Origin of the sequence: Undibacterium sp. Ren11W (assembly GCF_049340485.1) — a bacterium.
Classification (GTDB): Bacteria; Pseudomonadota; Gammaproteobacteria; order Burkholderiales; family Burkholderiaceae_D; genus Undibacterium.
In genome coordinates, this window is record NZ_JBMPPB010000010.1 from 1 (window position 1) to 57,671 (window position 57,671).

Annotated in this window: 48 protein-coding genes and 1 riboswitch; of the genes, 28 read left to right on the forward strand and 20 right to left on the reverse strand. The window is 50.8% G+C overall.

Features of this window, described 5'->3' with window-relative positions:
- Nucleotides 1–214 precede the first annotated feature (214 nt).
- From ACO0K8_RS18715 to ACO0K8_RS18735, 5 genes are all read right to left on the reverse strand, one after another.
- Complete coding sequence (locus tag ACO0K8_RS18715; protein ID WP_422948164.1) at nucleotides 215–757, reverse strand: hypothetical protein; 543 nt, start codon at nucleotides 755–757, stop codon at nucleotides 215–217.
- 101 nt (nucleotides 758–858) lie between these two features.
- Entirely contained in the window at nucleotides 859–1,626 is a 768-nt protein-coding gene (locus tag ACO0K8_RS18720) for an SDR family NAD(P)-dependent oxidoreductase (RefSeq protein WP_422948166.1), read from the reverse strand.
- Between the two features lie 204 nt (nucleotides 1,627–1,830).
- Nucleotides 1,831–2,418, reverse strand: coding sequence for a TetR/AcrR family transcriptional regulator (locus tag ACO0K8_RS18725; protein WP_422948167.1), 588 nt, complete (start codon nucleotides 2,416–2,418; stop codon nucleotides 1,831–1,833).
- A 2-nt stretch (nucleotides 2,419–2,420) separates the two neighbouring features.
- Nucleotides 2,421–3,095: a cupin domain-containing protein gene (locus tag ACO0K8_RS18730; protein ID WP_422948168.1), complete on the reverse strand. Its 675-nt coding sequence runs from the start codon at nucleotides 3,093–3,095 to the stop codon at nucleotides 2,421–2,423.
- 209 nt (nucleotides 3,096–3,304) lie between these two features.
- Nucleotides 3,305–4,183 carry a LysR family transcriptional regulator gene (locus tag ACO0K8_RS18735; protein WP_422948169.1) on the reverse strand — a complete coding sequence of 293 codons (879 nt, stop codon included), beginning with the start codon at nucleotides 4,181–4,183 and terminating at the stop codon, nucleotides 3,305–3,307.
- A 97-nt stretch (nucleotides 4,184–4,280) separates the two neighbouring features.
- Between ACO0K8_RS18735 and ACO0K8_RS18740 the strand changes: the two genes are divergently transcribed.
- Nucleotides 4,281–5,285, forward strand: a complete 1,005-nt coding sequence (locus tag ACO0K8_RS18740; protein ID WP_422948170.1) for a zinc-dependent alcohol dehydrogenase family protein — start codon at nucleotides 4,281–4,283, stop codon at nucleotides 5,283–5,285.
- Between the two features lie 63 nt (nucleotides 5,286–5,348).
- Here the strand turns inward: ACO0K8_RS18740 and ACO0K8_RS18745 are convergent, their stop codons facing one another.
- Nucleotides 5,349–6,227, reverse strand: coding sequence for a LysR family transcriptional regulator (locus tag ACO0K8_RS18745; protein ID WP_422948171.1), 879 nt, complete (start codon nucleotides 6,225–6,227; stop codon nucleotides 5,349–5,351).
- 128 nt (nucleotides 6,228–6,355) lie between these two features.
- Here ACO0K8_RS18745 and ACO0K8_RS18750 point away from each other — a divergent pair, with 128 nt between their 5' ends.
- The 4 genes from ACO0K8_RS18750 (at nucleotide 6,356) to ACO0K8_RS18765 (ending at nucleotide 10,262) form a co-directional block, all read left to right on the forward strand.
- Nucleotides 6,356–7,111, forward strand: a complete 756-nt coding sequence (locus ACO0K8_RS18750; RefSeq protein WP_422948172.1) for an SDR family oxidoreductase — start codon at nucleotides 6,356–6,358, stop codon at nucleotides 7,109–7,111.
- A gap of 92 nt (nucleotides 7,112–7,203) precedes the next feature.
- Entirely contained in the window at nucleotides 7,204–8,652 is a 1,449-nt protein-coding gene (locus tag ACO0K8_RS18755; protein WP_422948173.1) for a M20/M25/M40 family metallo-hydrolase, read from the forward strand.
- A 305-nt stretch (nucleotides 8,653–8,957) separates the two neighbouring features.
- Nucleotides 8,958–9,413 carry a DUF3465 domain-containing protein gene (locus tag ACO0K8_RS18760; protein ID WP_422948174.1) on the forward strand — a complete coding sequence of 152 codons (456 nt, stop codon included), beginning with the start codon at nucleotides 8,958–8,960 and terminating at the stop codon, nucleotides 9,411–9,413.
- A 312-nt stretch (nucleotides 9,414–9,725) separates the two neighbouring features.
- Complete coding sequence (locus ACO0K8_RS18765) at nucleotides 9,726–10,262, forward strand: peptidylprolyl isomerase (protein ID WP_422948175.1); 537 nt, start codon at nucleotides 9,726–9,728, stop codon at nucleotides 10,260–10,262.
- A 92-nt stretch (nucleotides 10,263–10,354) separates the two neighbouring features.
- Here ACO0K8_RS18765 and ACO0K8_RS18770 read toward each other — a convergent pair whose 3' ends face one another.
- The 3 genes from ACO0K8_RS18770 to ACO0K8_RS18780 form a co-directional block, all read right to left on the reverse strand.
- Complete coding sequence (locus tag ACO0K8_RS18770; protein WP_422948176.1) at nucleotides 10,355–10,573, reverse strand: VF530 family DNA-binding protein; 219 nt, start codon at nucleotides 10,571–10,573, stop codon at nucleotides 10,355–10,357.
- A gap of 93 nt (nucleotides 10,574–10,666) precedes the next feature.
- The gene (locus tag ACO0K8_RS18775) at nucleotides 10,667–12,832 is read right to left on the reverse strand and encodes an EAL domain-containing protein (protein ID WP_422948177.1); all 2,166 of its coding nucleotides are present in this window, start codon (nucleotides 12,830–12,832) and stop codon (nucleotides 10,667–10,669) included.
- Between the two features lie 14 nt (nucleotides 12,833–12,846).
- Nucleotides 12,847–14,619 (reverse strand): PAS domain S-box protein, encoded by a 1,773-nt coding sequence (locus tag ACO0K8_RS18780; protein WP_422948178.1) that lies wholly within the window; start codon nucleotides 14,617–14,619, stop codon nucleotides 12,847–12,849.
- A gap of 247 nt (nucleotides 14,620–14,866) precedes the next feature.
- Between ACO0K8_RS18780 and rlmF the strand changes: the two genes are divergently transcribed.
- A complete protein-coding gene (gene rlmF, locus ACO0K8_RS18785) occupies nucleotides 14,867–15,847 on the forward strand; it encodes a 23S rRNA (adenine(1618)-N(6))-methyltransferase RlmF (RefSeq protein ID WP_422948179.1) in 981 nt (326 codons plus the stop codon).
- A gap of 17 nt (nucleotides 15,848–15,864) precedes the next feature.
- Here rlmF and ACO0K8_RS18790 read toward each other — a convergent pair whose 3' ends face one another.
- Both ACO0K8_RS18790 and ACO0K8_RS18795 read right to left on the reverse strand, forming a co-directional pair.
- Nucleotides 15,865–16,242, reverse strand: a complete 378-nt coding sequence (locus ACO0K8_RS18790; protein WP_422948180.1) for a YajD family HNH nuclease — start codon at nucleotides 16,240–16,242, stop codon at nucleotides 15,865–15,867.
- Nucleotides 16,243–16,262: 20 nt separating this feature from the next.
- Nucleotides 16,263–16,976 (reverse strand): rRNA pseudouridine synthase, encoded by a 714-nt coding sequence (locus tag ACO0K8_RS18795; protein ID WP_422948181.1) that lies wholly within the window; start codon nucleotides 16,974–16,976, stop codon nucleotides 16,263–16,265.
- A gap of 480 nt (nucleotides 16,977–17,456) precedes the next feature.
- Between ACO0K8_RS18795 and ACO0K8_RS18800 the strand changes: the two genes are divergently transcribed.
- Together ACO0K8_RS18800 and ACO0K8_RS18805 are read left to right on the forward strand one after the other, a co-directional pair.
- Nucleotides 17,457–20,558 (forward strand): transglycosylase domain-containing protein, encoded by a 3,102-nt coding sequence (locus tag ACO0K8_RS18800; protein WP_422948347.1) that lies wholly within the window; start codon nucleotides 17,457–17,459, stop codon nucleotides 20,556–20,558.
- 293 nt (nucleotides 20,559–20,851) lie between these two features.
- Nucleotides 20,852–21,271 (forward strand): hypothetical protein, encoded by a 420-nt coding sequence (locus ACO0K8_RS18805; RefSeq protein ID WP_422948182.1) that lies wholly within the window; start codon nucleotides 20,852–20,854, stop codon nucleotides 21,269–21,271.
- A 10-nt stretch (nucleotides 21,272–21,281) separates the two neighbouring features.
- Here ACO0K8_RS18805 and ACO0K8_RS18810 read toward each other — a convergent pair whose 3' ends face one another.
- A complete protein-coding gene (locus ACO0K8_RS18810; protein WP_422948183.1) occupies nucleotides 21,282–22,634 on the reverse strand; it encodes a TAXI family TRAP transporter solute-binding subunit in 1,353 nt (450 codons plus the stop codon).
- 255 nt (nucleotides 22,635–22,889) lie between these two features.
- On the opposite strand from ACO0K8_RS18810, the gene ACO0K8_RS18815 reads away from it, so the two are divergent.
- Both ACO0K8_RS18815 and ACO0K8_RS18820 read left to right on the forward strand, forming a co-directional pair.
- A complete protein-coding gene (locus ACO0K8_RS18815; RefSeq protein ID WP_422948348.1) occupies nucleotides 22,890–24,026 on the forward strand; it encodes a type IV pilus twitching motility protein PilT in 1,137 nt (378 codons plus the stop codon).
- A 245-nt stretch (nucleotides 24,027–24,271) separates the two neighbouring features.
- Nucleotides 24,272–25,063 (forward strand): TIGR00266 family protein, encoded by a 792-nt coding sequence (locus tag ACO0K8_RS18820; protein ID WP_422948184.1) that lies wholly within the window; start codon nucleotides 24,272–24,274, stop codon nucleotides 25,061–25,063.
- Nucleotides 25,064–25,186: 123 nt separating this feature from the next.
- On the opposite strand, the gene ACO0K8_RS18825 is transcribed toward ACO0K8_RS18820, so the two are convergent.
- The gene (locus ACO0K8_RS18825; protein ID WP_422948185.1) at nucleotides 25,187–27,937 is read right to left on the reverse strand and encodes a TonB-dependent receptor; all 2,751 of its coding nucleotides are present in this window, start codon (nucleotides 27,935–27,937) and stop codon (nucleotides 25,187–25,189) included.
- A gap of 596 nt (nucleotides 27,938–28,533) precedes the next feature.
- On the opposite strand from ACO0K8_RS18825, the gene ACO0K8_RS18830 reads away from it, so the two are divergent.
- Nucleotides 28,534–29,115, forward strand: a complete 582-nt coding sequence (locus ACO0K8_RS18830; RefSeq protein WP_422948186.1) for a DJ-1/PfpI family protein — start codon at nucleotides 28,534–28,536, stop codon at nucleotides 29,113–29,115.
- 79 nt (nucleotides 29,116–29,194) lie between these two features.
- A complete protein-coding gene (locus ACO0K8_RS18835; protein WP_422948187.1) occupies nucleotides 29,195–29,545 on the forward strand; it encodes a ribbon-helix-helix domain-containing protein in 351 nt (116 codons plus the stop codon).
- Between the two features lie 239 nt (nucleotides 29,546–29,784).
- Here ACO0K8_RS18835 and ACO0K8_RS18840 read toward each other — a convergent pair whose 3' ends face one another.
- Nucleotides 29,785–30,969 (reverse strand): MFS transporter, encoded by a 1,185-nt coding sequence (locus ACO0K8_RS18840; protein WP_422948188.1) that lies wholly within the window; start codon nucleotides 30,967–30,969, stop codon nucleotides 29,785–29,787.
- A 30-nt stretch (nucleotides 30,970–30,999) separates the two neighbouring features.
- Complete coding sequence (locus tag ACO0K8_RS18845) at nucleotides 31,000–32,292, reverse strand: voltage-gated chloride channel family protein (RefSeq protein ID WP_422948189.1); 1,293 nt, start codon at nucleotides 32,290–32,292, stop codon at nucleotides 31,000–31,002.
- A gap of 83 nt (nucleotides 32,293–32,375) precedes the next feature.
- A riboswitch (Fluoride riboswitch) is annotated at nucleotides 32,376–32,438 on the reverse strand.
- Between the two features lie 237 nt (nucleotides 32,439–32,675).
- On the opposite strand from ACO0K8_RS18845, the gene ACO0K8_RS18850 reads away from it, so the two are divergent.
- Complete coding sequence (locus tag ACO0K8_RS18850) at nucleotides 32,676–34,742, forward strand: PAS-domain containing protein (RefSeq protein WP_422948190.1); 2,067 nt, start codon at nucleotides 32,676–32,678, stop codon at nucleotides 34,740–34,742.
- 96 nt (nucleotides 34,743–34,838) lie between these two features.
- Here ACO0K8_RS18850 and ACO0K8_RS18855 read toward each other — a convergent pair whose 3' ends face one another.
- Together ACO0K8_RS18855 and ACO0K8_RS18860 are read right to left on the reverse strand one after the other, a co-directional pair.
- A complete protein-coding gene (locus tag ACO0K8_RS18855) occupies nucleotides 34,839–35,303 on the reverse strand; it encodes an acyl-CoA thioesterase (RefSeq protein WP_422948191.1) in 465 nt (154 codons plus the stop codon).
- 20 nt (nucleotides 35,304–35,323) lie between these two features.
- Nucleotides 35,324–36,028, reverse strand: a complete 705-nt coding sequence (locus ACO0K8_RS18860; RefSeq protein WP_422948192.1) for a molybdopterin-dependent oxidoreductase — start codon at nucleotides 36,026–36,028, stop codon at nucleotides 35,324–35,326.
- Nucleotides 36,029–36,182: 154 nt separating this feature from the next.
- Between ACO0K8_RS18860 and ACO0K8_RS18865 the strand changes: the two genes are divergently transcribed.
- From ACO0K8_RS18865 to ACO0K8_RS18875, 3 genes are all read left to right on the forward strand, one after another.
- The gene (locus ACO0K8_RS18865) at nucleotides 36,183–36,689 is read left to right on the forward strand and encodes a MarR family winged helix-turn-helix transcriptional regulator (protein ID WP_422948193.1); all 507 of its coding nucleotides are present in this window, start codon (nucleotides 36,183–36,185) and stop codon (nucleotides 36,687–36,689) included.
- An 84-nt stretch (nucleotides 36,690–36,773) separates the two neighbouring features.
- Entirely contained in the window at nucleotides 36,774–37,493 is a 720-nt protein-coding gene (locus tag ACO0K8_RS18870) for an AzlC family ABC transporter permease (RefSeq protein WP_422948194.1), read from the forward strand.
- The gene (locus ACO0K8_RS18875; protein WP_422948195.1) at nucleotides 37,490–37,819 is read left to right on the forward strand and encodes a branched-chain amino acid transporter permease; all 330 of its coding nucleotides are present in this window, start codon (nucleotides 37,490–37,492) and stop codon (nucleotides 37,817–37,819) included. Before ACO0K8_RS18870 ends, ACO0K8_RS18875 begins: the two co-directional genes overlap by 4 nt.
- Before the next feature lie 118 nt (nucleotides 37,820–37,937).
- Here the strand turns inward: ACO0K8_RS18875 and ACO0K8_RS18880 are convergent, their stop codons facing one another.
- Nucleotides 37,938–39,119, reverse strand: coding sequence for an acetyl-CoA C-acyltransferase family protein (locus tag ACO0K8_RS18880; protein WP_422948196.1), 1,182 nt, complete (start codon nucleotides 39,117–39,119; stop codon nucleotides 37,938–37,940).
- A 371-nt stretch (nucleotides 39,120–39,490) separates the two neighbouring features.
- On the opposite strand from ACO0K8_RS18880, the gene ACO0K8_RS18885 reads away from it, so the two are divergent.
- Together ACO0K8_RS18885 and ACO0K8_RS18890 are read left to right on the forward strand one after the other, a co-directional pair.
- Nucleotides 39,491–40,777: an HD-GYP domain-containing protein gene (locus ACO0K8_RS18885; protein WP_422948197.1), complete on the forward strand. Its 1,287-nt coding sequence runs from the start codon at nucleotides 39,491–39,493 to the stop codon at nucleotides 40,775–40,777.
- Between the two features lie 407 nt (nucleotides 40,778–41,184).
- Nucleotides 41,185–42,339, forward strand: a complete 1,155-nt coding sequence (locus tag ACO0K8_RS18890) for an MFS transporter (protein WP_422948198.1) — start codon at nucleotides 41,185–41,187, stop codon at nucleotides 42,337–42,339.
- Between the two features lie 9 nt (nucleotides 42,340–42,348).
- On the opposite strand, the gene ACO0K8_RS18895 is transcribed toward ACO0K8_RS18890, so the two are convergent.
- Nucleotides 42,349–43,587, reverse strand: coding sequence for a DUF5009 domain-containing protein (locus ACO0K8_RS18895; protein ID WP_422948199.1), 1,239 nt, complete (start codon nucleotides 43,585–43,587; stop codon nucleotides 42,349–42,351).
- 124 nt (nucleotides 43,588–43,711) lie between these two features.
- On the reverse strand, nucleotides 43,712–46,357 hold the full coding sequence (locus tag ACO0K8_RS18900) for a TonB-dependent receptor (RefSeq protein ID WP_422948200.1): 2,646 nt from the start codon (nucleotides 46,355–46,357) through the stop codon (nucleotides 43,712–43,714).
- A 516-nt stretch (nucleotides 46,358–46,873) separates the two neighbouring features.
- On the opposite strand from ACO0K8_RS18900, the gene ACO0K8_RS18905 reads away from it, so the two are divergent.
- The 10 genes from ACO0K8_RS18905 (at nucleotide 46,874) to ACO0K8_RS18950 (ending at nucleotide 57,657) form a co-directional block, all read left to right on the forward strand.
- Entirely contained in the window at nucleotides 46,874–48,229 is a 1,356-nt protein-coding gene (locus ACO0K8_RS18905; protein WP_422948201.1) for a sugar ABC transporter substrate-binding protein, read from the forward strand.
- Between the two features lie 143 nt (nucleotides 48,230–48,372).
- Nucleotides 48,373–49,290 (forward strand): carbohydrate ABC transporter permease, encoded by a 918-nt coding sequence (locus ACO0K8_RS18910; protein ID WP_422948202.1) that lies wholly within the window; start codon nucleotides 48,373–48,375, stop codon nucleotides 49,288–49,290.
- On the forward strand, nucleotides 49,283–50,128 hold the full coding sequence (locus ACO0K8_RS18915) for a carbohydrate ABC transporter permease (protein WP_422948203.1): 846 nt from the start codon (nucleotides 49,283–49,285) through the stop codon (nucleotides 50,126–50,128). The genes ACO0K8_RS18910 and ACO0K8_RS18915 overlap by 8 nt, the downstream gene beginning before the upstream one ends.
- A 46-nt stretch (nucleotides 50,129–50,174) precedes the next feature.
- Complete coding sequence (locus ACO0K8_RS18920; protein ID WP_422948204.1) at nucleotides 50,175–51,287, forward strand: ABC transporter ATP-binding protein; 1,113 nt, start codon at nucleotides 50,175–50,177, stop codon at nucleotides 51,285–51,287.
- Nucleotides 51,284–52,990 (forward strand): glycoside hydrolase family 9 protein, encoded by a 1,707-nt coding sequence (locus ACO0K8_RS18925; RefSeq protein ID WP_422948205.1) that lies wholly within the window; start codon nucleotides 51,284–51,286, stop codon nucleotides 52,988–52,990. Before ACO0K8_RS18920 ends, ACO0K8_RS18925 begins: the two co-directional genes overlap by 4 nt.
- Entirely contained in the window at nucleotides 52,990–53,832 is an 843-nt protein-coding gene (locus tag ACO0K8_RS18930; RefSeq protein WP_422948206.1) for an ROK family protein, read from the forward strand. Before ACO0K8_RS18925 ends, ACO0K8_RS18930 begins: the two co-directional genes overlap by 1 nt.
- A gap of 43 nt (nucleotides 53,833–53,875) precedes the next feature.
- Nucleotides 53,876–54,295 carry a hypothetical protein gene (locus ACO0K8_RS18935; RefSeq protein WP_422948207.1) on the forward strand — a complete coding sequence of 140 codons (420 nt, stop codon included), beginning with the start codon at nucleotides 53,876–53,878 and terminating at the stop codon, nucleotides 54,293–54,295.
- 4 nt (nucleotides 54,296–54,299) lie between these two features.
- Nucleotides 54,300–55,925 (forward strand): two-component system sensor histidine kinase NtrB, encoded by a 1,626-nt coding sequence (locus tag ACO0K8_RS18940; protein WP_422948208.1) that lies wholly within the window; start codon nucleotides 54,300–54,302, stop codon nucleotides 55,923–55,925.
- A gap of 71 nt (nucleotides 55,926–55,996) precedes the next feature.
- Nucleotides 55,997–56,647 carry a response regulator transcription factor gene (locus tag ACO0K8_RS18945; protein ID WP_422948209.1) on the forward strand — a complete coding sequence of 217 codons (651 nt, stop codon included), beginning with the start codon at nucleotides 55,997–55,999 and terminating at the stop codon, nucleotides 56,645–56,647.
- 386 nt (nucleotides 56,648–57,033) lie between these two features.
- The gene (locus tag ACO0K8_RS18950; protein ID WP_422948210.1) at nucleotides 57,034–57,657 is read left to right on the forward strand and encodes a glutathione S-transferase family protein; all 624 of its coding nucleotides are present in this window, start codon (nucleotides 57,034–57,036) and stop codon (nucleotides 57,655–57,657) included.
- Nucleotides 57,658–57,671: the final 14 nt, after the last annotated feature.

Below are 57,671 nucleotides of genomic sequence, written 5' to 3' on the forward strand. Positions count from 1 at the left end.
GGCGGTTGAGATGGGTGAATTTCATGGCGTGTCCTTTCGGCTTTGAACACCACAAAGGTACTCCATCTCCTATCTCAACCCTTTGTTTTTTTGCCCTTGAATGTCGCAATTCGAAGTTTACGTCGCACATATGCTCGCTAAGGCGCATGGAATATGCGTGCTGGGCTATGCCTACTTGAGCTTATCGCTTGTACTGCAATTTAGTAAGACTTAGCTAAACTCCGCGCAGTATGCAGATACTGGAAAAACCTAAGTGATGCATGAATTCGCGCAGTATCAGTAAAGCGGCAGCGAAGTTATTGTCGAGTGGTATGCCCTCTTGCGCCGCGGGCTGACCTTGTATCACGGCCGCCAGGCGGCTAAAGCAGCGCTCCATCGTCTCCAGATCAAACAGCATGAGCGCGCCGTCGGGGACGCCTGCGAGTAAGGCGATCTGGCGCACAAGCTGGTCGTTGGAATAAAGTTTAGCCTGCAGCGGCAACAGCTTACTGGCACGAATAATTTCATCCTCAACGCGCTCTATCGCTAACTCAAACTCCCGCCTACCCGGTGGTGTTAACGTAAAATATTCGCGGGCGCTGCGTTGCGCGCCTAGCGCCAAAATCTGCGTCTCAGGCGGGCCCATACCCGACCCGCTGGCAACCCCAAGCTGTTCGGCAGCCAAGTGCAAGACCGTGATATGGCCGGGATCAGGCAACTGGTGACGGATCTGATTAAAGTGCGTGACTAGTTCAACTTGAAAATACGCATTGTGCATGGAGCGCTTTCTATACTGATGCGAATAGATTCAGAGTGAGGCTAGGCCAGAATTGGATTTAAGTTCACTCTGTTGGTCCCGTTCGTCCTGTTCGACCAGGATTAATTGCGCCCGGCCATGACTCCACCATCCACATCAAGCACGGTGCCGGTGATCCAACTTGCTTTGTCAGAGAGCAGGAACGCTATCGCATCGGCGATATCTTCCGGCGTGCCAATGCGCCCGATAGGATGGAAACTATTAAATCCTTGTAAGGATTCCTTGATCTGATCTTCGGCGATAAAAGATTTATAGATGCTGGACAATACCACCGCCGGAGCGACCGCATTGGCGCGGATACCGTATTCGCCCAATTCCATCGCGAGATTTTTTGTCAGTGCATGCAACGCAGCTTTTTGCATGGAATAGGCTGACGAAGGTGTCGCCTTGACGGCCTGATGCGCCCACATCGAACCGATATTCACAATCGCGCCGCCCTGATGCTGTTTCATATTTTGCGCCACCGCCTGAGTGATGAAAAAAAACGCTTTGTTCAGATCCATCTGCAAATCATAATCTTGTGCGCTGTGCTCTAGAAAGCTGACTGGCTTGAAAAATCCAGCGGCGTTAACCAGGTAGCGAATATGTCTTTGCTCTTGACCGATCTGCGCAATGAAGGCCTGCACCTGCTGGGTATCGTATAAATCGACCTTGATCGTTTCAACCTGAGCGCCCGTCGCGCTTTCCAGATCTAGTTTTGCCGCAGCCAGATTTTGTTCGTCATGCGACAAAATTTTAACTGCGACGCCCGATTGCAACAGGCGTTTCGCGGTTTCTTTGCCCATGCCAGATGAGCCGCCGAGAATATAGGCAATAGTTTGTTGAGACATAGTATTTCTCCTAAAATATTATTTAACTACCGATCAGTTGGTAGGCTTCGGATTTAAAAAAAGTGCCAGCTTCATGCCGACACCGTGGGAAAATTTTGTTCAGGCTAAGCGCGGTGTCGCAACCAGTCACCATCTAAAAAAATGACGCTGATTAGGACCAGCGCCTGACGGCAAGATCCGGCGACGACACGGCCGGCATCTTCATCATGCCATCGTCAGCATTGCAATAAAAGTTGGCCCTATGATCGCCGGCCCACCTGTCGATTGCATACCTCGCCCGACCATCATGGCGCCTTCCAGCGCACAAAAAAACTGTTCCGCCAGCGCTGCCGCGCTCACTTTTGAGTTCAGCATTCCGGCGCGCTGCCCTTGCTCTATCACTTGCGTCAACCAAACTAAATTGACTTTAAAAAACTGTGTGACTTCTCTGGCGACTAGCTCGGGCAAGGAATCCGATTCGGCCGCCAACATGCCGCATACGCAGAGCCGCCGATTTACCGAGAACGTTTGTTCGAACAATGCCGCATACGCAGTAAGCCTGTCAGTGGCTTTTGCATAGCGCCCCTCGATACTCAACAACTCGCTACGAAAGCGGTGCGCGTAACGCTGCGCCACCACCGCCACCAACTCTTCTTTTTTGGGAAAGTGATGATGAATGCTAGGTTTTTTAATGCCCACCAGTTGCGCCACATCGTCATACGAAAAACCGTTGTAGCCGTGCTGCTGTATCAAGCCTTCGGCGGCGTCCACGACGCGTTCGGCAGTTGGTGAAATTTCGGAAAAATGCTTCATGCTCATGCCTGGTTGAGAGTCAAAACTGGCAAATGACCAGTTTTGACCAGAATAGTACAGCCTTCAGTGCTAAACGGACAATGTGTGCTCAAATGCGGACTGCGCATCCAGGTACCCGCCGGGTAGCGTCCGAACTCGTCTTCAAACACGCCGACTAACACATAGATTTCCTCGCCGCCATAGTGTCGATGCGGATTAAATTGCGTACCCGGTGCCCAGCGCACCAGGGCAGTATGCTGGCCGCTAAATTCAGACAAGGGCATCACCGATAGTCCTGGCACCATACCGGGAAACCAGGCTGTGTTCCGGGTATCAATCGCGATTGTTTGCCTGTCATCCGGATCAAGATGGCGCAACTTTACCAACAGGGTGCAGCCGCTCGCAGAGCCAGGCGCGTGCGACGAACCGGGCGGATTTTTGAGATAAGTTCCGGCGCCAAAACTGCCAGACTCATCGCTGAAGACACCATCCAGAACAAAAATCTCTTCGCCCAGCTCATGTTCGTGATTCGGAAACTGCGACCCCGGCGCATAGCGCACTACCGAAGTGGCGCGTGCCACTTCTGCGCCATCCCGTTCCAGCAACTGACGTTGTATGCCCGCGACCGGCGTAACCACCCAAGGCAAATCGCCTGTCTGTAACACCACACGCTGTGAAAAATCTGTATTGAGTTTCATGATACGCCTTATCCGCAGTTTATTTACCGACTAGTTGGTAGATATTCTAGGAGGCCAATTTCGCTTTGTCAAGCATCATGTGCAAAATAGAAAGGCAAGCTTTGCGTCTGCCCAGGTCCGACGAGCGCATCAGGTTTAGCCAGCGCTCGTACCCAACAATAGGGCGACCAGTGAGTCTGTTCATCTGAGAGTGTGTCGCCTCAAGAAAATCAGTGAAACCGTTCCACCAGAAAATCGACAAAACTGCGCAGTTTGGGCGAGCGATAGCGGTCTTGCAGGTAGACCACGCTCATAGTCCGACTGGGCAGTTCAAATCCGGGGAACAGCTGGATCAGGCGACCAGCCTCTACATCTGCCTGCAGCAGTATTGCCGGTTGCAGCACGATACCGAGGCCATGTAATGCAGCGACGCGCAACGCCTGCCCATGATTGACATGCAAGCGACCGGAAACAGGAACATGGTAGCTACTGTCTTGATCAGTCAAGCGCCAGTGCGTCACTGCCGCTGGTGAAAAAGACAGACACTCATGATCCTTGAGGTCCTCGGGTTGAGCTGGTGTGCCTCTGCGTGCCAGATAGTCGGGCGACGCGCAGATCATCATCCGATAAGGTGCCAAAGACTTTGCAATCAGCGCGGAATCTGGCAATTGGCCGATACGGATCGCAGCTTCGAATCCATCCTCCAGCAGATCCACCACGCGGTCGCACAGCGCGACTTCGATACTGACCTGTGGATAAAGAGCTAGGTATTCCGGCAAAGCTGGCATTAATGCTTCGGTGCCGAAAGTGACGGGGGCGCTGATACGCAACTTGCCCGCAGGTGCCAATTGCTGATTTTGTGCCTGAACATCGGTTTCGGCCACCAATCTGAGGATCTCCTTGCAACGGATGTAATAGTCTTCGCCAAAGGCCGTAAGATGCTGACGCCGTGTCGTCCGGTTAAGCAATTGCATGCCCAGACGCCGCTCTAGCGTGTGCAGGTGCTTGCCAGCCATCGTCGCCGAGATATCACAAGCGCTAGCGGCGGCACTGAGGCTACCTTTTTCTACGGTCAGGGTATATACCTTCATGCTGTCCAGCAAATCCATTCACAACTCCAGGTTTTAAATGCAAAAACAAATACAGAGTTTATCTCTTAATGATTTCGAATGAAACTGATGCTTTCCTTCACTTCCCAAAAAAATCATGAAAGTTACTCAACTCACCGCCCCCTCTCTCTCAGCATTTCGCCAAACCGAATTACCCGATCCGAAAGCCGGTCGCGGTGAGGTGCTAGTACATCTGCGCGCCGCCACGCTGAACTTCGTGGACGTGGCCATCGCAACGGGAAGCTTCCCCGGCGTGCCTTTTCCGATGATACCGGTTGCCGATGGTGCGGGTGAGGTCGCCGCTATCGGCGAGGGCGTCATCGATCTAGCTATTGGCGACCGGGTGATCCCACACTTTATGTCCAACTGGCAAGGTGGTGCAGTCACGGCGCACAATGTAGCCGCAATGCGCGGCATCACGTTGCCGGGCTCGCTGGCCGAGTATGTGGTGGTGCCCGCCAGCAGTCTGGTCGCGTTACCGTCTCATCTCGATTTTATTCAGGGGGCGGCGCTACCCATCGCAGCAACAACGGCCTGGAATGCTGTGCGTTCGGCACAGTTGCGCCCCGGCTCGGTAGTTGTGTTGTTGGGAACAGGCGGTGTCAGCATTTTTGCCTTGCAGTTTGCCAAGGCCTCAGGTGCCACGGTGATCCTGGCATCGTCATCCGATGAAAAGCTGGAGCGGGCACGCCAGATCGGCGCGGATCATCTGATCAACTATCGTGCCACACCTGCCTGGGACGAGGAAGTACTGAAAATCACTGGCGGGCGCGGTGCTGATCTGGTGGTGGAGACGGTAGGCGCTGCAACCATCACGCGCTCGCTGAATGCAGCAGCAGTAGGCGGCACGGTTTTTACGATAGGTTTTGTCGGCGGCACCAGCTCCACGATCGACTTATTGCCGATTATCCTCAAGTCCTTGCGCATCGTCGGCAATAGCACTGGCTCCGTGGCCGACCTGGCGGAGGCGGCCCGCGCCATTAGTGCCCACCACATAACTCCTATCATCGACCGTGTGTTTGACATGGCCGACACCAGCGCGGCATATGCGGAACTGAGCGCAGGCGGACGTCACTTCGGAAAAATCGCCATCGTGCATTGAACCGGCAGCTGCGGCGGCGAACACACTGCCGCAGCATGCATGCGCAGATCGGATCTTTCCAGATTATTTATAAAAATCGATAAAAGCACGCAGGCTTAGCGATAGGTTATTGCGGCTGGGGTAGTACAGATACATACGTTCGGCCGGCGGTATCGCGTCTTGCAAAATAGCCTGCAGCTTGCCCTGTTTTATCAGCGGTGCGATGTGAGCATGATAGGTGTAACAAATCCCCGCGCCATCTACTGCAGCCTGAATAATGGTCGTAAAATCATCCGAGGCAAAAGCGCCATTGGTGGCGACATCTAGCGGTTTTCCATTCGCCAAAAACTGCCAGACATAGTGCAAATCACTAGGGAAGCGATACTGCAGACATGCATGCTTGAGTAGGTCTTTGGGCTTTTTCGGGATACCGTGTAGCCGCAGATATTCAGGCGAAGCACACACAGAAAATTGCAAGGGCGGGCCTATAGCTACGGCGATCATATCTTGCTGCAGACTCTCGCCAAAACGTATGCCGGCATCGCAGCCTTGCTCAACAATATCGACCAGCGCGTCGTTAGTCACCAGATCCAATTGCACATCAGGATAAGCGGCTAAGAATTGCCCTAACTTCGGTGCCAGCACTAGTTGCGCCGCCACCCGCGGCACATTCAATTTGAGCTTACCCATAGGGCGCAAGCGCACCTCGTTCAAGACATCCAGCGCCTGGCCAATTTGATCCAGTGCCGGATTGAGCTGGGCAAACAAACGCGCACCGGCGTCGCTCAAACTGACGCTGCGCGTGCTGCGATTGAGTAGGCGCAGCCCCAAAGTTTGCTCGAGTTTGCTGACAGTGTGGCTCAGGGCTGAGGGTGACACTTGCAGCTCTTGTGCAGCACGCCGGAAGCTGCGCCAATACGCGACACGGGCAAAAGCGGATAGCGCATTGAGGTCAGAGTTCATTGTTGAGCAATTTTCATTAATCTAATGAGCATTATACGGATTGTTTGCGTAAAGCCTGGCCACTACACTTTGCATCTGTATCGCCTATGGGTGGCGACTGAAATTTTTAAATATCTTTGGAGTCAAATATGTCAGATTTTTCCAACCAGACAATTTTAGTCACGGGCGCGTCTTCCGGGATAGGCTTGGCGAGCGCGCAGGCCTATCTGGATAAGAATGCGAAACGGGTGTATATCGTCGGCCGCAATGCGCAAAAACTCGAACTAGCGCAAGCGCAATTAGGTGAGCGCGCCATTGCTCTGGTGGCCGACGTAGGCAATCTGGCGCAACTGGAACAAATGGCCAGAAAAATCCGTCACAACGGAGATACTCTGGACGTGTTGTTTGCCAATGCCGGCATCGCGGAAAATAATCTCATCGGCAGCACCACGGAGGCCGCTTTTGACGCGATTTTTGACACCAATGTGAAGGGTGTCTTTTTCACCGTACAGAGCTTATTGCCTTTGATGAAACTGGGTGGCAACATCGTTTTAAACGCATCGGTGGCGGCGCATAAGGGCATGCAAAATCTCAGTTTGTACAGCGCCTCGAAAGCGGCAGTACGCTCATTCGCGCGGACCTGGTGCAATGACTTAAAAGCGCAAAAAATTCGCGTCAATACGATTAGCCCTGGCGTCACTTTGACACCGATTTTGCAGACCGGTTTAAAAATGACGGAGCAACAAATTGCCGATTTTTCGCGGTATCTGCAAGATGTGGTGCCGCTAGGACGCATGGCAGATCCCACAGAAATTGCCGCTGCGGTCTTGTTTCTTTCTTCCAGTGCCGCCAGTTTTGTCAATGGTGTAGAGCTCAGTGTCGATGGTGGCATGACGCAAATATAGCCATCACGTCTAGCAAATAATCACAAGATACGTTATGTTCTTGGCTCCGCAAGCGGCGTCTGCCGCTTGCTCTTGAATCCCCAAGGATAGACATGTATAGACGTTTTAGCCTACCTAACTTATGCCGTATCTGTTGGTTGTCGATGTTAAGCGCCAATCTAAGCGTCAGCGCGCTGGCTGCCAGCCCCGACCACGATGCCGCGCACTTACAAAAAATCCGAACTGCCGCCATGAGCAGCGATTACGCCTATCAGAGGCTGGCCGATATGACGGATTTGATCGGCCCGCGTTTAAGCGGCTCTGCCGGCGCGGCCGCGGCGGTCACACAAGTGGCCGATGCCATGCGTCAGCTAGGTGCGCGCGTGACGCTAGAGCCGGTCAAAGTGCCGCATTGGGTGCGTGGTGCAGAAACTGCGGAGTTAATTGAGTATGCAGGCCGGCCTGCCGGCTTATCGCAAAAGGTAATATTGACGGCGCTTGGCGGATCTGGCGCGACCGCCGACACTGGCCTTACGGCAGAAATTATCGTAGTACATAATTTCGACGAACTACAAGCTCGCGCTCCTGAGGTCAAGGGACGTATCGTGCTCTTCGATGTGCCGTTTAACCAAGCCATGGCTGATCGCGGTCTGGCCGGCCCGGCATACGGCGAAGGCGCGCAATACCGCAGCAAGGGCCCTAAAACGGCGGCTAAACTGGGGGCGGTGGCGGCGCTGGTGCGCTCTGTCGGCGGTGCTAATTTCCGTCTGGCGCACACCGGCGCCACCAGTCTGGATCAAGCCAACCGTATTCCCGCAGCGGCAGTGACAGCCGAAGACGCCATGCTCATTAGCCGGCTGGCGGCACGCGGTGCGGTTTCTATGCACCTAACTCTGACGCCGCAAATCCTGGCCGATGCCGATAGTTTTAACGTCATTGCCGACTGGCCAGGTAGCGACAAAGCCGATGAAATCGTGATTGTCTCCGGCCATCTTGATTCCTGGGATCTGGGCACCGGAGCGATAGACGATGGTGCCGGTGTCGCTGCGGCCATGGGCGTGATCGAGACCTTGCAAAAGCTAGGCTTAAAACCACGCCGCACCATACGCATGATCGCCTGGATGAATGAAGAGAACGGTGGCCGCGGTGCACTTGCCTACCAAAAAAATCAGCAGGCCAGACTAGACCAACACATCGCGGCGATAGAAAGCGACTCCGGCGCGGGCCGCCCGTTTGGCTTACTAACGAGCGTTCCGGCCAAGTCGATCGGCTTGTTGACGCCTTTGATGACCGCCTTGCAGCCTATTGGCGCAGCTGTCTTGAAGCGCGCCGATGCCCTGGATACCGGCGACTTGAGCGGACTAGAAGAGGCAGGGGTGCCGAGCTTTGAACCCTTGGTAGATACCCATGATTATTTTCACTACCACCACACCAGCGCCGACACGCTCGATAAAGTGCAGCCAGAAAACCTGCGCCGCCAGGTCGCGCTATTGACCACTACCGCCTGGTTTCTGGCAAACCTAGAGACACCGATCGGCCGGGCGGCAACTAGCGCGAAGTAAGGCGCTTAAATACAGTTGGCTGGGCTAAAGAACCGAAAAATACCTATACTCCCCTATTTTTTGAGTCAAATACATCGTTTGCGCATAGTTTTATTGCGCACTCAAAAAACACTAGGGGGAGTATGCTTACAAGAGCATGGCAGACCAGTGAGCGCAGTCGATTAAATGCTGCGCTTAAGCGGCGATCGAGTTGGTATTTTTTTCTCGAGAAAAGTTCATGTTGCCTAGCGCGCAGCCCCCCCTTGCTTCGAACACTAGATCTCAACACACACAGCATCCGTACAAGCGATAAAAGGATAAAGCCCATGAAAAAATTTCTGTTCATTATCGTCGTCGCGGCAGCTCTCTTGGTCGGGTATGAAAAAACCTATGGTTTGCGTAAATTCACCGCCTCGCCTGCGCATCAGTCCAGCAGGGCGCAGGCTGGTTCTGCCGATGTACTGCAGGCGGCGTTCAATACACAATCAAGTGGTGTTCCTGTACAAGGTGAGGGCCAGGTCACTAAGCTACTCGCTGATGACAATCAGGGCAGCCGTCATCAACGCTTCCTCCTCACGTTGCCTTCCGGGCAAACCCTACTGGTCGCACATAACATCGACCTGGCACCTAAAATTACGTCTCTGAAATCGGGCGACACAGTCGCCTTCAATGGCGTGTACGAATGGAATGCCAAGGGCGGCGTAGTTCACTGGACCCACCGCGCCCCGGCCGGACGGCATGCGGCAGGTTGGCTCAAGCATGCGGGTCAAACCTACCAGTAGCCGAACTGCTTGCACAAATAGTCTAAGCCTACGTACCCGCTCAGTTAAAAATAAAATTGGCACCGCGCCACTGCGCATATCCCATGCGCCTGCTGGCAGGGCATGGCTGCAAACCCGTATGGAATATGCGCGCTGGCGGGGGAGTGCGGGCGCTCTAGCATAACAAGTTGGCATTGCGACAGAATTAGGCCGGGGGCTAAACTGGGTTCAAGCTGATAGAATGGCGGATACGAGGTTTTGCGCGCAGTTTCGGCGCTGACGCTTTGATTCAGATTTTAGTAATGCTGCACATCACCTACCTACGAGGACAAAATGACACAATTAAAAGCTATCATGCAAACCAACAAAGGTACGATTAACATCAACCTGTTTGCCGACAAAACTCCTGTAACTTGCGCCAGTTTTGCCAACTTGGCAGCGCGCGGTTACTACAACGGCCTGACATTTCACCGTGTCATCAGCGACTTCATGATACAAGGCGGTTGCCCTGACGGTACTGGCATGGGCGGCCCAGGCTACCAGTTTGAAGACGAGTGCACGGGCGATCTGCGCCACGACAAACCAGGTATCTTGTCGATGGCCAATGCTGGTCCGCGCACCAACGGCAGCCAGTTTTTCATCACTCACGGCCCTACTCCTCACCTGAACGGCAAACACACAGTGTTTGGTGCGGTCGTTAGCCCGGAAGATCAAAAAGTGGTCGATAGCATCGCCAAGGGCGACGTCATCGAAAAACTGACGATAGAAGGCGATACTTCTGAATTGATGACAAAAATGGCAGAACAAGTGGCCAAGTGGAATCAGGTCATAGACAAGCGTTTCCCGCATCTGGTGCCTAGCGCCGCTTAATTAGCGCTGAGTCGCTGCGGGTTGCGGCGAGCAATACAAAACGCACTATCACCGTTAAGGGATAGTGCGTTTTTTTTCGAAGGCGGATGGTCTTATTCTGGCATGGCCAGATACAGCTCTTCTACCTTGGTTCGTGCCCAGGGCGTTTTTCTGAGAAATTTCAGACTAGATTTGATGCTGGGATCGGTGCTGAAGCACTTGATGTCGAGCATGCTGCTCAGGCCTTCCCAACCGTAATGTGCCACCATTTGCGTCAGCAGGGTTTCCAGGGTGATGCCGTCCAACGTGCGGGGGGATGCTTGATTGCTCATGTTTTTTCCTTTTCAGGCGGGATCATAGCAGCATGCGCTGGCGTCAGGCTGGTTTGCCTCCAACATAGCGCTGCCTGATCGACACCACAAAGTTTATTCCTTCCGGTAATTGCCCGGGAAAATGCTGACATTGTTAAGCATAGGTATAGGATGTGCAACCCCATATCCCTGCGCGAAATCGACACCTATCTCACGCAATTGCGCCAAAATCTCCGTATTTTCGGCAAATTCGGCGATGGTTTTCAGTCCCATGACATGCCCGATATTATTGATGGCCGTCACCATCGCAGCATCCACGTTATCGGCGACGATATCCTTGACAAAGCAGCCGTCGATTTTTAAAAAATCGACCGGAAGGTGCTTGAGATAAGCAAATGAAGACATGCCGCTGCCAAAATCATCGAGGGCAAATTTACATCCAATTTCTTTCAGGGCAAGGATAAACGCGCGTGCATTTAATAAATTGGCAATGGCTGCGGTTTCAGTAATCTCAAAACAAATATTTTCGGGGAGAACACCGGAGAACTTGAATTGCGCATAGATGAAGGGCAAAGTTTGTTCATCGTTGAGGCTAACGCCGGACAAGTTGATGGCGAACAGAGCATTACCAACCTGGCTCTGGCCGCCAATGTGCGCGAACGCGGTGCGCACTACCCAACGGTCTATCTCTGGCATCAAACCATAGCGTTCAGCGGCTGGGATAAAGGCCATAGGCGGAATCAGCTTACCATCGTCGTCTAGCAGTCTGAGTAGAATTTCTACATGCTCGTGATACGGTTCGGTATCGGTTAGTGCGGCAATTTTTTGTACATACAGTACCAGTCGATTTTGTTCTATCGCCCTGAAGATACGGGTGTGCCAATCCATTTCTCCATGCCGCTTATTCATCGCGGTGTCGTCGGCCTGATAGATGTGGATGCGGTTGCGCCCGAGATCTTTGGCGGTATAACAGGCCGAGTCGGCGATACTGAGAATTTCCGACAAGCTCAAGCGCTCGCTACCCTGGCCGCCAAAATTGACCAGTCCTATACTGACACTGATGGGGAAAGTTTTTTCATCCCAGACAAAATGAAAATCGCCGATCACGTTTCTCAAATTTTCTGCTATTTGCAAGGCAAAATAAGGCGGGCAAGATTCCAGCAATACCCCGAATTCATCTCCGCCCAGGCGCGCTAGCGTATCGTTGGCACGCAAAGTTAATCGGAGTAAGCCAGTGATCTGACGTAATAGCTCATCTCCTGCACTATGGCCGCAGGTGTCGTTGACGATCTTGAATTGGTCCAGATCGAGGTAGGCGATGGCATGCTGATGGCCATGCAAAATGGTGCTCTGTATGGCTTTTTCCAGTCGCCGTTCAAATTCGCTGCGATTGACCAGATCGGTCAGGGCATCGTGGGTGGCCTGATAAGTCATTTCGTCGGCTAGCCGGCGGGCGTCGCTGACATCATGAAACACTAAAACCGCACCAATAATATTGTGGTTGCTGTCATGCATGGGTGCGGTGGTATCCTCGATCGCATACAGCACACCGTGCTTGCTGAGCATGGCACTATGATGCGCCAGGCCAGTAATCTCGCCGCTTTGCAAACTGAGTTCTATCGGCGAGGGCGCCGCTTGCTGGGTTTCTTCGTTCAGCAGCACCAATATTTTCGAGATCGGCTGGCCGCAAGCGTCGGCCATAGACCAACCGGTTTTTTCCTCCGCCACCGGATTCAGATAAGTGACATTGCCTAGTCGGTCGGTGGTGATGACGCCGTCGCCTATCGAGTTAAGAGTAACCTCCAGGCGTTGTTTCTCCTCAAATAATTCACTTGCGCGGATTTCCAGTTCGCGCTTGCCGACTTCCATATTGGCATAGGCAATAGCCAGCAGATTTTCGCTAATTTTCAAACGCGTTTCGACCCCGTGCCGCTCTAATGCCATTTGTATGGTGGCATGCAATTCGCGCTCTGAAAATGGCTTGACTAAAAAACCGTAGGGCTTGGTGGCTCTGGCCCGTTCCAGGGTCTTTTCTTCCGAATAAGCAGTCAGATAGATCACCGGAACATCGATTTTCGCTGCGGTGTCGATCCCGTCGATATCGCCAGAAATATTGATATCCATGAGCACAATATGCGGAATGATCTCATTGACCGCCTTGAGTGCCTGTTCATGCGAGGCCGCCACCCGTGGTACTTCATAACCCAGACGAATCAAGCGACGCTGTAGATCAAGTGCCACGATACTTTCGTCTTCTACTATCAATACGCGTGAAGGCATTTTTTTACCTCTTTTCAGTGATCAAGCAGTGGAAACTCAAGCGTAAACGTCGTGGGATCGCGTCTTTGTATCGTTAGAATACCGTTCAGCTGTTGCGACAGTAAAGTGACCAGGCGCAGCCCTAGTGTCTCGATATTCTCAATGTCGAGGTCATCCGGGATCCCGGCCCCGTTATCGCTCACTATCAGTAGTATCTGGTTATGTTCGGTAGGTGACAAAGTAACGCTGATTTGCCCTTTCCGGTGTTCTAAAAAAGCATGCTTGAGCGAATTGGTAATGAGTTCATTAATCAGCAGCCCGCAAGGAATGGCGGAATTGATCGGCAAATAGACCGATCCAGCATCGATTTTTAACGCAATTTTTTGATTATCTATAGCATAGGAATTGAGCAGAGTAGGCAGTAGCGCTTCCAAAAAATCGCCGAAATCAACCCGGGCAAAATTATTTGACTGGTACAGCGTCTGATGGATCAATGCCATAGACTGAATCCGGTTCTGACTGTCCATCAACATACCCTTGACCGCAACGTCATTGATCAAAGAGGATTGCAAGCTGAGCAGGCTATGCACGACCTGCAGATTATTTTTCACTCTGTGGTGTATCTCGCCGAGCAGCAAGTCTTTTTCTTTCAGAGCTTCTTGAATGCGTCCTTCTTTTTGTTTGCGATCAGAAATATCCACAATCGACGATAACACCATGATACCTTCATCGGTTTCTATAGGATTCAGACCTATCTCCACCGGAAACTCGCTGCCATTTTTGCGACGCCCAAACAGGTCGCGCCCGGCACCCATAGGACGCGACTGCGGCTCACCAAAAAACATCTGGCGTTTTTCCGGATGCGCATGGCGAAAACGATCCGGTACCAGTATCTCCACCATCTGTCCTAGCATCTCGGCGCGGCTATAGTCGAATAAGCGCTCGGCCTGGGTATTCACCATTTCTATTCTGCCACTGGCATTGATCATGACCATGGCATTCGGTGCCGATTCGACCACCCGCCGAAAGCGTTCTTCCAGGCGCTTGCGTTCGGAGATATCGACGATGGAAGAAAGCACCATCATTCCTTCTTCGGTTTCGATAGGATTGAGACCTATCTCGACCGGAAATTCGCTACCATTTTTGCGCCGCCCAAACAGATCCCGGCCAGCCCCCATAGGACGCGACTGCGGTTCGCCAAAAAACATTTGTCGTTTTTCCGGATGGCCGTGGCGAAAGCGATCCGGCACCAGCATCTCTACCGTTTGCCCTAACATTTCGCTGCGCGGATAACCGAATAGCTGTTCTGCCTGAGTATTTACCATTTCGATTTTGCCGCTTGCATTGATCATGACCATGGCATTCGGTGCCGATTCGAAGACGCGCCGAAAACGCTCTTCCAAGCGTTTGTGTGCCGTCATATCTTTGATGATTTTGCTATAGCCCTGGATTTTTCCGTCCGGATAGCGCAAGGCGGTAATATTGACACTGGCCCAGAATAGCGAACCGTCTTTACGCCGACGCCAGCCTTCGTCCTCGTAACGGCCGTTGCATGCGGCTTGCGTCAATTCGTGGGCGGGCACCTGATCACAGATCGCCTCATCAGAGTAAAAAATCGAGAAATGCTGGCCCAGTACTTCTTCTTTGGAATAGCCCTTGATATGAACTGCACCAGCATTCCAGCTGCAGATGCGCCCGTCGAGGTCGAGCATGAAGATCGCATAGTCTTCGATGCTGTCCACCAGAAGGCGGAACCGTTTACTCTCGGATTCACCAAGTTCCCAGATAGTCGATGTATCTTCGGTCATTTTGTCAAACCCCATAAGAGTTAGCATTTATTCTAGCATTTAACTTATCAATACGTATCTATTCCTGAATTTTTACCTTGTTCCTATATTCTGATTCTGTGTTCATCGGCTAACCACTCGTACTATATTTAAACATTGCTCTTGTATGCAGCGCTGCTTGCTTCAGTTTATGTGACAATGGCGATCAATAATGTCTAGCTTGCCTATTTTTTGTCATAGCTGGCATGTGTCTAAACCGCTAGGTTGTATGCGAACAAAAAATAATCAAATTCCCGCTGCTGTTCCGCTTCCAGCTGCAAGTAAACTTCATCCACGCAATCGACATCAAGGCCATTATGATTTTCCGCGTCTGATGCTGACTGCGCCAACATTAGAAAAATTTCTCAAGCTAAACGCACACGGCGATCAGGGTATAGACTTTGCCGATGCGGCAGCGGTCAAGACTCTCAATCGCGCCTTGCTTCAAGACAGTTACGGAATACAAGCTTGGGATATACCAGATAATACCCTGTGCCCTCCGGTACCCGGGCGGGCCGACTACGTGCATTATCTGGCCGATTTACTGGCGGGCAGCAATCGGGGCAAGATTCCTAAAAAACTTGGAGTGCAGGTGCTTGATATTGGGACTGGAGCCAATCTGATTTACCCACTGATAGGCTGCAGCGAATACGGCTGGCAGTTTGCCGCAACCGACATTAACCAGGCCTCGCTGGCGAATGCGCAGGCGATACTCGACGCCAACCCCAAGTTGGCGCAGCAAATCACACTACGCTTTCAGCCAACCGCAAACGCTATATTCAAAGGCATCGTTGCTGAGGATGACTGGTTCGATCTGAGCATGTGCAATCCACCGTTTCATACATCGCTGGCGGAGGCGCGCGAAGGCACACAACGTAAATGGCAAAATTTGGGGAAGACTGGCGCACAATTAGATAACGCACTCAATTTTGGCGGTCAGGATGCCGAACTCTGGTGCCCGGGTGGCGAGCTGGCGTTCATCCAGCGCATGATCAAGGAAAGCGCGCAGATCGCGACCCGCTGCTTCTGGTTCACGACTCTGGTCTCGAAATCGGCCAGCCTGCCCGGCATCTATGCTGCGCTAAAGCAAGCCAAGGTAATAGAGCAAAAAACCATCGCTATGACGCAGGGACAAAAGCAAAGCCGCTTGGTAGCCTGGACTTTTTTAAATCCGGCACAGCAAGCGGCCTGGGCTAAATTACGCTGGTAGTTGCTCGCGCAATTTTTTCACTCTTTTTTCTTCAGCAAACCCTGCAGAGCGGCAAATGGATTATGTGTCGCGTGTTTAGGCCCATTATTGCCAGTATCGGAATTGCCTTGCTGATCCGCTTCCAGATAGCGCGAGTGCTCATTGTCGTGGCAATACAGGCAGAGTAATTCCCAATTACTGCCATCGGGTGGATTATTATCATGATTATGATCGCGATGATGCACGGTCAGTTGCGACAGATTGGCGTGTGTGAATTCACGCATACAACGGCCGCAAATCCAAGGGTACATCTTAAGTGAACGTTCGCGATAACCAGTGGCGCGCTGCGCTGCATTGCGATTGGCCTCCGCCACGATCTGGTCGAGTCTGTTGTTATCGGGTTTTTTACTGATCATGTTGTTCTCCCGCAATAAATTTAAAAACGCTCATAGCCTAATAGGTAGCGCCATTCACCAACTGGCAGGCTGGACATCGGTATGCGCGCGATGCGGATGCGCTTGAGCGTCACCACGGTCAGGCCGACCTTCTCGCACATATGGGTGATCTGAAACGGCTGCGGACCTTTCAGCGCAAAGCGCAGCCTGGTTTCATTCTGCCAACTCACTTTCACCGGTGCCAAGGCCTTGCCGTTAAATGTCAGACCGTGATTGAGCAGCGCGAGACCATCTGGCGCGATGTTGCCGGCCACTTCAACGATGTATTCCTGCTCTATCTTGATCGCATCATCGACCAGTTTGCGGCTGATCTGCCAATCCTGGGTCAAGACCATCAGGCCGCTGGCCTTGGTTTCCAGGGCATCGGTGTAGTTTAAATTATTCGTGTGGCGCTTTAAAAACGTCAGTCCAGAACGATTACCTGCTGCCATGGTTTCGGCCTTGATGCCTCGTAGCACAGCCGCGGCTTCGACACCGGCTGGCTTGTGCAGCAAGATGGTGACGGGCGTTGCGGGTGCCAGGCTGGCCTGCGGCAATAGTGTGATTTTCTGCTCGGCTTGTACCCGATAGCCGGGTTCTTCTATGGTTTGTCCATCGACCTGGACCCAGCCACCGGCTATATACAGTTCGGCTTCCTGACGTGAGCAAGGAGTGAGTTCGGCCAATCGTTTGGCAAGGCGTAGGGAATTTGGCATGGAATAGCACTGAGGCAAAGAGATGAATTTGACCCGCATTGTAAAGGCTAGCAGAAGCTAACAGTAATTCTATTCCTATCCGAGATCAGTTCAAGTTTTTCAACTGCTTAGGCTGGCATCAGGCATGATGTTGTTTTTTTGAGAAAATCATAGTCAAAGAACTATTTTTCATCAGATCGCGCCCTCGTGCAGCGCCGATGTGATGGAATATCAGAATCGAGCTCTGGCGTGTAATTACACCGGGCAAATCTAGCAATTTAGTATTCACCACCATTTTTTTGAAGCTGGTTTTGTCGCCAGCTTCTCTGCACCGAGATCCGCAATTGCGGTAGAACCACTATGTTAAGTAATCGTCGTTTCCATAAGCCTCCTTTTATTGTGCGCGCACTGCGCAAAATGCGCGTACAAGTTGGCTCCATGCGCTTAGCACCTAAGTCCAGTTTACCCCCAGCAAGTAAAGCTACTGGCGTCGCCCCCGTGATGCCGGTGCTAGGTGCGCACAAAGCGCACTCATTGCCAGCAGCAGCGCCTAGGCCCGAACACAAGCTAAAACTTCAGCCAAAAGCGCAAGCGCGCCGCATCTGGCCGTATTTTTTCTTGCTATTTTTAGGCTTGCTGTCGGCCGCTGGCTGGTGGGTCTGGCAAGAGACCCGTAGTTACGAAAAGCAGGCAGAATTTTTTGCCAAGTTAGCCGCGCAACTTACCTATAAAGTCGAGCCCGGCGCTAGTCCCGCTGACAAAATCCGTTTCCCGCACGACAGCCCTTACGATGAGCGCATGGGCTATGCGAATCTGCCGGACTTTTTAACTAAGCTGCAAGCCAAGGATTTTGCGATTACGGCGCAGGCGCGGATTTCACCGAAAATGGTGGAGATGGCCGATCGCGGTTTCTTCGCGACTTATCATGAAAAAAATGGGGTGGGATTGAGCATACTCGATTGCCGCCAACAAGCTCTGTTTGCGGCGCGCTACCCAGAACGGTTCTATACCAATTTTGAAGCGACTCCCAAAGTCTTGATCGATAGCTTGTTGTTTATCGAAAATCGTGAATTACTCGATCCCACTTATCCGAAGCGCAATCCGGCGATAGAGTGGGACCGCTTGAGCAAGGCGGTGTTTGATAAATCCATGAATGTGATAGGCGGCGGCCATCGTTCGGCCGGTGGCAGCACCTTGGCGACCCAGATAGAAAAATACCGTCATTCAGCCGAAGGACGCACCAATTCGCTGACCGACAAATTTAACCAGATGGTGTCGGCTTCGCTACGTGCCTATCAGGGCGGTGAAGATACGACGCTGGTGCGTCGTCAGATCGTGGTCGATTACATCAATTCTGTGCCCTTATCGGCCAAGCCAGGCTATGGCGAAGTCAATGGAATCGGCGATGGCATGTGGGTCTGGTATGGCCGCGATTTTTCCGAGATCAATCTGGCTTTGAAGGGCCAACCGGAGAGTGCCGCCGGCGCATTGGCGTATAAGCAGGCGCTGAGTTTATTCATCGCGCAGCGCCGTCCTTCGTATTATCTGGACGCAGGTGCGGCCGACCTGGAGCAACTAACCGATAGCCATCTACGCTTGCTGGCACAGGCTGGTGTGATCCCGCCCGCTTTGCGTGACGCCGCGCTGCAGGTCAAATTGCAGCCAGTGGGTAAAGGCGGCAATGCTAGCGCAGCAAATAATTCTTTCGTCTCGCACAAGGCAAGTAATGCGGTACGTAACCATCTGGCCAGCTTACTGGGCGATTCTAGTCTGTATAGCCTGGACCGATTAGATTTGAGCGTGGTGACTACCCTCGATGCACAGGCACAAGAAGCGGTGACGAATGTGCTACGCAATCTGCGTGACCCGGAAGCAGCCAAGGCGGCAGGTCTAACCGGTAAGGGAATGTTGGGTAACGGTGATCCCGCCAATGTAGTGTACAGCTTCACTTTGTTAGAAAAGGGAGAACATGCCAATTATCTGCGGCTGCAAACCGATAATTACGATCAGCCCCTGGATATTAATGACGGTGCCAAACTAGATCTGGGCTCTACCGCTAAGTTGCGCACCCTGGTCACCTACCTCGACATCATGGCGCAACTGCATCAGCGTTACAGTGCGCTTGATGCCAAAGCTCTGGGAAAAATCGAGCTCGATCCTAAAGATCGGCTGTCACATTGGGCCTTAGAATACTTTCAAGGACGTGCTCCAAAAGATTTACCGGCCTTACTGGATGCTGCCATGGAGCGCACTTACTCAGCCAGTACTAGCGAGGGGTTTTTTACTGGCGGCGGCATGCACTATTTTGGCAATTTCAAGAAAGAAGACAATGGCCGCATCCTGAGTGTGCGCGAATCTTTACGCCATTCTGTAAATCTGCCCTTCGTGCGCCTGATGCGTGATGTGGTGCATTTTTACATGTTCCAGACTCCGGGTTCATCAGCGAGTTTACTGTCCGATGCGCATGATCCGCGGCGGGCTGAATATCTAAGCCGTTTTGCCGACCGCGAAGGCCGTGAATTTTTGCACCGTTTCTATGCCAAGTACAAGGGCAAGACCGCCAAAGAGGAAGAGCAACTTTTACTCTCTAGTTTACGTCCAACTGCGCTGCGGCTGGCTAACATACATCGCACCATTGCACCAGATGCCAGCGAGGCAGAATTCGAACGTTTTCTAAATGAAAATCTGGCTTCGCAAAATGAGATCAGCACCGAACGCGCTGCAAAAATGTATGAACAATATTCCGCTCAGAATATGTCCTTATCAGATCGCGGCTATCTCGCTACCATCCATCCGCTGGAACTGTGGATGGTTGGTTATTTACGCCAACATCAGGGCGCGAGTCTGAGTGAGGTGGTAGCGGCCAGCGCCAAGGAGCGCCAGATAGTATATGAATGGTTATTCAAAACCAGCCGCAAGCATGCGCAAGATAAGCGCATCGCTGGCCTACTGGAGGTAGAAGGTTTCCTGGAAATCCACCGGCAATGGCAACGCATGGGTTACCCGTTCGCCTCGCTGACTCCGTCTTATGCCAGTGCATTGGGTGCTTCAGCCGATAGGCCGGCGGCTTTGGCCGAATTAATGGGCATCATCGTTAATCAAGGTATGCGCAAGCCGAATCAGCGCCTTAATTCCATGCATTTCGCCAGTGGCACACCCTACGAAACTCTGTTAATTCCTGGGCAAAAAGAAATCAGCGAACAGGTCTTGGCCCCCGAAGTAGCACGCGTCGTAGCCGATGCGGTACGTGAAGTAGTGTCCTTGGGTACCGCCCGACGTGCACGCGCGGCCTTTGTCAGCAAGGATGGTACAAATATTGCGGTAGGTGGCAAGACTGGTACTGGCGACCAGCGTTTTGAAGTCTACGGTGCCGGCGGTCGTTTAATTGAATCACGTTATGTAAACCGCTCCGCAACCTTTGTTTTCAACATCGGTGAACGTTTCTTCGGCAGCATGACCGCCTATGTACGTGGCCCGCAAGCTAAAGACTACGATTTCACTAGCGCCTTACCAGTTCAATTGCTGACAGTGCTGGCACCAAGCTTGATGTCGTTAATAGAACCACCTACGGACGCTGGTGCCTTGCCACATTGTTCACACTGAGTATACGGATGGGCGCTAGAGGTGCCACCTCAGCGGCTTCATTTGCTTCATTACAATTGCATGGAAATTTCAAACGCAGCTAACAGTGGCATGAGTGGCGAGATGCATTATTTGTATCAAAATCGAGGATTTGTGTGCATCGTTAAACTTGGTAAAATTGCAGCATAATCTCTGTTTATCCGATAAAATCCGGTTTTAGCATAGCATGCTGACGTCCTGGATTACTTTCAGGTGGACTCAGATGCTACTTGGTAGTTCTCAAAAAACCAGAAAGCGGTTCAGTCTAAATGAGCATGTCACACGTAGCTAAAACCGATGAACTTTGGAATCAGATCGATAGTTTCCAAGTGTTTCAATGGAAAAACTACGTCCGTAACCGACGGCTGGCGTCTTTGTTAATCGTCTGTGGTTTATTGCTCAGCATAGGCACCACCGCCGCGGCTTTTTTGGAGTATACCCAGTACGCGGTATTTCTCGGTCTGGGCACAACACTCTTCATAGGTGTAAGGGAAGCGTTCAATTTCTCTGAAAAAGCGGAATTTTTTTGCGAAATTCATGGACAGGCAAAAAATCTCCGCGATCAAGTCCGGTTTCGGGTCAATTCCGAGGCCGATTTTAACGCCGCCTTTGATGCTTTTCAGCGCCTGCGGCAGCGAGTTGCACGCGACATCCCCAAGGGTAAAGGTCAGGCGCGTGGCGAGCACACCAGGTAGCCGCTATTGGCTAACTTGCACGGCGTCCTGACTCTGCCTGTTGTAAAAGTATGCGCTCTCTGACGATGCCGATAGACTGCTTGAGAATATAGATCTCGTTAAAGTGGCTTTGCGGCATCTCTAGTTGGTTAACCTTCGCAGCGATTTCTTCGATTTCTTTCATCCAAGCATGAAACTGTTCAGGCTCAGCTGGATAGTTCTCCCATACTTCGTCTTCGAGTAATTTAATCTCACCATACCAGCGTATCAAATCGCGTTTGATGATGTAGGTATACAACTTCGGCATGACCTGAAACAGCGGAATTAACATGGCAAACAAGGGCAATAGAATAATCAAGAGGCGTTCAATTAAATTCGCCAGCCAAAACGGCAGATAACGTTGCAAGAAGGGCTCGCCCGATTTGAAGTAGCGCTTGCTCTCATCAGTGACCGGAAAATCATCGGTATTTTGATTCGGAAACTCGTTGTGGCTAGAAAAAAATCCCGCAGCCCTATGCATCTCGACAAGGCTACTCAGCAATAAATAATTTATCGCCGGATGCAGGCTGTCTTTCGCCACCAATAAAGCGGTCGCCGAAACTAGGCTGATGTCACTAGCCGGTAAATCAAGTTCCAGATTGATCGCACCACGTGGGAAAATCACCTTGGTGAGAGAGGGAAACTTGCGTACTAAGGCATCCGCCTGGGCGAAATGCATTAGCTTCAAATCGCTCTTGAGCAAAGTCTGAATAACAGGCGCATCGACGGCGGCGATAAAAAAACCAGCGTCGAGCTTGCCCTGTTGCAGATTTAGCGCGGTTTGTTGCGTACTGAGCTGCAGTAATTGACTATTTTGAGACGAAATTCCGTACTCGTGCAACAAATCCATCGCCACTTTATGTACGCCGCTGCCGGGCAGATTGATCGCTATTTTTTTACCGATTAGTTGGTTAAGTTTTTCCAGGCTTTTCTCGTCTCTATAAAACACCCAGACAGGTTCGTAATATAGTGCGGCGATGGTTTCCAGATCGGGCGCTTCTTTGCTATTCCCGATTCCCGATTGTATAAAACCGATATCGACGTCACTCGTTTCATCTTTAAGTTTTTGGTAATTTTCTACCGATCCCTGCGAGGCCCTTACCTCTACTATCACACCTTGCTCTTTCAAGGCTGCCGCATAGCTACGCGCCAGAGTTTGATAGGCACCGCCATCAGCACCGCTGGCGATAACGACTTTTTTGGGTAGGGCAGGTGCTAAAAATTGGCTGGCAAACCACACTGTCATGCCAATCGCTATCAGTACAGGAATCGAAAAAATCAACATCTTTCGACTAAAAAACAGATTTTTACGGTTGCGTCGAAATTGTGTGGGTTTGCTTGCCATTGATAGCTTTCCTGTGTTCGCTGCTCAAGTGTTGCCAAATTTAGCATAACTCTAAAAAAAGAATACGACATCTTCTTTCTCTTACGTCCAATCACTTCCAATAAGGTTTTTCCAAATTCATTTTAAATTTTCCAGAAATAGACTGCCGTTTCCCATAGTTTTATTCTGAAAACGACAAAATGCAGATTCTTTCCCCAGCGCAAATGTACTGAGCTTATAATCAGCTATCTGTTCTAACCATGAGATCAAAGAATGATGGAAGCTCACTTGTCCTCACAAATCCGCACGCTGTCGTATATAGAAAATGAAGACCATCCGGTGTTTGGCACCCTGGTCGAACAAATTTTACATTTACTCAATTCTCGCCTGAGTTTCAGTGACATTTTGATACATCAGAATAGCCCTATCATGCTGCGCCAACCTAAAGGCTTGGTAGCGGTATCGGATTCACCGATTACCAAAGAAGAACTCGAAGAATTTTTTGAGGTGATCGAGCCGAATTGGTTCGAACGCATACAAGATCGCGCGTTCGACCGTTCTATCGATCTCAACACGGCACGCATACGCGCCAACTGCTTTACCTTTCAAGGCAAAAAGCGCTTAGGGTGCGTGATACGGCGCTTTCCAAAAGAACCAGTGGCCTTGAACCAGTTAGGCTTGCGCCATTGTGAACAAGATTTTGCCAAGCTCACCAGCGGCTTGGTGTTGATCATAGGTGATACCTGCCAAGGTAAGTCGACCACCATTGCCTCAATGGTAGATCAGATCAACCAGACTCGCTCCGGCCATATCATCACGATAGAAGACCCGGTTGAGACTCTGATACCGCAACGCAAATGCATCATCACACAACGAGAAGTCGGCTTTGACGGTGACGTAGAAAGTTATTACCTGGGCGCGCTGGATGCCCTGCGTGAACGCCCTGACGTGATCGTGATCGGTGAGATCCGCGATGCCCAGACCGCCCAAGAAGCTCTGGCACTGGCCGAATCCGGCCCGTTAGTGTTGGCCTCGCTACATGCACGTTCAACCGAGTTGGGTTTGCAAAAAATGTTACGTTTGCTAGGCAATGGTGAGCCGCAAGCTCAAGCGCTTGCACAAGCCTTACGTGGGGTCTTATGCCAGGCCTTATTACCTTCTCTGGCAGGTGATCGCTATTATCTCGCCACTGAATGTCTGACCTCCAATCCAGAAGTAGTCAAGATGATAGAGAGCAATGGTATAGCCGGCATACGCGCTCTCATGGATGGTGAAGCCGCCAAAGCCAATCCTGGTTGTTTCTCGATGAATGCGGCACTCAATTTGCTGTTACACGAGAAAAAAATCAGTGTCGAGGATGCCAGAAACGCGACCACCGACAGAATCGGTTTTATGGATGTAAAACGTAAATAAACTAGCGGTAACATCTACAGGCGGTGCAAAATTCTATTTTGCGCCGCTTTTTTTTTCGTACTAATCACCTATGAGTGCTTTCCCTCATAAAAATTCGCGTAATTCTATCGGTATTTTTTTGAATTTATTACCATCCTTTGTGCGTTCCTTAGGATGATCATTCCCGCTAAAATAGCAACGCAGTTGGCCGCAAGGCGGAACAAAAATCCCATCTGAATTGAGTAAATTTTATCAGGAAAAGAATCATGGCCATGGACGTAATTGATTATCAAATTTTCGGCGACGACATGCAGTTTGTCGAGATAGAACTCGATCCCAACGAAGCAGTAGTTGGAGAAGCAGGTGCGATGTTTTACATGGAAGATGAGATCCAGATGGAAACCATCTTCGGTGATGGCTCCGCATCACAAAGCGGCTTACTAGGAAAACTGATGGGGGCAGGCAAACGTTTAGTGACGGGCGAATCGGTATTCACCACGGTGTTTATGAACAGCGGCCGCAGCAAACGTAAAGTGGCGTTTGGTGCCGCGTATCCCGGCAAAATTATCCCCGTACATCTGGGCGACATGGGCGGCACTTTACTGTGCCAAAAAGACGCCTTCCTGTGCGCAGCCAAGGGAGTTTCTCTGGGCATCGCTTTCCAAAAAAAGCTGGGCGCGGGCTTCTTCGGTGGTGAAGGTTTTATATTGCAAAAGCTGGAAGGCGATGGCCTGGCCTTCATCCACGCAGGTGGTGCCATCATAGAGAAAACTCTAGGAGCTGGTCAAACTTTGAGGGTAGATACCGGCTGTGTAGTGGCGTTCAGCAGCAACATCGACTTTGATATCCAATACGTAGGAGGCGTAAAAACCGCACTGTTCGGCGGCGAAGGAATGTTCTTCACCACCTTGCGCGGCCCCGGCAAGATTTGGCTGCAATCCCTGCCACTGGCGCGCCTAGCCAACCGCATCGTCGGCGCCTCCAAAATCGGTGGCGGCCACGGTGGAGAGCAAGGCTCGGTGTTGGGTGGTTTGGGTAATTTGTTTGAGAAGGATTGAGTTGTGCTTATTCGTCTGTGTACAAAAACCTGAAAAATTTGTATACATCATTGGTATCCAAATAAAAAACGCCTTGTTTTCACAAGGCGTTTTTTTATTACATATTTACATCTACAAACTATCTTAGAACTTGTAGCTCCCTGCCATGTAGAAGGAACGCAAAGTTGGATCTGCATAACGTGGATCAAAACCAACTTGATGGCCGGATGAAGCACGCAATGACAATGGTGGCGCTGTATTGAAAATATTTCTTACGCCAGCACGGATAGTCACTGCTTTATTCAGGTTGTAGATACCTTGCCAGTCAGCTGTAGTGTAAGAAGGTACGTCCAGACGCAGAGTTTCATTCAGATTTGTACTGAGATTACGCACACTGGCTTCTGCATCCGTATAGCCATTGCGATAGCTCACAGTCAGAGTATTGGTGAACGCACCTGTTTCCAATGAACCTGTGAATTTAAACAGATTCCTGAACGATACGGCATTGTTGACGCCAAAAAAATTCAGGCTATTAGTCCATTCGTTGTCGGTACCAGGTTTGGTGTAATCAGATTTGATCAGATAGGTGCCATTAATATTACCAGTCAGCGTACCAAAATCAAATTTCTGACGACCTGTCATATCCCAATCGATACCACGATTATGTGTTTTACCAATATTGACCGACAAGGACTTAAATGCCCAATAAGTGTTACCAGTAGCTGGTTCGGTATACGTAGTAAACAATTCACGGAATTTCACAGGATCGGCAAAAGCCTGTTGTTCACTAACGGCCGAAACTTGATTGCGCATCTGTACATCCCACAGATCCAAACCAAACGAGAAGTTTTGGACAGGTTCAATGCGGAAACCTATTGTATATTGCTTGGATGTCTCCGGTTTTAGCTGCTCATTGCCACCTGAGTATTCATTATATTGCGCCATTGTTTCTGGTCGGCAATTATCAGGATTAGTGATCGGGCAGGTGTACTTACTTGCCGTGAAACCAGCATTGACTAAGGGTTGGCCGATATCGAGCATGTCGGGGGCTTTAAAACCAGTCCCATACGAACCGCGTAGCAATACCGCTTGGGTAGGCTGATAGCGCATAGATAATTTGTAGGTACTGGCGGATTGTTTTTCGCCCATATCACGATTTTCTATCCCGTTTTTAATTGACGAAATACTGTCGTAACGTACCGCACCAGTCAATTCCAGCTCTTTAGTTACCGGTGCTACCAATTCTACAAACAGACCTTGGTTGGAGCGTTTCATGTCGTAAGCAGGATTGGCATTGAAATTGTAAATCAAGCCATCTAAAGCGGCTGCCGATGGCGTTTGCTCGTAATGATATTCACGATAGTCGGCACCGATACCAATGCTGGCTTTGCCGCCGTTCAGGTCAAATATTTCACGTGATGCGTGGGCATCGATACCTTTTAATGTGGTCGAAGCGGTACGAATCGAACCGTTGAACAGAGAACCATTGATTAAAGCCATAGTTTCTGCGGACTGTTTGCCGATAGGCGCAAACGGATCAAAAGAGCGGTTAGCCAACATGCTTTTGAATTCTTTTGTCAGCGCGTAACCACCTACATAAGATTCATCAATTGAATTTTTTGACAAAGTTATACCGCTACTGATATTCCAACCAGCAAAGTCAGCTTCACCGCCGACGACCAGATGAGTCGAATCTGTGATCGTGTTGCTATCACGGGTGCCCCAGTCATAGGTTCTGTAGCTACCAGAGATTGCTTTTGTGTCTGCTGCCTGGGCTGGTGTCAACCATGGCAAGACATTGTCGGTGTAGTAGGCGGAACCTTTCAGTATTGTGAATGGCGCAGTATTTGGGGCGATACGTGCAGTCAGGTCATAGCGAGAGACGGCGACATCAGCGAACAGCGTTACATCGTTACCGACTTTCAGGCTGCCTTTGGTAAACAAGCTATCGCGCTTGGATTCTGGCACGATTTCAACGGTCGAAGCAAAGTCGAAGGCGCAATTTTGCGTAGTAGGGGTATTGCTAAGACTTACAAAGTTACGCTCTGGGCAAACGCCATTTTTTTTCAAATAAGGGCTAAAAGAGATAGGTTTTGTATCTTTGTTGTTAAAGGTAACCGAGACGTTCGCTGGTACTGTGGCACCGCTAGTGCGGTCGTATACATAGTTGGTACCATTTTTGCTAAAAGGAATATAAGCAGTTTTAGCGAATTCACGATCTGTCGCTTTCATTTGAGTCTGTTCATCATGACGGAACGAGGCTAAAACGTTGTAACCATTTTCTTCCAAATTACCAAAACCATAGCTGGCGCTGACATCCCAAGCTTTTCCACCGCCACTGGCTTGCGGTGCGTTGAATGATCCTTCGATTGAGCCGCCCTGCTGGTTTTTCTTCATAATGAAGTTAATCACGCCAGCGATCGCATCTGAGCCATATAGTGCCGATGCACCATCGGTCAGAATCTCTATGCGTTCGATCGCGCTTAGAGGAATGGCATTCAGATTGACCGCGCTGCCTGAGCCTTGCGGTGCCATACGGCGTCCGTTCAGCAATACCAGGGTGTAGCCAGTGCCGATGTCATGGATGGAGGCATTTACGTTACCACCTGAATTGCTGCCGGCTGCAGTTGCTGCGATGGTAAAGCCTTGCATCGCTGGCAAGGATTGCATTAACTCCGCAACATTGGTCGCGCCAGAGCGGGCAATAGTTTCAGCAGAAACTCGTTGCACAGGCAAAGCGCCTTCGACCGAGATCCGTTTGATACTTGAACCGGTAATTTCAACTCTTTGTACTTGTTCTTCGGCATAAGCTTGGCTTGCGATGAACAAAGATCCTGCCAGCACACCAAGTGCCAGACGTACCGAACGAACACCTATTTTTTCCTGAAGTCTCATCTTTATTCCTAAGTAATTGATTAAGCAGTGCTTAAATTTAAATGGATTATCTCGGCGCGCCCATCTTGCAGCGCTCAAAATTATGGCGCTGCAACGACAAATATTGCTTAATTTACGTGCTTTACTGGCAAGGCTCTCATGAGAGAACACTTAGGCTGAAAACACGCTCGCGGAGAATGGAATAATTATGAAGGCATATTTATCAAAACAAAAATTAATTATGAAAACAATTTTTCAAATTTAAATTTAATTTTGCATTTTTGAAGATCACCAGTGAAATCTTCTGAAAATTGCTATTTATACATACATTTGTGATGTTTTTATGTAACACACTGTAACGCCACATCCTGCTTGAAGTATCGATAGAAATTTTTACTGCGAAGCAAAGATATGTTTGTTTTCTAATGCGTATTCAAAATTTTTCTTTTCTTTGATTGATAGTTTCTAGCAGTAACTTTGACATTCCATTTAAATATCTACTATGCGACGAAGTGACTAAACGAATCGTCATGCAAATGTAGTAAGCCATGATTACCTACAAGCTGAAAAATGCGGCAACAATGTCACTCCACTGTTAATAACAATCAGGAGACATCATGGCGGCTAAAAAAATACTTATGTTGGTTGGCGATTTCGTTGAGGATTATGAGGCGATGGTGCCGTTTCAGACTTTGCTGGCGGTCGGACACGAGGTGCATGCTGTGTGCCCTGACAAGCAAGCGGGCGACTATGTGATGACCGCGATCCATGATTTTGAAGGACAGCAAACTTATACCGAAAAACCTGGCCATCGCTTCGGCATCACTCATGATTTCGCTAAGATCGATGCCAGCGCCTATGATGCTTTGCTGATACCTGGCGGGCGCGCTCCAGAATATTTGCGCCTGAATCCAACGGTGATCAGTTTGGTGCAGCATTTCGCGCAGGCAAAAAAACCGATAGCCGCAGTCTGTCATGGCGCACAAATTCTGGCTGCAGCCAAGGTGCTGGAAGGGGTGCGCTGTTCCGCCTACCCAGCTTGCAAGCCTGAGGTCGAGCTGGCTGGTGGCCATTATGCCGAGATCGCCGTAACCGAGGCGGTGACGGATAAAAATTTTGTAACGGCTCCCGCCTGGCCAGCACATCCGGCCTGGATGGCACAATTTTTGGCCCTGCTCGGCACCAAGATTTCATTGTAAAAAACCAAACATCCAAAGGTATAATGACAGCGGCAAAGCCTAACAGGCTTTGCCGCCGGTTCTTCCCTTAGGAGTTCTTATGTGCGATATTTTCGTCAAAGCTGACCCAGCGCTGTATCAGGCCAAAGCCCGCTCGCTACGCCTGCATGGAGTGGTGACCTCGATACGGTTAGAACAATTGTTTTGGCAAGTGCTGCAAGAAGTGGCCGAACGCGATGGCATGAGCACCAATCAATTGATCACCAAACTACATGATGAATTAATCGCCTATCGCGGCGAAATCGAAAATTTCTCCTCGTTCTTACGTGTCTGTTGCCTGCGTTATTTATCCCTGATGGTAGAGGGAGATATTTCCCACGACAAGCAGTTGCCCTTGTCTAGTCTTGTGCAAAATAAAGTTGCTGGAAAAGCCGCTCCATATTTGCTGTGATGTCAGCGCCGCCACGCTATCAACAGGCTCAGACACCGTTTTGGCGGCGCGTGATTTAGACCGCCTACGACAGAACCAGTGCGCATATTCCATGCGGGCTGCAGGCCGAAATAGGCTGGAAACCCGCATGGAATATGCGCATTGAGACGGGCGAGTTTGAGATTGCTGCGGATATAACCCAGGGTAAACCCAGGCGTACACTGCACGGTTGCCTTAAAATGTTCAACTAAGTGCGCGATTTACCCTATCATTTTTGCTGATGGTAAGTCCACCCAACGCCAAAGTAACAAAGCTGCAAGCGCTGCGCAACTGCCTGAAAACGCAAACGCGACGAACGGCGATATGGTCTGATACAGGTAACCAAAGAATATGGAGGCTGGCAAGAGCATGATCCCTGTCACCATATTGAACCAGCCAAATGCCGCGCCCTGCAATCCCTCTGCCGCTAAATCGGCGACTAAGGCTTTTTCTACGCCCTCACTAGCAGCTAAGAATAGGCCATAAAAACCAAATAAGGCGTACAGCATCACCCCATGCGAGCGCAGTGACCCCATAGAAAAATAAAACAGTGCATAGGCGAGATAAGCAGCGAGCAATAAGTGTAGCCGCCCATACCGGTCTGAGAGTGCTGATAATGGCGCTGAAAACAACATCGCCACCAGCGAAACCGCAGCCCATAGCAAAGGAACCTCTGCTTGAGCAACCCCAAGTTCTCTGGCGCGCAGAAGCAAGAACATATTCGACGAGTTCCCCAAAGTAAACAGCGCCACCACGATCAGATAACGCTTAAACACGGGTGACATATTCTTTAGACGGCTATCAAATTTTTTCAGCTTGAGCGGTTTTTCGACACCAGGCTCCTGAATCATCAGGGCAAATATCACACAAAATAAAGCCGGTACCAGGGTCCACAGAAAAATATCTTTGATAGGCATGCCAGCCCCTAATAGCGCAGCTGCTAGCAAAGGGCCAATCACGGCGCCGGCGTTATCCATGGCACGATGCACGCCAAACGCCAGACCGCGGCGTTCTGCGGTGACACTATTTGCCAATAGGGCGTCACGCGGAGAACTGCGCAATCCCTTGCCCACCCGATCGGCAAAGCGCAGCAATAGCAGGCCATACCAACTCGTCACCAGTATCATCAAGGGCCGGCCAAAGGCGGCCAGACCATAGCCAAAAAGTATCCATGGTTTGGCGCGCCGGGTCCGGTCCACCACGATGCCTGAGAACAGTTTCAACAAGCTGGCAGTGGCCTCGGCGATCCCCTCGATGATGCCCAGCGCGCGCGGGCCAGCCATCAAGACCGAGCTTAAATACAAAGGGATTAATGGATAGACCATTTCCGAGGCCGAGTCGTTGACCAGACTAATCAGGCCGATAAGCCAGACTGTGCGCGGTAAATTTTTAAGGGCTGCCAGCATCGAACACTCCCAGTGTTGTACAGCCTACTACTATTTATTTTGCGGCGGCGCTTTATGATAGGCATCAAGCTCGCTTAGTTTCACGCCTTCCGGTGCATCGCTGTGCTTAGCATGGCCGATACGCTGCGATCGGTAAATGCCGGTATGCCCGGAAAACAAATAGCTCACGATACAAGCAATTGCGGCAAATATTCCCACTTCTGCACCGAATAACTCCATCGCCATCAAAGTCGATGCGATAGGCGTGTTGGCCGCACCGGAAAAAACCGCGACAAAGCCTATGCCAGCAAGTAAAGCGAAGGGCAAATGGAGTAAAGGCGCCAGCACATTACCCAGAGTCGCACCGATGAAGAACAAGGGTGTTACCTCGCCCCCTTTGAAGCCCGAGCCTAAGGACATCACGGTAAACACCAGCTTGGCCAAAAAGTCATAACCCGCCAGTGGTTGCTGAAAAGCCTCGACGATGGTCGGAATCCCAAGACCGATATAGCGGTCCGCGCCCAGCAGCCATACAGCGCTGGCAATCACCATGCCTCCCAGAAAAGGACGCAAGGGTGCGTAGCTGATACGCTGTTTCATCCAGGCGCTGAGCGCGTGGGTCGCCTCGGCAAATACCCTGCCAGTAAGACCAAAGATCGCCCCTGCGATCACCATGGCGACGATCGTCCACGCCGTTACATGTGGCACCAGCGGAATCGCATAATGGGTGTGCTGCACGCCCAGCAACTGGCCAATTTGTTCGGCGACAATGGCCGCCACCATACACGGCAGCAGGGCATCGTAGCGCATTCGGCCTATTGCTAATACCTCCAGTCCAAATATTGCGCCAGCCAATGGCGTCCCAAACACTGAGGCAAATCCGGCGCTGATCCCTGCCATCAAAATTATCCGGCGATCTTCATGCCTGAGTTTAAATAGGTGAGTAAGTTGGTCGGCCAGCGCCGCCCCCATTTGTACTGCAGTGCCCTCTCGCCCGACCGAAGCGCCAAATAAATGAGACATCACGGTGCCCCCCAATACCAGCGGTGCCATACGTAGGGGTATCACTTTTTTGGGATCATGAATTTCGTCTATCAGCAGATTATTCCCTGCTTCTACTTGTTTGCCGAAACGCAGATATAGCCAGCCCACTATAAAACCGGCAATTGGTAACAAGTAAATCAACTGGCGGTGCGCAGTCCTTGTATTGGTCGCCCAATCCAGACTAAACAGGAAGAAGGCCGACGCAGTACCGGCCAGTGCGGCAACCATACTCGCCAGGAAAAGCCATCTAGCCAGGTAGGAAAACAAATTGAGTAGTTCGGAGCGGGTAGAATTTTTCATGCATGTCTAAGGGGCTAATTAACACAAACCCGGACAAGCGAGAGGAGCATAGACATTGCCTACACGATCCCGCTTGCTCAGGATTGAATGCAGGCATCATCAAGCTTGAAAGCGGTGAAAGGAGGAATGCCATCTCCCTATGAAATTGTAACAGAGAACTTTATATAGAAACACGTGATCAGCAAGGGCTAGCAATCACCAGCGAGATTAAGGAAAATTTCCAGCCTAAGCTGGTGCTGCTCGGTAACAATCGGTGTAAGATTCAAAAAAACCTGCACCAGCATCATGCGTTTTTCGTCGTTGTATATTCCCGTGACTTTTATCTATAGCCAAGCTCACGTTTGCAATACGCCAGAATTCTTCCTTGATAAGCAGGAGTGAGCATGCTCGGCAATACCGGCCTTTCTAAAGAAGCACTGTATCGCGCCATGGTGGAGTTGGCACTCGATGCACTGCTGGTATTGGAAGACTCGGTCTTTGTGGACTGCAATTCTAGTGCAGAGAAAATGTTTGGCGTCAGCCGCCAGCAATTGCTAGCCAGCACGCCTCTCGATTTTTCTGCCGCTTGCCAGTTGGATGGACGTGACTCAGGAAGCGCTGCCAATGAATTCATCACGCTAGCGATGCAAGGTCAGGCACAACGCTTCGAATGGCTATCTCGTAAAGCCGATGGCAGTCAATTTATCTCTGAAGTCTGCATCAGCCAACTTGATGATGGCGACAATCGCGATGACACTAGGGCTGGCAGTAAAACCCGACGAGTGATACTCGTGGTACGCGATATCTCCGAGCGCAAACGGATAGAAAACGCGACACGGATGCAAAGTGAGCAACTGCAAATTTTGCTGGAGAACTTCCCCGGCGGTGTTTCTTTGCTAGACGATAATTTACGTATCGTGGCCTGGAATCAGGCCTTACTACAAATGCTCGATTTACCGGCGGAATTATTTTCTGCTGATCCACCCTTAATTCTAGAGGTATTCAAGGCGAATATTAAGCGCGGTGAATATTCTGAATTCGGGGGGCAAACAGAGCAAGAAACGCTGGCGATTTTAATGGCGATTGTACAGCGTAAGGAACCCTATCTTTACGAAAGAACCAGGCACGATGGCGCCATTATCGAGGTACGCGGCGCGCCAATAGCAGGCGGCGGTTTTGTCACCATCTGTACCGATGTCAGCGCCAAACGCAGCATAGAAAAAGAATACAAGCGACAATCGATTTTTTTGAAGGCAGTGTTAGCCAATATGCCGCAGGGCTTAAGTGTATTCGACGAAGAATTGCGATTACAAGTTTGGAATCAGGGCTTTTTAGATGTTTTGAATTATGCGCCCTCGTCCATCTATCGCGGTGTGCCTTTCCGTGATTTGCTCGACATTATGGCGCAACGCGGGGAATACGGCACAGGAGACATGCAGCAACAAATAGAGAGTCGACTGGCACTCGCGATGCAATTTCAAGCCCACCAGTTTGAACGCATCCGCCCCAATGGACATACCCACTTAGTGCAAGGAAAACCTATACATGAGGATGGAAAGATCAAGGGTTTCGTCACCACCTATACCGATATTACGAAACAAAAACAGGTAGAAATGGCGCTATCGGAGGCGAATCTACAATTAGAAAAAAATGTCGCCGAGAAGACCACAGAGCTACGCCATACCCAGGATGATTTAATCAAGAGTGAAAAATTGGCGGCGCTTGGTTCGCTAGTAGCGGGCATCGCACATGAACTCAATACCCCGATCGGCAATAGTTTACTGACGTCTTCAACCTTAAGAGAAAAGAGCATCGCGTTTGCACGCTTAGCCAACGATGGTCTGGTGCGTAAATCAGATTTAGCGAATTTTATTCAGGACGCCGAACAGGCAAGCACCTTGATAGAAAGAGGTTTGCGCAGCGCTGCCGAGTTGATCAGCAGCTTTAAACAAGTGGCGGTAGATCAGGCCAGTTCTAAGCGGCGTTTGTTTCAGTTGGATAAAGTGTGCGCGGACGTCATCGCGACCATGACGTCAAAAATCCGGAAGGCCGGCGTCCGCATCGAGCGAAATATCCCCATAAATATCGAACTCGATAGTTACCCCGGCTGTATCGATCAGATCATCTGCAATTTAGTCGATAACGCGCTGCTACATGGTCTGCATGAACAGGTCGACGGCAGAATTACGATTTCGGCACTCATGACAGAAGTTGGCATGGTAGAACTCAGTGTGAGCGACAATGGGGCAGGAATAGCAGCAGAAAATCTTCAGCGTATTTTTGATCCCTACTTTACGACCAAGCTAGGCCGTGGTGGTTCGGGTTTAGGACTGAATATCGTCTACAACATCGTCACTGGCTTGCTAGGTGGGAAAATTTCGGTGCACAGCGAGCAGGGCAAAGGAGTCCGTTTTAATCTCACCCTACCTGTAAATGCCCCAGCCATTGCTCCAGCTTCCGACTCCACTTAGAAAACTAGCCTCGGCTATGACGGATATGGCTTACGGAAATTGTTTCCGCCAAATCAGTGCTAAGTTGCCAGGGACTTTGCCTAAGTCCAAATGAGATTACGCAGCGCGTGAAGCGAGTACCGCGGCGATCACTTCCTGCGGTGGGATAACGCCATGCTTGCCTCTGAGCACCCCTTTGGAAGTACCCTCGGCAATCAGCTTATCGCCGATTGAAAAACGATGCGTCATGAAGAAAAATTTCTCGTCCCAATGGGTCAATTCCATGCTCGCCTGAAAGCGTGTGAATACCGCTAGAGGTTTGCGATACGTCATAGTGTGTTCACTGATCATGGGCATCCAACCGCGCTGCCACATGACCTTGGCCAAGCCGCTACGAATAAACATATCGACCCGGCTTAAGTCGCACAGTGTCAGGTAACGTCCGTTATTGACATGCATATTGATGTCGAGATCGTTCGGAAAGGTCAAAAGCGCCAGCGTGCTTGTCGACGGGCCTATCGCAAGTCGCGGCCGAAAATACGATGCAATCAGCACATACAGAAGTCTAAATAGTAGGTTCATAAAACGTCCTTAGTAAGAAATTAGTCGTCCGCATACTGATGCGGCAAATGTTGTGCGCTGGCCCGGGCAAAACGTGCGATCACCAGGCCGACCAAGGGCCGGTATAGCCAGCGCAATACCCTGCCAGACAAGCCGACACCACGCTCTTCTGACTGCACCCTAGCTCTGGGGTGTGCCATAAACCGCATACCGACCGGCCGAAACGCCTCAGCACTATCGAGAAACTCAATCGCGCATAAATGCTTAACACTTTTGTAGCCATAATGCGCAGGCGCGACTAAGCGTAGCGGTGCACCATGTTCTATCGCTAACGGCTCACCCTGTAAGCGATCAGCCAATAAGACATCGCAGGCCAGCAGATCTGCCAAAGGCAAGATAGAACGATAGCCGTCCATGCCATACATCACCACAAATTTGGTGTTCGCCTCCGCGACACAATTCGGCAGCACCAGTTTTTGGTAAAAATCAGAGAAACGCCAACCGCTCCATGCCAGATTAGTCTGCGACCAGGTCGTCACACAGTGAAAATCTGATCGCTGCTCTACTCGTGAAAGAGCCGCTAGGCTATTGTTCAGTAAGAACGGCTGCATGCCATCGCCGTACACCCGAATAGCGCCCGCCTGCGTCAAGCGCGGCCAGCGTTTTGCGTATGCCAGCAATCCAAAGCGAGGGAAAGATCCTAATTCAAACTGGCCTGGCGGTAATGGGCGTGCGACAGACCTCATGGCGTATTCCCTAGTGTGGAATGGATTAAATCAATTACGCGTAAAAAATGCGTTATGCCGCTAGAATTACGCAGATAATATTTACCATCCCTATTTCCAATTTTCACAGTATAGTTCAAACATGAACGTTATTGTTCAAATTTGAACCAAATACATGAAAAATTCCAATTCCGTCAAAGTAGCCTCCGCGCCGCATGGCACGCAAGCCTGGCTCTCCACTATCCGTGCCTATAATTTGTGTGAAACTGCGCTCAGCGCGCGTCTTGCGCAGCAAGGCTTACGCATAGGTGATCTGGAAGTGCTGGCTACGCTGGTAACAACACCAGGCATCACCCAAATGGAACTCGCCGCGCGCTGCTTCATCACTAAAAGTGCCGTTTCTATGCTGCTTACACAGATGGAGGCCAAGGGTCTGGTAACCCGCGATGTACACGACATAGATTCCCGGGCGAAACAACTGGTACTGACTGCGTCAGGCAAAAAATTGGCGACGCTCGCCATGCAAATGCAAGCCGAAGTGGTAGCCGTGATGGTCGCCGGGGTTGCCGACAGCGAGATCGCCGTCATAGACAGTGTTATGCGTCAGGTATCCGAGCGGCTGGAAAATTTGATCGCCGCAGATAAAAAACTGACCGTCCTGAAAACCAAAATACAGGACTAGCGATTACTGCGTAAATCATCTGAAGCAAATTTGCCTCAAATCGCGCTCTGTTAAAATACAACACCTCTTTCTTCTACACTTCTCATGGCACAGCATCCGCTTTCTATATCGACACCAGGCGAGCAGCATTTTTCTGTGCTGACGCTGACAGCACCGGTGGCGATGGGTTACATTCCGCTGGGGATGGTGTTTGGATTTTTATTTGTACAGGCCGGTGCTGTCTGGTGGTTGGCAGTACTCGCTAGCGTATTTGTGTATGCCGGAGCCTCGCAGTACATGATGATCCCCATGCTGGCGGCCGGATTGCCGCTCGCGGCGATCGCATTGGCGACCCTGATCGTGAATCTGCGGCATATGTTTTATGGGCTGTCGTTACTGAATAAATTGCCGCAAAAAAAATTCCTGCGCTGGTATATGATTTTTGCGCTAACCGATGAGACTTACTCGGTCTTGACCACACTGCCCGCCAGCACCAGCGATAAACAAATGGCGATGCTGGCTTTGCTGAATCAATCGTGGTGGGTATTGGGGACGCTAATCGGTGCAGTTATTGGTGCCCAGGCACAAATAACTTTAGCAGGACTTGATTTTGTATTGGCGGCACTGTTTGCGGTGCTCACGGTAGAACAATGGCGTAACAAAAAAAGCCCGGCCCCTTTGTGGGTGGCACTGGCAGCCTACGCTGTGGCGTATCTGCTCGCTCCCAAGCATGCGCTAGTCATTTCCATCGCACTGAGCATAGTAGCTGGCCTGTTGTGGCGCGAGCCTGTGCCAGCGTCCGCCTTGCAGGATACAAAACGATGAAAGATGCAAACTATATTCTGGGTGTAATTGCCGCCATGGGACTAGTTACATTCGCGCTGCGTGCCCTACCATTTGTGGCGGCGCGCTGGTTGAACAAACATCCTATGGTGCAGCGTCTGGGTCAGTTTTTACCCTTAGGTATCATGACGCTATTGCTGGTGCATGCAATGGCCGGATCTGCGCATGAGCATGCGGGCGGACCTTGGCCGGAGTTGCTCGCCATCGCCGTGGTGGCGATATTACAATGGTATCGTAACAACGCCTTATTCAGTATCGTGGTCGGGACTAGCGTGTATGTGCTGATCCGCAATCTGGGGATACTTTGATTTCAGCAGCCTGGATGCTGAAATCAAAAAACCAAGCGACTAGCTTGGTTTTTTTGCGTTAGTTGCGACTAAATCACTCACTCAGCGAGTGGGTGATTTAGCGATTCAGCAATTTAAATCAAAGACGTTCAAAAATAACCGCGATACCCTGTCCGCCGCCTATGCACATAGTCGCCAGCGCATATTTGCCGCCAGTGCGATGCAATTCATAGATTGCCTTAGTCGCGATAAACGCACCAGAACAGCCGACCGGATGGCCCAAGGCAATCGCGCCGCCATTCGGATTGGTCTTGGCAGGATCTAAGCCCAGCGCCTTGTTCACCGCGATCGCTTGCGCCGCAAAGGCTTCATTGGCTTCGATCACGTCGATCTGATCGAGGCTCAGGCCAGCCTTTTTGAGTGCCAGCTTAGTCGCTGGAATCGGGCCTTCACCCATGATCTCATTCGGTACACCCGAGACCGCATACGAAACGATTCTTGCCATAGGTTTTTGGCCAGCCTTAGCCGCCACATCGGCCGCTGCCAACACAAAGAAAGCCGCGCCATCGTTGATGCCAGACGCGTTACCGGCGGTCACCGTGCCGTCCTTCTTAAAAGCCGGCTTCATCTTGGCCAGCGATTCCATCGTGGTATTGGCTTTGCCATGCTCATCGACGTCAAACACCACTTCACCTTTACGAGTCTGCTGCACGATAGGCACGATTTGAGATTTAAAGCGTCCTTCAGCGATCGCCACTGCGGCACGGCGTTGCGACTCTAAAGCGAAAGCATCTTGCTCTTCGCGTGAGATGTCCCACTTGGTGGCCAGATTTTCTGCCGTGATACCCATGTGGCCGACGCCAAACGGATCGGTCAAGACTGCCACCATCATGTCGATCGCCTTGGCGTCGCCCATGCGTGCGCCTGAGCGCAAGGCTGGCATCATGTAAGAGCCGCGCGACATGACTTCGACACCGCCGCCGATACCATAATCAAAATCACCCAGCATGATGTTCTGCGCCGCAGTCACGATACCCTGCAAGCCGGAAGAACACAGACGGCTCACTTGCATCGCCACCGAATCCATAGGCAAACCCGCCTGAATAGAGGCCACCCGTGAGACATAGGCATAGCGCGAATCGGTAGGGATGCAGGTACCGACGATGGCGTTACCGATCAAGGCGGCATCCACACCTGAGCGTGCAATCGCTTCTTTCATCACGATACCGGCCAGCTCGGCTGGCTCCATCGTCGACAGCGATCCACCAAAAGCACCAATAGCGGAGCGCACTGCGCTCAGAACAACGACATCTTTACTCATGAGAAATTCCTTCAAAATGGGATTTACGCAAAATTGCTCCAGCCAGGCTTAACGCCGCAGCGCATATTTTAAACCGATAATTCAATCCGCCGCGTACAACAGCGCCTATGATAACAAGATCCGTTTGGCTTACCCGGAAAACTGCGGGCGATGCCGGCAATGCGTATCCTGAAATAAGCTGAAATAAGCTGAAATCAACTGAAATAATCAGAAATAGCCTGCCCGCTCACGCAGACCCCATGCGCCTCTGCGAGCATGCTGCCTTGAAAGGCGCATGGAATATGCGCACTGGCGCAGGTGTTTCTAATTTTACTGGGCAGCTTGCGCCAACAGACTGCTAAAATAGTCTATCACCTTAGCTGCGCTTAAACATGACCACAGTCCCGATTACTACTAGCATCACTCTAGATCAACTCTGCGTAGGTTTGTACATCCATCTCGATTTAGGCTGGCTAGAACACTCGTTTGCCCGCAATAATTTTAAGATCAAGAATCAGGCGCAAATCGAAGTACTCAAACAATTGGGCTTGAGCAGCGTACGGGTGGAAGCAGCGCGTAGCGATTGTGCGCCTTTGGTAAAAAGCAGCGCTAGTGAGTTCAAGCCTCCCATTGCAGAGCTCAGCCCCAGCGCCGAAGAAATCGCGATGATAGAGGCTAAAAAGGCGCGGGTAGAAAAACTCAATGAAGAGCGCGCGGCAATTGCCCGCTGCGAAAAAGAATTCGTCAAGACCGCTGCGGCCTTCAAGAATATCTCCAGCAAGCTGTTTTCCAGACCGCAAGATGCCTGCCAGGATGCCGACCAATTGATCGGGCAAATGCAAGCCGCGCTGGTGGATGACATGAGCATCGCGATCCATGTCATGAACGACAAAATCGCTGGTGAAGACGCTTACTATCACTCGCTCAATGTATCGGTGCTGGCAATGATCTTGGGTAAAGAATTAGCCCTGCCGCCGGAAGACATTAAAGCATTAGGCATAGGTTGCCTGTTCCACGACATAGGCAAGATAGAGATCCCGGATCGTATCGTCAATAAGCATTCTGCACTAAGCCGCGCCGAACAAAACCTGCTGCAGCAGCATTGCCAGTATGGAGTGGCAATCGCCGAGAAAATGGGGCTCTCGAAAGCCGTCCGCGAGATCATCTTGCAACACCATGAATACGCTGACGGCAGCGGTTATCCGCAACAGCTGCGCCTGGAGCAGATCGGCCATCTGGCACGCATAGCCTGCATCATCAACGCCTACGATAAATTGTGCAATCATCCGAATCCGGCCGAGAGCCTGACGCCTTACGAAGCGCTGGCGTTGATGTTTAAGCAGCAGCGCAAACTGTACGACCCCGCCATATTGAATATGTTCATCCGTTGCATGGGCGTGTACCCGCCGGGCACTCTGGTGGAACTCAGCGATGGCACGCCAGGCATGGTGGTATCGAATACCGCGGGCATGCCTTTACGCCCCAGTGTCTTGATCTACGACCCCAGCGTACCGAAGAATGAAGCGATTATTCTCAACCTGAGCGAAGAGCCAGATCTGAACATCCGCGCCAGCCTGAAAGCCAAACAACTACAGCCCGATGTCTACGCCTACCTCAGCCCGCGTCAGCGCATGGCGTATTTTTTCGAGAGCAGCAAAAGCGCTACCCGCAAAAACTAATAAGGCCAGGCGCAGTTCCCTGCAGATTCTAGCAGCGCCATCCTCAGACCTGGCTGAAGCAATCTCAGTTTCAATTTCAATCTTAGCGACATACAAAAATCTAAAACCGCCCCCTGCCTAAGCCAATAATCCAAGCTGCTCTCGGTAAAACTACTTGCGACGCCAGGTAGATCTCTGGATTGCTGACTGTTTTCGCAACTTATACACTGACAAGCATTCGGGCAATGACATGATTTACTTTTTTACGTCCTGTTCCAAGTTCCCTCGCGCTCCCCCAGGACGCGGGGGTTTTTTGTTAGCTATATTTTGTTAGCTATAAGACGGCGCCGTAAGCATCTCCCGCGCGGGCCGGTTTAGCCTTATCATGCCTTGCCCTGCGTCTGACGTTTTGAATTGAAGGAAATTTAGTGATCAGCTCTTCCCTTGCATTGCGCCGCAGCCAACTGGCAGTGGCCACGCTGTTTTTAGTTCTGGGTTTTAATTTCAGTAGCTGGGCTTCACGCATCCCCGCCATCAAAAACCAATTGACGTTAAGTACCGCGCAAGTTGGTGTGCTGCTGCTCGCTTGTGGCTTGGGCGCGGTATTTTCTTTTCCTATCACGGCCGTTTTACTCCAGCGCCTGGGCTCACGCCGTCTGTGCATGCTGACTGGCGCTTTGCTGCCGCTACTACTACTGAGTCTGAGCTTAGTCAAGAATCTGCAGTTGGCGATGCTGGTCATGGCGCTAGAAGGCGTGGTGGTGAGTTGCTTGAATGTGGCGATGAATGCGCAAGGCGTAGCGGTGGAAACGCTGGGGCAGCGCGCCATCATGTCGCGCCTGCATGCGGTATTCAGTCTGGGCGGTTTGCTGGGGGCCTTGTTTGCCTCGGCGATCAGTCGTTACAGCGCTAGCCTGTTGCTGCATTTTGCGCTGTGCGCCGCTTTATTATGGGCTGCAGTAATACTGGCGCTACCGTATTTGGTCGCCGATACCCAGCGTGCGCCTAGCAAAGCTGTTTCTGAGACCAAAAGCGGTTGGCGCATCGCCTGGCCGAACGCGGTGGCCTGGTGGCTGGGCGCTATCGTGATGTGCGGCACGGTAGTCGAAAATTCTATGTCAGACTGGTCAGCCCTGTATCTGAAAGAGGTGGTCAGGGTAGCACCAGAATTAGCCCCCTTAGGTATCGCCTGTGTCTCCGGGGCGATGTTACTGGCGCGCTGGTTTGGCGATGGCTGGCGCATGCGCTGGGGCGCACAGCGTATGCTCACTATCGGTGGCACATTAGCGGGTAGCGGGCTAGCAATGGCCTTGTTACTCGGTGGTCTGATCCCAGCCTTAATCGGTTTTGCCCTGGTTGGTTTAGGGATCGCGGCGGTGTCGCCCTGCGTGTACACAGCGGCGGCCAAAAATGGCCCGGTGGCGCTGGCATCGGTAACGACAATGGGTTCTATCGGCGGCCTGCTGGGGCCACCGCTGATCGGATTTATCGCCCACGCCAGCAGTTTTTCCTGGGGCATGGCGGTGATCGCGCTGGCGGCCTGGTTAGTTGCCGCCGGCACCCGCAAAGTTCACTGGGATTAATCTGCCGATTTATATGCGTAAGCGGATTCCACTTTTGGCGATCTGCTTGACCAACCAAGCCAGAGCCAGCGCAAAGCCTAGCGCGAACAGCACACCTGGGACGGGACGATTGAGTATCGCGGGCAAGCTCAAATTCCCTAACTGCAACGCAGCACCGAGGATAAAAGGGATCAGGTAAGCGAGCAAAGGGTTGGCAGCCACCGGTGCTAATAACTTAGGCAAGAGCGCATTCCCGCGCACATCTATCCAGCGATACAGTGCACAAAAAATCAGCACACACGTCGCGGCGCTATATAAGACCCAACTCGGGCTGGCATAGATCTTAGAGATTTTATACTCGGGTCGCATGACCGCTGCTATCAGCGCCAAGACTAGGGCAAACACGATCGCCGCGGCAAAGCGTTGGCCCGAATTTCTTTGTACCGCCTGATCAAAAAATATCAACGCAGTGCTACAACCACATAAGACCAGCGCAGCATGGGAAAAATGTCCCGGCTGGCTAAACAACATCGCTAACATAGGATGCGCCGCGATCTCCGGATTGCGGTAAGCAACAAAATACGCGATGCATAAAGCGATACAAAAAAGTAGCAAAGGCAAGCGGCCACGGCATAGTTGAAAACAAATACAGGCGATCAGATAAGCCCAACCGATCAAACCCAAAATACCCCACCATTGCGGTGTCAAACCATCTTGCCCTTCGGAACCGCCGTGATACAGCAGCGCCAGCACCAGCAATAAGCCTATGCCCGTCACGCGCCACAGCATACTCAGTGCAGGTCCTGCGCTGACGCTACCCCAGATCAAAAATGCTGCCAGATAACTGAGCAAGGCCCAAGCCGCAATTGGCAATAACATCGATGCGCTGTGATAGCCATCTTCGGCATTGACCATAAACACGCCTATCATGATCAGCCCTAAGGCGCGTTGCAACACATGGCTTTGGCGTTGCCACCAGCTATCGCCTAGCGCCTGTCTTTGTTGCAAGGCGAACGGAATCGACATGCCGACGATAAATAAGAAGGCAGGGAAAACCACGTCGACAAAACTCATCGCATCAGCGTCGGCTGGCATGTGTTTCATCCAGGTCGGTAAGCCCTGCACGCCGCCCCATTGATTGACGACGATCATGACCAGTACCGTCAAGGCCCGAAACACGTCGATAGAGACAATACGTCCGCTGCGTAATTGCGGCGCTGCTTTGCGCGCAGTGGTGGCAGTTGTCGTGTCGGATGATGAAACGCTCATCGATAAATCCTTCAATTATTAGCCCCAAGGCCGGTGCGATGGAAAGTACAAAAGCGCGGCCGTATCAAAGGACGCGCTTTCGGAGAATTTTTAGCGTTCGCTAAAAAGCACAATGATAATCTGCTTAATAATCTATACCAACTCGCACGCCATACACGCGTGGATCATTCCAGGTCGCCTTGATGAAACCGCCGCCGTCGGTGGCGGAATTTTTAGTCATGCTATTGGTGAGATTCAAGACATAGGCTTCGATGTGCCAGTTCTTAGGTGCGATCAGCTTAACCGAGGCATCCACCTTGGTAAAGGCGGCCTGAGCGTCTGAAATATGCGGGTTATCCAGATTGCGCAAAGTGAAATACATCTTGTCTTGCCACTTCACCGCAATCCAGGGAACGATCACATAATTATTCTCAAGTACGAAATTTTGCGAGAAATTTAAACCCAAACTGTATTTAGGTGCCAGCGGCAAATGATTACCAGTGATGTCGTAAATCTGACGCCCCGCCAGATTGGCATCGGCGCCGGTGTACGGCTCTGGACATGGGACGGCACCGGTTTCGGCACGTACGCCACAATTCCAGGTATCGCTATAAGATGGATAGTCCTTAATCTTACTGTTGATGTAAGAGAAAAATCCGCCCAGGCGTGCGCCCTTCCACGGTTTGTAATCCATCTCCAATTCCAGACCGGGAATGTCGACTACCCCCACATTCGTGGTCTGCCATTTTTCGACGATGGCGCAACCTGGCTTATCTGCCGGGCAGGGGCCGTCGGTGATAATGCGGCTGGCGAAGTAGTTACCCGTTACTTGCATGTCCTTGTACTTGCTATAGAACAGGGTCGCCGCCAAACTCAGGCGATTCTCCAGAAATTTCCCTTTGTAACCAAGCTCTAAGTTCGTCACGGTCTCTGGCTTATACGGAAAGAAACTGTATTGCGGACCAACCGGTCCGGTGACGCAAGTGTGCTCGCCACAAATATCATCTCTATCGCCAAAACCACCTGACTTATAACCGGTCGACAAGGAAGTATAGACCATGTCATTTGGGGTGATTTGTGTCATCAAGCCCAAACGGTAAGTAAAATGCTTCCAGCTTTCCGAGTGGTCGTTCTGCGCTGGCGTTCCATAATTGGCATAAGCGCCGGTTCCGGCCAAGGGCCCCATTCCGGCAGTCAGGTCAGCCCCATTATGGGCGCGAAAATTAGCATCGCCTGGCGTGCCCGACTGGTACAGATTGTTGTAATAAGCGGGATTGGATCCGTCCCATCCGCCGTACACAGTACCGCCTTTGTCGGTTTTGCTATCCCAGCTATAGCGACCGCCGATCGTTGCAGTCCATTTAGGAGCGAATTTCCAATCTGCCTGTGCATACAGCGCCTTGGCATCGATCTGGCGATCTGGCTGCTGATAGTACTGACTGGTAGGGAAGCCAAACGGCGCAGTGACTAATTGCTCTTGCGCGTAATTGATCTGATTTTTTTCATGCATCCAGAATGCGCCCGCCACATATTGCAAGGTATCAAAATTTTGCTTGAATTGCAGTTCATGTACATCCGACACATATCTAGAATCTAAAGTGCGAGAAGTATTATCGTTAACATGCCAAATTTCCTGGTCGCTGGCATCGGCAGTTACCGGTAATTGTGCGGTGACCTGGCTGGCTAGTGGGTGATACCCGGCATCGTCATCGCTTTGTTGTTTGCGTTGCTGTATCGCGTGCGCATAGCCGTACTCTATCTTGCTGTTCTTGTTCAGGTTCCAAACCACACTAGAACGTAAAGTATCGATCGACATGTCTATCATGCCGGGCACATTGACTTTGGCATCCCATTTGCCGCCGGTGCAGGCAAAACGCGTACCTGCGGCCTGATCGCAGTCTTTTAAGCTGATGTCACCGGCACCTGAATTTTGAAATTTTTCGTAAGAGAGTGTCCACTCCAACTCTTTGCTCACAGCCCAGCGCGCCGACAGGCGGCCGGCCCACTCATCTTTGTTATTGTAGAAATTGGCCTTATCGACTTTTCTATTTTGACGTTGATCCACATCGGGGATGCCATCGGCATGAAAGCCTTGAGCTGGATTATCCACATCAGTAAAATCTTGAGTCTGATTAATCCAGCCGTCGCGTTTTACTTTCATAAAAGTAGCGCGTAACGCCAAGCTATCGTTAACACCAATATTTTGAACCACATTAATCTGACGTTGATTGTAGCTGCCGATATCAAGTTCGGTACTGCCATAGGTGCTGCCAAATTCCGGTTTGGCAGGAATGATATTCACGCTACCGGCCGTCGAATTACGTCCAAACAAAGTACCTTGAGGGCCGCGCAAGACTTCGACCTGCTCCAGATCGAACATCAGCGCCATCGCGCCCTGTGGCCGTGGCGAATACAAACCGCCTACATGTAGGCCGACTGCTGGGTCACCGATCTCGGTAAAGTTATTTGAACTCACGCCACGGATACTCATTTGTACACCTGAATCGGCACCGGTAGAGATTTGCAGATTCGGTACCGCCCCTGTGAGGCCGCGCACATCGGTAATGCCAGATCGAGTCAGGCTTTCCTGTGTGATGGCGGTCACAGCTACCGGAGTTTGTAACAGAGAAGTCGAATGGCGGGTAGCGCTCACCTGCACTTCGGCAATTTGTTCTTTGTTCGCATCGCTGGTCTTGGCAGTTTCTTGCGTCCAGGCTGGCATGGCGAGCAAGCCACAGGCACTCGCGACGGCCACACTCATCAGTGTTTTTTTTGTCCTCAGATGTAACATTGTCTCTCCTAAACTCTCATTAATTATGATGGGCCTTGCGGCTGCCATACCAGAAAGTGCAGCGCACGCCATTTTTAAAGATTCTGCTTTTTTTGATGCCCATTTTTTGACGCTACCTGATGCTGTTTGATGCATAGTTTGTTCATCCTATAAAACGAACAATTTGCCTCAGCTAGCAATTTAACTATTGCGGCGCTCAGCGCCAATCCAGACTTCTACCCTGACCTATGGGTAAATCTACTTACTTGCAAAAAATTTTGATGCTGCTGTGTCATTTTTACGGGACATGCCGATAGGCATTAGCGGCAAACTCAGAGGGGACTGAGTAAATCTACTTAGACAGTAAGGTATATCTCTGGATTGTCGCTAAGGCTGTCTCACTTTAGACTCAGTACCAGCCTCAATGTGGTGTGCGCGCATCAAAACTTGCTTAACCGCTTGCCACAGCTTTCTTTTACAGGCATCCAAATAGAATAGACTAGCCCAAACGTGCGCTAGAAAACACGAGGAGACACCATGATATGCAGTTTTTATTCCATCAGTAAGTTCGGCAACATCAGCAAACTGAGACAATTTTTGTTCAGCTTCACGCTAGCTCTGGCGGCGCCAGCGCTGCATGCTAGCGAACTCAATATCTGGGTCATGGCAACTACCGAACAACAACAAGCCGACATGAAAGAGTTACTGCGCCCCTACCTGGCAAAAAACCCCAGTCTGCGTGTCAACGTCACGGTATTGCAATGGGAGTCGGCATGGACCAAGATCACCGCCGCTGCCGCTTCCGGCCAAGGGCCAGATCTATTAGAGTTGGGGACTACCTGGGTCGCTGCGATTTCTTCCATGGGGGCATTAGAGCAAATCACTGATGCACAACAAGCTAAGCTGGGCGGTGCGAAGGCTTTCTTCCCTGCGGTCTGGAGTTCTACTCACCGTTACGACGACCAAAAAATCTACGCTATTCCTTGGTATGCCGAGGCACGTGCGGCTTTTTATCGCACCGATGTGTTTAAAGCTGCTGGCATTAATCCCAGAGATGCGTTTGCTAACTGGGGCAGTTTTAAACAAGCGATGCAAAAGATCAATGGCCAAGTGATTAATGGAAAAAAAATCGCCGCACTCGGCTACCCTGGAAAAAATGATTTGAGCGTGGTGCACAATCTGGCACCGTGGATTTGGAATGCCGGTGGTGATTTACTCAGCGCCGACAAGAAAAAATCAACCATCAACTCGCCAGAAGCCTTACAAGCGATCAATTACTACACCAGCTTTGCGGTCGAGGGTCTAGTACCTATGGCATCCTTAGAAAAAGATTCGGCACAGATCGATACTGGATTTTTTAATGGCCAATACGCGGTCATTTTTACCGGACCGTGGATACTCAAGCCTTTAAGTACGCCAAAATCCAAAGGTGGACAATTAGAAAGCGTCACCGCGAATAATTTCTCGGTCGCCCCTTATCCTGCGGGACTGAAGGGACAGCAAACCTTCTTTGCGGGTTCTGATCTGGCCATCATGAAGTCGTCCAAGAACAAGGAAGAGTCTTGGAAATTACTCAGTTATCTGGTCAGCCGTGAAGCGCAAGTAAACTACACCAAAATGTCATGGATGCTGCCGACCCGCATCGATGCCGCTTATGACCCGTCGCTGATGGCGAACCTGCACTACGCCGAGTTCGTTGGTCAGATCAAGAATGGTCGTCACTATCCCTCAATCGCGGCCTGGGGTGCGCTGGAGTCGGTCTATCTTAAAAATATAGGCAGCATGTTTGATATCGTGGCAGGCGTCAAAGGAAAGTATTCCAGCCTCGCCATTAAGCAAGCCTTAGATGCCACCGCCAAAGAAGCCAACGAAGTGCTGGCGGAATTGCAGTAGTCACGTAGTCGCCACTCAGCACTGTCAAATAGTTTAGCGCATTGCTGCGACTGGCAGAATGCTCGCTCAATATTTTTCATTAAAACTGGGCGGCACTAAGCGTGCACAAAATCTGCTCTAACATATACTTTCAAGAGACATCCGTGCGTAAAAAACCGTTCAATGCGTTTCCGTATTTATTATTATTGCCCGCAGTTTTGATGATGCTGGCAGTCAATCTGACGCCTATCTTGCAGGGTCTGTATATGTCCCTACTGAAATTGAATCAATATACCTTGAATCAATTTCTAGATGCACCCTTTATAGGCATGGATAACTATCGCCGCATCTTGTTTGAAGGGCATAGCCCTATCCGTGCAGGCCTGGGTTTTGCGATACGCAATACCATCTTGTACACGCTGGTGGTGTCGATCGCGGCGATCGTGATCGGACTGGCCGTGGCCGTGCTGCTCAATCGTGATTTCCCTGGCAAGGGCGTGGCGCGCAGCCTGCTGTTATTGCCATGGATCGTACCGTCTTACGTGGTAGGCACGCTGTGGGGGTTCATGTGGCAACGCGATGTCGGTATCGTCAATGTAGTGCTAGTGGACTACTTACATTTACTCGATGAAAAACCATTTTGGCTATTGGGAGCAAATAGTTTTTGGGCCATCGTCATCCCTACCATATGGCGCGCATGGCCAGTCATGATGTTGCTATTTTTAGCCGCGTTACAAGCCGTACCGGAGGATCAATATGAGGCCGCAACGCTTGATGGCGTGAGCAAATGGGGTCAGTTTTGGCACATCACCTTACCGATACTAAAACCTGTGATCGTGATTCAACTCATGTTTCAGTTTATCGACAATGTGTACTCCTACAATATTGTCTCCATGATGTTTGGCGGCGGTTATCCCGGCGAGTGGGCCGATCTTTTAATGCCTTTACTAACCCGCCAATCCTTTAGTTACTGGATGTTTGGCCAGGGTGCAGCAGTGTCTTTCATCATGATGACTTTGATGCTGATCTTTGTCGCAGTATGGATGCGTAGTTTTAGACGGAGTCTGGCCAACGATGAATAAGCATAAAAAAAAATTATTACTAAATGCACTTACCTGGGCGGTGGTATTACTTAGCCTGCTGCCAATTTTTTGGATGGTGCTGTCCTCTTTACGTAGTTTTGGCGAGATCACCGAAGGTAGCCAACTAAGCTCAGAGCACGCTCTTCATTGGGAAAATTACCGCGACATGTGGTTCAACGTCGACTTTCTGAATTACTTTATGAACAGTCTGATCGTGTGTGGCTGGACGACTCTGTTCGCCACCCTGTTCGCCACTTTTGCCGCCTATGCACTGGCACGCTTTCGCTTTCGCGGATCGGATACGGCTAGCATTGCCATTACCGTAACCCAGGTAGTACCGGGCATGTTGTTTTTCTTGCCCTTGTATATGTTGTATAGAAATATGGGTGAATCCTGGGGTATTCCCATGCTCAATACTTATCATGGCCAGATATTTTTATATGTCTCATTGTTTACCCCCGCCAGTATCTGGATTATGCGCGGTTTTTTTATGTCTATACCGCGCGAACTGGAAGACGCCGCCATCATCGATGGCTGCTCACGCTTCGGTGCCTTCGTCAGGATAGTGCTGCCTATCAGCGCTCCGGGCATCATTGCCACCGCCACCTTCATCTTTTTACTCGCGTGGGACGAGTTATTTTTTGCCTGGATGCTGACTAGCTCGGCTGAGGTGCAAACCATACCGGTGGGTATCCGTCTGTTCAATGGCCAGTTTCAACATCGCTACGACCTCATGATGGCGGCAGCAACGGTCTCTACCTTGCCCGTGCTCTTGGCTTTTTTTGCCTGTCAGCGTTTCTTTATCAAGGGTTTGGCGGCAGGTGCCGTCAAGGGTTAGCGACCTTACTCTCCTAATAATTCATTTATTTCTGTTTGGGAAAATGATGGCTTCAGTCACACTTAAAAACATCAGCAAAAGCTACAACAGCGATGTGCAAGTTATCCAGTCGGTTGATTTGACGATCGCCGATGGCGAATTCGTGGTCTTTGTCGGCCCATCAGGTTGCGGCAAATCGACACTATTACGCATGATCGCCGGGCTGGAAGATATTTCAGCAGGAGATATTCATATAGGCGAAGTCCTGGCCAACGATGTGCATGCCTCCGAACGCGGGATCGCCATGGTGTTTCAATCGTATGCACTGTATCCGCATATGAGCGTAGAAAAAAATATGGGCTTTGCTTTAAAAATGGCGGGAATGCCTAAAGCGGAAGTGGCGCACAAGGTAAAAAAGGCGGCCGATATTTTGCAGATGACGGATCTGCTGGAGCGCAAACCGAAAGAACTCTCCGGTGGTCAGCGCCAGCGTGTTGCAATCGGTCGCGCCATCGTGCGCGAGCCAAAAGTATTTTTATTCGACGAGCCGCTCTCGAATCTGGACGCCTGTTTGCGCCAGAATATGCGTATAGAGCTCTCTAAACTGCATAAAAAACTTGGCACCACCATGATCTACGTGACCCATGATCAAGTCGAGGCGATGACCTTAGCCGATCGTATCGTCCTGTTTAACGCGGGCGTAGTACAACAAGTAGGCAGCCCTTTGGCACTGTACGACCATCCCGCCAATCTATTTGTCGCTGGCTTTCTGGGTGCGCCAAAAATGAATTTTTTAGACGCTAGCCTAGTCAAGGCCAGCGACACGGTGGCTCATCTTAGTCTGGGCAACGGCAGCAGCGTGACGGCCTTGGTTAATGCCAGTCGTGCCGCCGCTGGATCCCAAGTAAAATTGGGAATACGACCAGAATATCTGAGACTAGCAGCTGCCGATGAAAGCGCAGCTATCAAGGCTAGCGTCAGCCTGATAGAGCATTTAGGCGACCAAATTTTGGTTTATCTGGAAGTGGCTGGAATCCAAGGAACCCTTTGTATGAAACTATCCGAACGCAATACCACTTTAACTTACGGCACTAGCGTAGGCATACATTTGGCTCCCGAACATTGCCTGGTATTTGACCAGGCTGGCAATGCTTATCCACGTTTGACGCAACCCATATGAAAATCCTCCACAATCATCTAGGCTACCAGAGTCTAGCGACTAAAAAAGCCCTGGTCCGTTGCAGCGCTAAAGATTCCAGTAAGCTATCCGGATCGCAATTTTCTGTGATCGATACCGAGCTCAGAAAGATCGTGTTGCAAGGTTCCTTAATGGCCTTAGGCGGCGTCGCCCAATGGCGCGATTGGCAATTCTGGGAAGCCGACTTTAGCGCCTTACAGCAAGACGGAAAATTTGTACTCCTGGTTGATGGAATCAGTCCACCCTTGATGTCGCAACCATTGACTATCGCTGCGGCGATTTATGATGGCCAGCATATTTCAGACCTGGTGCATTATTTCAAATCGCAACGTTGTGGCGGCATGTTTGAGGCTGCCGATTATGCGCGACCAAAACTCGGCAGCGCACAACGTGTGGACGTGCATGGTGGTTGGTATGATGCTTCCGGCGACGCCTCTAAATATTTGTCGCATCTGTCCTATGCCAACTTCATGAATCCACAACAAACCCCGCAAGTGGTGTGGAATCTGTTAGATGGCTGCGCGCGTATGCCCAGGCAATCGGTATGGCTGGAAGATCGCATGATAGACGAAGCGCTGCATGGTGCCGATTTTCTCGTGCGTATGCTGGACGCCGACGGCTACTTCTATATGACGGTGTTTGACCGTTGGAGTAAAGACGTGGAGCAGCGCGATATTTGCAGTTACACCACGCAGCAAGGGCATAAATTTGACAGCTATCAATCCGGCTACCGTCAGGGCGGCGGTAGTGCGATTGCGGCGCTAGCCCGTGCCAGCCAGTTGCAGCGCGATGGCGGCTATACGCGCGACGCTTATCTGGCTGCAGCCGAACGCGCCTTTGCCCATCTTGAACAACATAATTTAGGCTATTTGGATGACGGCACAGAAAACATCATCGACGATTATTGCGCCTTGCTCGCTGCCAGTGAATTATTTGCCGCCACCGGCAAAGTAGATTATGCAATGGCCGCCGAGAAACGCGCGCAGAATTTACTCGGCCGGCAAAGTACCGCTGGCTGGTTTTGGGCGAACGATGAAAAAACCCGTAGTTATTTTCATGCGGCCGAAGCCGGCTTACCTTACATCGCCTTACTGCGCTGGATGGAAGTAGCGCCAGAATCGACCTTGTTCCATGCCTGCTTGCACGGCCTGCAAACTGGCCTGCGTCATGAAATCGAGATTAGCCTGTTTGAAGTGTCCAACCCTTTCCGCTATCCGCGTCAACACGTGGCAATGCCCGGTAAGGATGCTGGCAATCAATTTTTTATTCCGCATCAGAATGAGAGCGGCTATTGGTGGCAGGGCGAAAACGCCAGACTGGCTTCACTGGCATCGGCGGCACAATGGGCTAGTGAGTATCTGGTAACTGATCAAAAATTGTGCACAGATCTGAAAGAATATGCCACCTCTTGTCTCGATTGGATTTTTGGTTTCAATCCTTTCGACGCCTGCATGATGCAAGGCTTAGGCCATAATAATCCGCGATATGCCAAAGGCTTCTGGAACGCCCCCGGTGGGGTTTGCAACGGCATCACCTCTGGACAGGAGAATGAAGAAGATATCGATTTCCGTATGCCAGAAGAGAGCGAACCCATGCATTCATGGCGTTGGAGTGAGCAATGGATACCGCATGGTGCCTGGTTGTTTCACGCACTGGCGCAGCAAATGGTCATTGAGGAGTTGTGATGGATCAGGTGATCGCCTTTGATATAGGTGGTACGAATAGCCGGATTGCCTTATTCGAACATGGCAAGATTATCTGGCGTGATGAAGCGATCACGCCCGGGCAGCAAGGGCCAACCGCCATGCTGGAGACAATGCTTGGATTGCTGCCGCAGCTAGAAGCGCGATCTGCCCCAATTGTGGTGGCAATTGCCGCACAAATCATAGATGCTTGTGTCAACGCGAATAATCAAAGTATTTTGCGTGGCTGGAACAATTTTCCATTGGCCAGTGTGTTGTCAGAACGAGCCCAACGCCCAGTGCGCTTAATCAACGATGCCCGCGCTGCTGCCTGGGGTGAGTATGTCTATGGCGCTGGACGCGACTGCGAGCAATTTCTTTTTGTGACGATTTCAACTGGCATTGGCGCTGGCCTGGTATTAAATGGTCGCCTGCATTTGGCACGCAATGGCTATGAAGCTGAACTAGGCGAGACGCTCACGGAACACGGTCAGATGCTGGAGGATCTGGCATCCGGTAGCGCCTTGGCTAGGCTGGCTTTACAGAACGGCTACGCGAGCGCGCGATTATTCTGCGATGCGGCCGATGCCGGTGATATTCAGGCAGATGCTTTGTATCGGAGCGGCATACGCGAAGTGGCGAAAAAAATCGCCGATTTAGTTGTCATGCTAGGCATACAAAAAGTCGCGGTGGGCGGCGGTCTGGGTTTGCGTGTAGGTTACCTGGCGCGCTTACAAGATGAGATGAAAAAATTTCCGCCTACCTATCAATGTGAACTTGTCGCTGCCAGTTTAGGCCATGATGCGGGTTTATATGGGGCGGCGGCTTACACTACTATGCGTTAACCGCAATTAAATACCGGCCTGAAAACGACAAGGGAATGGGCTAATGCCTAAGGCAACAGATTATTTCATACGCAACCGCTGGCCCTGGTTAACTGTCTCCATACTGTTGACCGGAATGCTGTTTGTCTCAACCACATTGGGCTGGTACTGGTACACCGAGCAACGCGCCGCGGCCGCCCGCCAATTATCCCTCGATCTGTTATGGCTGGAACAAAGCATCGCTGAGTCGCTGCAAGGAAATAAGAATACTCTGGCAAACTGGGCCAATGACTTACCGGTGAGCGCTTCAAGCAAACAAGCATCCACAGACAATGCGTTAGAAGAATTTTCTTCACGTATCTCTGGCATGATGAAAGAAAACCCAGCACTGCTGTCTATCGACTATCTGGATAAAGACGGCGCCCGTCTGGCGGGTTTCCCCGCTTATACCGAGCGCCCGGAGCGGCTGCCCCCCCCTGAGTGATCCTTTGATAGGCAACGCGATACGCCATAGTCGTGATTTGGACCTGAGCGTATATAGCCAGGTAATCGAACAATATGCGCCACTCTGGGTACTGGTGGTACCCGTGAAAAACGACGACGAGCGCAGTGGCAGTTTATTGGCGACTTACGATCTAGACCAATTACTCTCACAAAAAGTGCCCTGGTGGTTTGTGCAGCGCTACGATCTTAGCTTGTTGGACCGCGAAAATAAGCAATTGTCGCCACGTGATGGTAGTCAGGACGTTGGCACCAATGAACCGTATACCGATATTTATAAACTCGCTTTCGGCCCATTAAATAGCGGCTTGTCTTTACGCGCCAGCCCGCATCATCGTGGCCAATCGAAAACTCTGCTCGCCTGGTTGGCAGTGGCGCTGGTATTACTGGGACTACTGGTAATTTTTTTACTTAGGATTTTGCAGCGTTGGTTAAAAGAAAGACAGGCTGTTCAACAGGCCTTAGCCAAAGAACTCAGGTTTCGCGAGGCGATGGAACATTCATTGGTCACAGGTCTGCTCGCCTTTGACGCCAAGGCATGCATCATTTACGCCAATCCGGCCTTGTGCAAATTACTCGGTTTATCCCATCAAAACTTAATTGGAGCCGAGGCGCCGTATCCTTTCTGGCCGAACCAACAAACTGATCACCGCGAGCAATGTGAGCAGGCACATCTTGCCATGTTAAAGGGGGATAACCCTGCGAAGGGGCGGAATCTACATTTTTTGCACGCCGACGGCAGCTTGCTTTCAGTCAGACTGTTTGCCTCGCCCTTAGTCGATGGCGATGGTCGTCCCAACGGATGGATGGCATCGTTGTATGACATCACTGCCGAACAGTTAGCTGCGAATATGGCGCGCGAACGTGATGAATTATTGCAGCGCAGCTCGCGCCTGGCCAGTCTGGCTGAATTCGCTTCAGGCATAGCACATGAACTGAATCAGCCACTGGCGGCGATTGCAAATTATTCGGCAGCGGCCGATTGCTTTCTCGACAGCGAACCAGCGGCCATACTTAAAGTACAAGAAGCGGTGCGCCGCATCGGTGAGGAATCGCGTCGTGCCGGGCAAATCGTGCATAGCATGCGCAGCTTCATACAAAAACGCAGCAGCAGCCATGCATGCCATAATCTGTGCGACTTGCTAAGCGAACCGATGACCTTGCTTGAACCTCTATTGCAAAGAAATCAGCTCAAGATCTCTGTAGACTGCAACGTTACCAGCGTACTGATTGAATGTGATGCAGTTATGCTAGAACAAGTTCTATTGAACCTCTTGCGTAACGCGATAGAAGCCGTAGCGACACTGAATCAAGCTTCACATTCCGAGCCGATAGTGCTACACATAGAGCGTGAGGACAGCAGTGTGATCGTGAGTGTCATTGATCACGGTCCTGGCATAGACGATGCGGATAAATTGTTCCAGGCTTTCTATTCCACCAAGAGTGAGGGCATGGGCTTGGGCCTGGCGATTTGCCGTACTGTCATAGAGAGCCACGGCGGCCACTTATGGGCCGAAACGACCCCAGGCGGTGGTGCCAGTTTCAAATTCCGCCTGCCTATCAGTGCCGCAGATCTTGCAGATAAATGTGGAGAACTGGATCTGACATGCTAAGTTGCTCAACATAATTATTGCGGGCGTTCTTTAAGATAGACTTATCAAACAATTACAAAAATTTTGAGATTATGAATTCAGCCTCCAGCCTCAGTGTGCCGCACGTTGCCATCATCGATGATGACATGAGCGTGCGTAGTTCCACCGGCATGTTATTAGAAACACGCACGTGGTGTTTCACTGAATTTGAACGCGCCAGCGATTTTTTAGAGCATGCCTGTCCGGCCAAATTTAATTGTTTGTTAGTCGATATTCGCATCCCCGGTATGAGCGGTCTGGAATTATTCGAGGAGCTGAACCGCCGCGCCCGTAACCGTGCCGAGTATTTGCCACCTGTGTTATTTCTCAGCGGCCATGGTGATATTCCTCTGGTGGTACGCGCCTTAAAGCAAGGTGCGGCAGATTTTTTAGAAAAACCGGTAGACCATCGTACTTTACTAGATGCCATCGCCAAGGCCATCGCCACAGATCAACTAGCGCGTGCCAACTATCAGGCACAAGCTGGCTTAACTACGCAGATCGCCGAACTGACCGTGCGCGAGCGTGAGGTCTTGAGTGAAATCGTGCAAGGCTATCTCAGCAAACAAATCGCAGCACATCTGACTATCAGCACCAAAACGGTAGAAACCCACCGCCTGCATATCTGTCAAAAATTTAAGGTACACACTAGCATGGAACTAGTCGCCAAATTACGCGACGTGCCGCCCAGCCTGTGGCAATAAGTCGGGATGTCGCGCAAGGCGCAAATCCTCGCAATACGTAGGTATTGCGAGGATTTGCAACAACGCGTTGTGCCCGAGTATAGAGTTTTTAAATATTTCCTAGAACAGCACGCATATTCCATGCGGCCTGCAGGCCCAAATAGCCTGGAAAGCCGCATGGATATTGCGCATGTGACTAGGCAGTTTGCGCTTTTTTCGAATGCCCGCGCTTGGGCAAGAATACTATAGAAAGCAACTGCCGCATCACGGGTGACTGCAAGCAGTAGTGCTATCCATTGATCAGATAAATCTGATTTAATACAGTCACAAAAGATAAATTTTCTATCGCACATCTAACTCGGTGCGGTACCAGTAAACATCATGCAACTATTTAGGTAGACACCACAATGTTAAAAATTCTTGGAAAATCGTCCTCCATCAATGTGCGCAAAGTTTTATGGACTTGTGCCGAGATCGGTATCCCTTATCAACTAGAACAATGGGGATCGGGAGCACAAGCGACCGATACACCGTATTTTCTGGCACTCAATCCAAACGGCATGGTGCCTGTGATACAGGATGAGGGTCATACCCTATGGGAATCAAACAGCATTTGCCGCTATCTGGCGAACAAGCATCAGCGCACCGATCTTTTGCCATCGGTAGCGATGGACAGAGCGCAAGTAGAGAAGTGGATGGATTGGCAGGCCACCGAATTGAATAACGCATGGCGTTATGCTTTCATGGCCTTGGTACGTCGTAGCCCTGCACACACCGACCCCGCTGCTTTAACGGCGGGTATCGAGCAATGGACGCATCACATGAGATTACTAGATGCGCAGTTAGCCAGTACAGGTGCCTATGTACATGGAGCAGAATTTACGCTGGCCGATATCGTGTTGGGCTTATCCGTCCATCGTTGGATGGCCGCGCCGTTAGAACGTCCGGTTTTGCCTGCGGTACTAGCCTATTACAAACGACTAAGTCAGCGTGAGGCTTATTTGCTGCACGGGAGAAATGGATTGCCTTGATCGCCTCCCTCGCA

Bases quoted from the DNA above. Each gene is read 5' to 3' on its own strand.
- ACO0K8_RS18715 (WP_422948164.1), bottom strand. From the start codon at position 757: ATGCACAATGCGTATTTTCAAGTTGAACTAGTCACGCACTTTAATCAG.
- ACO0K8_RS18720 (WP_422948166.1), bottom strand. From the start codon at position 1,626: ATGTCTCAACAAACTATTGCCTATATTCTCGGCGGCTCATCTGGCATG.
- ACO0K8_RS18725 (WP_422948167.1), bottom strand. From the start codon at position 2,418: ATGAAGCATTTTTCCGAAATTTCACCAACTGCCGAACGCGTCGTGGAC.
- ACO0K8_RS18730 (WP_422948168.1), bottom strand. From the start codon at position 3,095: ATGAAACTCAATACAGATTTTTCACAGCGTGTGGTGTTACAGACAGGC.
- ACO0K8_RS18735 (WP_422948169.1), bottom strand. From the start codon at position 4,183: ATGGATTTGCTGGACAGCATGAAGGTATATACCCTGACCGTAGAAAAA.
- ACO0K8_RS18740 (WP_422948170.1), top strand. From the start codon at position 4,281: ATGAAAGTTACTCAACTCACCGCCCCCTCTCTCTCAGCATTTCGCCAA.
- ACO0K8_RS18745 (WP_422948171.1), bottom strand. From the start codon at position 6,227: ATGAACTCTGACCTCAATGCGCTATCCGCTTTTGCCCGTGTCGCGTAT.
- ACO0K8_RS18750 (WP_422948172.1), top strand. From the start codon at position 6,356: ATGTCAGATTTTTCCAACCAGACAATTTTAGTCACGGGCGCGTCTTCC.
- ACO0K8_RS18755 (WP_422948173.1), top strand. From the start codon at position 7,204: ATGTATAGACGTTTTAGCCTACCTAACTTATGCCGTATCTGTTGGTTG.
- ACO0K8_RS18760 (WP_422948174.1), top strand. From the start codon at position 8,958: ATGAAAAAATTTCTGTTCATTATCGTCGTCGCGGCAGCTCTCTTGGTC.
- ACO0K8_RS18765 (WP_422948175.1), top strand. From the start codon at position 9,726: ATGACACAATTAAAAGCTATCATGCAAACCAACAAAGGTACGATTAAC.
- ACO0K8_RS18770 (WP_422948176.1), bottom strand. From the start codon at position 10,573: ATGAGCAATCAAGCATCCCCCCGCACGTTGGACGGCATCACCCTGGAA.
- ACO0K8_RS18775 (WP_422948177.1), bottom strand. From the start codon at position 12,832: ATGCCTTCACGCGTATTGATAGTAGAAGACGAAAGTATCGTGGCACTT.
- ACO0K8_RS18780 (WP_422948178.1), bottom strand. From the start codon at position 14,619: ATGACCGAAGATACATCGACTATCTGGGAACTTGGTGAATCCGAGAGT.
- rlmF (WP_422948179.1), top strand. From the start codon at position 14,867: ATGCGAACAAAAAATAATCAAATTCCCGCTGCTGTTCCGCTTCCAGCT.
- ACO0K8_RS18790 (WP_422948180.1), bottom strand. From the start codon at position 16,242: ATGATCAGTAAAAAACCCGATAACAACAGACTCGACCAGATCGTGGCG.
- ACO0K8_RS18795 (WP_422948181.1), bottom strand. From the start codon at position 16,976: ATGCCAAATTCCCTACGCCTTGCCAAACGATTGGCCGAACTCACTCCT.
- ACO0K8_RS18800 (WP_422948347.1), top strand. From the start codon at position 17,457: ATGCCGGTGCTAGGTGCGCACAAAGCGCACTCATTGCCAGCAGCAGCG.
- ACO0K8_RS18805 (WP_422948182.1), top strand. From the start codon at position 20,852: ATGTCACACGTAGCTAAAACCGATGAACTTTGGAATCAGATCGATAGT.
- ACO0K8_RS18810 (WP_422948183.1), bottom strand. From the start codon at position 22,634: ATGGCAAGCAAACCCACACAATTTCGACGCAACCGTAAAAATCTGTTT.
- ACO0K8_RS18815 (WP_422948348.1), top strand. From the start codon at position 22,890: ATGGAAGCTCACTTGTCCTCACAAATCCGCACGCTGTCGTATATAGAA.
- ACO0K8_RS18820 (WP_422948184.1), top strand. From the start codon at position 24,272: ATGGCCATGGACGTAATTGATTATCAAATTTTCGGCGACGACATGCAG.
- ACO0K8_RS18825 (WP_422948185.1), bottom strand. From the start codon at position 27,937: ATGAGACTTCAGGAAAAAATAGGTGTTCGTTCGGTACGTCTGGCACTT.
- ACO0K8_RS18830 (WP_422948186.1), top strand. From the start codon at position 28,534: ATGGCGGCTAAAAAAATACTTATGTTGGTTGGCGATTTCGTTGAGGAT.
- ACO0K8_RS18835 (WP_422948187.1), top strand. From the start codon at position 29,195: ATGTGCGATATTTTCGTCAAAGCTGACCCAGCGCTGTATCAGGCCAAA.
- ACO0K8_RS18840 (WP_422948188.1), bottom strand. From the start codon at position 30,969: ATGCTGGCAGCCCTTAAAAATTTACCGCGCACAGTCTGGCTTATCGGC.
- ACO0K8_RS18845 (WP_422948189.1), bottom strand. From the start codon at position 32,292: ATGAAAAATTCTACCCGCTCCGAACTACTCAATTTGTTTTCCTACCTG.
- ACO0K8_RS18850 (WP_422948190.1), top strand. From the start codon at position 32,676: ATGCTCGGCAATACCGGCCTTTCTAAAGAAGCACTGTATCGCGCCATG.
- ACO0K8_RS18855 (WP_422948191.1), bottom strand. From the start codon at position 35,303: ATGAACCTACTATTTAGACTTCTGTATGTGCTGATTGCATCGTATTTT.
- ACO0K8_RS18860 (WP_422948192.1), bottom strand. From the start codon at position 36,028: ATGAGGTCTGTCGCACGCCCATTACCGCCAGGCCAGTTTGAATTAGGA.
- ACO0K8_RS18865 (WP_422948193.1), top strand. From the start codon at position 36,183: ATGAAAAATTCCAATTCCGTCAAAGTAGCCTCCGCGCCGCATGGCACG.
- ACO0K8_RS18870 (WP_422948194.1), top strand. From the start codon at position 36,774: ATGGCACAGCATCCGCTTTCTATATCGACACCAGGCGAGCAGCATTTT.
- ACO0K8_RS18875 (WP_422948195.1), top strand. From the start codon at position 37,490: ATGAAAGATGCAAACTATATTCTGGGTGTAATTGCCGCCATGGGACTA.
- ACO0K8_RS18880 (WP_422948196.1), bottom strand. From the start codon at position 39,119: ATGAGTAAAGATGTCGTTGTTCTGAGCGCAGTGCGCTCCGCTATTGGT.
- ACO0K8_RS18885 (WP_422948197.1), top strand. From the start codon at position 39,491: ATGACCACAGTCCCGATTACTACTAGCATCACTCTAGATCAACTCTGC.
- ACO0K8_RS18895 (WP_422948199.1), bottom strand. From the start codon at position 43,587: ATGAGCGTTTCATCATCCGACACGACAACTGCCACCACTGCGCGCAAA.
- ACO0K8_RS18900 (WP_422948200.1), bottom strand. From the start codon at position 46,357: ATGTTACATCTGAGGACAAAAAAAACACTGATGAGTGTGGCCGTCGCG.
- ACO0K8_RS18905 (WP_422948201.1), top strand. From the start codon at position 46,874: ATGATATGCAGTTTTTATTCCATCAGTAAGTTCGGCAACATCAGCAAA.
- ACO0K8_RS18915 (WP_422948203.1), top strand. From the start codon at position 49,283: ATGAATAAGCATAAAAAAAAATTATTACTAAATGCACTTACCTGGGCG.
- ACO0K8_RS18920 (WP_422948204.1), top strand. From the start codon at position 50,175: ATGGCTTCAGTCACACTTAAAAACATCAGCAAAAGCTACAACAGCGAT.
- ACO0K8_RS18925 (WP_422948205.1), top strand. From the start codon at position 51,284: ATGAAAATCCTCCACAATCATCTAGGCTACCAGAGTCTAGCGACTAAA.
- ACO0K8_RS18930 (WP_422948206.1), top strand. From the start codon at position 52,990: ATGGATCAGGTGATCGCCTTTGATATAGGTGGTACGAATAGCCGGATT.
- ACO0K8_RS18935 (WP_422948207.1), top strand. From the start codon at position 53,876: ATGCCTAAGGCAACAGATTATTTCATACGCAACCGCTGGCCCTGGTTA.
- ACO0K8_RS18945 (WP_422948209.1), top strand. From the start codon at position 55,997: ATGAATTCAGCCTCCAGCCTCAGTGTGCCGCACGTTGCCATCATCGAT.
- ACO0K8_RS18950 (WP_422948210.1), top strand. From the start codon at position 57,034: ATGTTAAAAATTCTTGGAAAATCGTCCTCCATCAATGTGCGCAAAGTT.